This is a genomic window from Paenibacillus antri (assembly GCF_005765165.1).
Taxonomy (GTDB): Bacteria; Bacillota; Bacilli; order Paenibacillales; family YIM-B00363; genus Paenibacillus_AE; species Paenibacillus_AE antri.
Genome location: NZ_VCIW01000001.1, coordinates 57,672 through 115,342 on the forward strand (window position 1 = coordinate 57,672; position 57,671 = coordinate 115,342).

Here is a 57,671-nt window from a genome sequence, read left to right on the forward strand (position 1 = left end):
CGGCATCGGTGCCGAGCAGCGCGTACCGAAGCGCCGCCTTCGCCTGACCGAACGCCTCCGGCAGCGCTTGGATCGAAGCGGAGACGCCGCTCACTCCGATGCGAACGTTATATTTCTGGTAGACGCGAACGACTTGGTCGAGGCGATCCGCAAGCGCATCGCTCTTCGACTCCTCCGCGATAATGATCCATTGCTGCGAAGGCGCGCGCAGGATGACCGCCGGCTCGAATTCCCGAACGACCTCCCTGCCGATATTGCCGATGGCGAATCTTCGCAGCTCGAGCTCCCGTTCCGGAACGCGGCGGCCGTCCGGCCCGTCCGCCGCCGCGGCACAATCGACGGCGAGCACCTGATAGGCTCCGTTCGCCAGCCATTCGAGCTCCCAAAATTTCAATCGATGCACGAGATGCTCCCTCATCGGCGCGGCTTCCGTGCACAACCCGAGAAGGAACGTATCGCGCAGCGAGAGAGCCCCGAGCTTGGCGTAAGGGTGTAAGCCGTCCGCCTTCTCCCGCTCCGCCGCTTCCTCTCTTACCAGCTTGACGAGCGTGCGGATTTTCGAGCGAAGCTCCTCGCGATCGAACGGCTTTAAGATGTAATCCTGTACGCCGAGCTGGATGCTTTGCCTAGCGAATTCGAAATCCCCGTAACCGCTTACAATAATAAACTTAGGTTGGTAATCGGGCCGTTTCGCGCGTTCCACCAATTGCAGGCCGGTCATGCCGTCCATGACGATATCCGTCAGCACGATCGGCGGACGCTCCCGTTCAATCGCGAGCAGCGCCTGTTCAGGGTTGTCGAAAGCGAGCACGTCCATCGATTCGCTTCCGCCGTTCGGTCCTTCCGTTCGAAGCTCCTGCAGCGTCCGCTCCATTCCTCTCAGAATATCCGGTTCGTCCTCCACGATCACGATCTTCAATAAGTCCCGCCCCCTATAAACACGCTTTGGGATTATTATAAGCGATCTTCCCCCTCGAAGGGGGGGATTCTACGAATAACTTGAATTCTATATAAAAGACCCTTGACGCATCGATATTCGACGCATCAAAGGTCCATTCGATTCTTGCAAGGACGAACGGGCAGATTTCACCTCTACGGATTCAGCCCTTCACCGCTCCTGCCGTAATGCCTTGAATGATGTATCGCTGCATGAACAGGAAGAAAATCATGACCGGCACGATCGCGAGCGTGAGGGCGGCCATGCCGAGATGCCATTCGTTCGTATATTGCCCGAAGTACACCGCGGCGGCCAACGGAATCGTCCGATTCGCCGGGGAACTGAGCGTGATGAGCGGCAACAGAAAGTCGTTCCATATCCAGAGCGTGTGCAGGATCGCGACCGTCGTCGTGATCGGCGACAGGAGCGGCAGCAGGATGCGGAAGAAGATGCCGAACGGCCCGCTTCCGTCGATCGAAGCCGCCTCCTCCAGCTCGCGCGGAATCGACTTGATGAAGCCATGATACAGGAACAACGCCAATGGAATCCCGAAGCCCCAATACATGATAATAATCCCGTAGATCGTGTTGATGATGCCCAAATCCTTGGCCACCTTCACGAGCGGAATCATCATCGTCTGGAACGGGATGACGAGCGCCGACAAGATCGCGAGAAAGATCACGTTGCTGAGCCAGCCCGGACGGCGGACCAATTGGTATGCGGCCATCGAGCTGATAAGCAGAATGCCGGACACCGAAAACACGGTGATGATGATCGAATTCATAAACACGCCGAGGAAGTTGAGCTGGTTCCATACGATGGCGTAATTTTGGAATTGGAACACGTCCGGCAGCGCCATCGTGGACGTGACGACCTCGCCGTACGTCTTCAACCCGTTGATCACCGTCATGTAGATCGGGACGAAAAACAGAATCGCGACGACGATCATAACGATTTCGACCAGAAGCATCCCGGCGTTGTAACGCGCCTGTTTCACAACTCCACCTCCCTGCGCTTCATCGTACCGACCTGGACGATCGAAATCGTCGCCAAGATGAAGAAGAACAAGACGGCCTTCGCCGCGCCGTACGTGAACAAGTTCTTCGTGAAGGCATCCAAGTAGATGTGCAGCGCGATCGACTCGGTCGTGCCGAACGGACCGCCTTCGGTTAACGCGAAGTTCAAATCGAACGCCTTAAATCCATTGGATATCGCTAGAAACAAGTTGATCGTCATCGCCGGACGGATCAGCGGGAAGATGACGTTATACAATTGTCTCCACCGGCCGGCCCCGTCGATTTCCGCGGCCTCCAACAGGTCGGACGGCACCCCCTGCAGCGCGGCCAAATAGACGATCATGTAATACCCGACGGAATGCCAGACCGTGACCAGGACCAGCGCCCAAAACGCGTAATCGGGAAGGCTCAGCCAATTTTTCAGAAACAACGACCACTGGGTCGCCTCGCCGATATCGGGAAACAATTGCGTAATGATAAACTGCCAGATGAAACCGATAATGACGGAACCGATGACGTATGGCATGAAGAACGCCGTACGCAGCACGTTTCTCGACTTCAACGGCATATTGAGCAGCATCGCCAATAGGAACGCGAACACATTCAGCAAAATCGTCGTCGCGATGACGTATTTCGCCGTGAACGCGAACGATCGATAGAAGCCGCTGTCGCGAACGATGTTTCTGTAGTTGTCCCATCCCGCCCAACCGATGACGGGGCTGATCCCGTTCCAATCCTGGAACGAGAACAAGATCGCCCGAAGGAACGGAACGACGATGATCAGCGTGAAAAAGATCAAAGCCGGGGCGACGAACACCGTATAGGTGAAAGCTCTCCGCGCTCTCGCGTTCATTGCGCATCCCCTTCTTAAGCCGATGGTATACCGTCGAAAACGGTCGATGCATGACCCTTCCGCAAGCCATGCATCGAGCTTTCGAATCGGAAATGTTTATTTCTTCTTTCTTGCGTCCCAGATCGACTGCACTTCGCGCAGCGCGCCCTCTCGGTCCATTTGGCCCGCGACGTACGCTTGAAGCGGCTTCGCGAATTCTTGGTTCGAACCGGTCGGCCATAACGTGTGCGCCCACGGAACGGTTTTCTTTTCGTCGACGTACCTGCTGAGATCGGAAGCCAGCGGTCCGAGCTCCTCCGTCGTCTCCAAATCGGTGAACGCCGGGATCAGCTTGAACGATTCGACCAAATACTTTTGCCCGTTCTCGTGCAGCCACGTCAGGAACTTCCTCGCTTCGTCGGCGTTCTTGCTGTTCTTGTTGACGACATAGTAGCCGGGAACCCCGACCGGCAATCGGGTATCGTCGGCGTTATCGGTCAACGGAATCGCGAACATGCCCATGTCGATATCCGGATTGATCTTCAGAATCGAATCGATCGTCCATACGCCTTGCTGCATCATGGCCGTCTTGCCTGTCGCGAAGTTCGTCACTTGGTCGTCGTAGCTTACGCCGACCGATTCGGGGCCCTTGCCGTAGTTCAACGTCATGTCGAGCACGTCGAAGAACCCGTTCATATTGGCGACATCGCTCACCTTCGCATCGCCGGCATTGATCCTTTCGATCGTTCCTTCCGGATCTTGCTCGTAGGCGAACGGCAGGTTGAACAAGTGTTGACCAAGCACCCACCATTCCTTATAGCCTTCCGCGTACGACGCGATCCCCGCCGCCTTCAGCTTTTCGTTCACTTCCTTCAGCTCGGACAACGTGGTCGGCACGTTCTTGATGCCGGCTTTCTCGAACAAGTCTTTATTGTAGATAAAGCCGTACCCCTCGAACGCGAACGGGAATCCGAGCTTCTTGCCGTCGACCGTCATGCCCGGAACGGCCGCCTCGGCGACCTTCCCCATCCACGGCTCGTCGGACAAGTCCGCTAACCGATCGGACCAGTCGGCGATATCGGTGAAAGCTTTGGTCGCGAAAATATCCGGCTCGTCCCCGGAAGCGAAACGCGTCTTCAGGATCGTCTCGTAATCGGTCGTCACCTGCGCGTCGATGACGACATTCGGATGGGCCTTCGTGTAATCCGCTGCCATCGCTTTGACCTTGTCGGTAATTTCAACCTTGAACTGGAGCAGCTTCAAGGTCACTTTCCCGCCGTCGCCCCCCGCATCCCCGGCGTTACCGCCTTCGTTGCCGGCCTCGTTCCCGGCGTTGCCGCCCGCTCCGTTATTCGCTCCGCCGCCCGCGCAGCCGACCAGTACCATCGCGAACAAAGCGATGATGCTGACGATGGAAAACCATTTTCTCATGGAAGATCCCCCTTCATTTGGTTCTGAACTGGTCTTATTGTAACCGCGCGGGGAAATAAGATGCAGGGATCTACTCCGAACGCAAAAAACAAGCCGCCCCCGTAAGGAGCGACTTTTTTTTGCGGACTTCGTCTTCAATTCGAAGATACGATCGTCAAGTCGACGTTCGCGAAATAAATCGTCGTCAACCCTTCGTACCCGGAATCCGTGCCGAGTAAGACGTAAAGCTCGCCTTTGTCATTGCTTTTTACCTTGAACGATTTTTCGAAGCGTTTCAGCTGGAATCCGTCTTTCTCGGCGTCCGGTTTGGCGAGGTCGCCCAAGAGTGCGACTTCCTTGCCGTCCGTCGATTGGTTGCCCTTGTCTAGGTTCAAGCGGTAATACGGCGTTTCCGAGTCGGTACGGTCTTCGATCACGGACGGTTCGCGGTCGACGACGCCGGCTTTCACATATACCGAAGTAGCGGGACTGCCGCCGATGCCCATAGAGCTTTCCGCTTCGCTGGTCGCCACATCGAAGCGCAAATTCACTTCGTATTCGGTATTCGGCTTCACCCCTTCGGCACTACCCAGCTTTTTGGACATGAACATGAACAGGTCGTCGCTGCGATTCATGCCGCTCAGCATCATGCCGGGTTTCTCCGAGCCGTCGGACAGCTTAACCGAAGCCGCTTTCGCGTTGATTTGAAAATCCTGGTCCTTATAGTCGACGGGCAAATCGGCGACTCCGGTTTTCCATCCCTCGGCATCTTTGCTGAAATCGAATGCCAGATGCAAAGGCTTCGAAGCGTTCGGAACCGCGATCGATGCCGTGCCGGTCTTCGAATCCCACAACGTTTCCGCCCCCATTCTCGCCGCCAATACCCGAAGCGGCGCGTAAGCGATATTGTTCTTCGAAACGACCGGCGTCGTCAGCGCGAACGGATTGGCATCGATCGTTCCCCGCGACTGATTCGGAACAAGCCGAATGACGTGATCCCCCTTGACCAGTTTGATCTCTTTGGTTTTCCCGTCCCACGTCACATCCCAACCGAGCGCTTGACCGATTTCGCGAATCGGCGCCATAACGTAGCCGCGTTGCTGATATGCGGAAGATCCGCCGGTACTCGAAGTCAGAGCAAACGACTTGACGACGGTATATCCGGTTAAAGGCTCCATCGCTTGAGCCGGGGCGCCGAGCAGAACGGTAGCCAGCAGCGTCGCTGCCATAGCCGTGGAGGAGATTGCTTTTTTCATCATTGTACTTCCTTTCTAGATGTTTTTCGTGTTCTATGACGGAGTCCGCAATCATTTGGTTGCAGTTGGGTCCTCTCTACATACTAGAACGGAGTTTCGACCTATAAAATGCCGGCGAGAGCCCATGATGCTTCTTAAACGCTTTGCTGAAATGCAGCTCGTCCTTGAAGCCGCATTCCGAAGCGATCTCCTTGACCGGCGCCCTCGTATGAAGAAGGAATCGCGCCGCGTGCTCCATCCGCAGCCGGAGCAAATAAGCCTTCGGCGGGACGCCGTATCGGTTCGCGAACCACTTCCGAAGATGCGACGGAGATACGGAATAACGGGACGCCAATTCCTCGATCCGCAGCTCGGCGCCGTATTGCGCCACCAGATCATCCCGTACGCGCCGGACGATCTCCTCCATCGGGTGCTTCGCCGGCGCCCTCCCCCGGTCGGCAAGCTTCGCGATCAAGCGGAGCAGCTCCATTCTGCACGACAATTCGCCTTGATCGCTCCCCGGCGCCCAGCCGCGAACGATCGACCGGAACGCCGCGTCGATCTCCTTCCGCTCGGGGCCGACGTAACGTTCCATGAAGGGCAGTCCCAAGTCGGGAATCGGCTCCGGACCATGCCATTGCCGATCGGCGTGACGCAGCGTCGCCGCATCGAACAGCGCCATCGCGATCCGGACGCCTTCGCTCGGGCTTGCGGTCAGCCGCAGCTCCAGCCCCGGCGCGAGATAAAATAAAGTCCCGGGCTCCAATCGGAATCGTTCCCCGTTCGCCGCGAGCGACCCGAGACCGGACATCACCCAGTACAACGTATGGCAATCGACGGTTCGCCGCGTATCCTCCCAAGGGCTTTCCCGGAGCTTATCCGTAACGAACAACAGCTTCACCATCGTATCCGCGAACATGCAGGTCATCCCCCTTCCAAGAAGCGTTTTTTCCATACAATCCGATTCTTTCTTCCATTGTAAACCAGCAGGAATCTTTTACAATACGGATAGAACCGATGGAGGAGGGCGCATCATGATCCGAACGTTTCAACCCCATTATATTCGAAAAACACAGCTATTGGATGGTGCCTGGGATTTCGCGATCGATCCGGACGACGTAGGCAGGAAGGAACGTTGGGAGCAATATTTCCCGGAAAATTGCCGGAAAGCCTACGTCCCGTCCTGTTGGAACAATGAGTCCGACTTGTACGAATATGAAGGCGTCGCTTGGTACCGCACGACCGTTCATGCCGGCGATGCGTCGCAATACCGGCTCGCGTTCCATGGCGTACAAGGGTCTGCGGATATTTATTGGGACGGGGACAAGATCGCTTCCCATTACGGCGGCTTCACCCCTATCGAATGCATCCTGTCCGGCGTATCCCCGGGGCCGCATGAGCTTGTCGTTCGTACGGATAGTACGCTCGACGAGCTGACGCTGCCTTACCGGATCGTCGACTGGTTCCACTACGGCGGAATCACGCGTTCCGTCGAGTGGCAGCCGCTCGCGGACGCGGCGATCGACGATCTGCGCATCGCGTACGAGATCGAGGAAGACGGCAGCCGCGTGGAGGCGGCTTGCGCGATCGCGCTTCGCTCGTTCCTGCCGGAAGAAATCGTCGTACCGATCCGCCTGGAGCTGGACGGCGAATCGGTATGGAACGGGGACGCGGTCGTCGCTCCCGGCGGCAGCTCCGTCGTCGAGGCCCGTTTCACCGTCGAGAACGCCCGATTATGGAACGTCGGCGCCCCGGAGCTGTACTACGTCCGCGCCGTCCTGCCAGGCGACGACCGCGTAGAGCGGATCGGCTTCCGACGGATCGAAACCGGGAACAAGCAAATCCGCATCAACGGCAAGCCGGTATATCTGAAGGGCATCAACCGCCACGAGGAGCATCCGGAGTGGGGCTTCGCCGTTCCTCCCAAGCTGATGCACAAGGATATGGACATATTGAAGAGGCTCGGCTGCAACGCCGTTCGCGGCAGCCACTACCCGCAAAGCCCCTACTGGCTGGACCTGTTGGACGAGAACGGCATCGTCTTCTGGGGCGAAATTCCGATTTGGGGCGCGCATCTACCTCTGGAGCCGTTGCAAAGCCCCGTCGTCGTCGAACGCGCCTCGACGATGCTGCGGGAGATGATCCGCCGTGACCGGCATCACCCCTGCGTCATCATGTGGGGCATTCACAACGAGATCGATACGCGTTCCCGGATCGCGTACGATTTCAGCGTGCCGCTGATCGAGGCCGTCCGCAGCGAAGACGTGACGCGCCCGATCGTCTACGCCACGATGCACCCCGACGAGGACATCGTTCTTCCGCTCGTCGACATCGTCGGCATTAACAAATATTACGGTTGGTACGGCGGGGACGTCAGCGGCTTCGAAGGCATGCTGGAACGGTTCCACGCGAGAATGGAGCAGTTCGGCTGCACCGACAAACCCGTGCTCATGTCCGAGTTCGGCGCCGCCGGCGTCTTCGGCGAAACCGGCTTCGAGCCTCGAATCTTCAGCGAGGATTACCAGAACGAGGTCGTAGAGAAGGCTCTCCGCATCTTCCTGGCGGACAAGAACGTCTGCGGCACGTTCGTCTGGCACTTCGCCGACATCCGCGTGAACCTGCGCAAGGAACATCTGCAATTCCGAGACCGCGCCAGAAGCTTTAACAATAAGGGTCTCCTGAACGAATACCGGAAGCCGAAGACCGCATTCCGGACGGTACAGGCGATTTACAAGAACATCCCGTAACGAAGCGAAAGCCTCCCCCATGAGCCCATGGAAGGGAGGCTTCGCTTATTTCCACCAAGTTATTGATCGTGTATGCGGCATGAATTTCCGGAGGCATTATCTCGACGGTCCGAAACCGTCGCTTGCTTCGCTGCCCGTTCGATCGGCCCGCAACCGAAAGATCACGGCAAATACGCCGACGCAAACGGCGGCAACCAGCGCGTTATAGAAAAACACCTCGCGCATCCCGTAGACGTCGCTGGCCGCGCCGCCGAAGAAGCTGCCGATCATCCGGGCGACGCCCAAGCATAACAGAGCATGAAGCGTCTGTCCGCTCGCTTTCAGCTCAGCCGGCACTTCGCGGTTAATGAAGATCGCCATCGTGACCGTCAACACGATAAAGATCAAGCCGTGCAGCAGCTGCGTCGGGAATACCCAGACCGGATTCTCGATGACGGAATAAAGATACCACCGAAGCGCCGCCGCCGCTCCGGCCCCCAGTAAAATATAGGGGACCTGAACCCGTTTAAAAATATAAACCGACAATAATAAGAAAGGAATTTCGCTGAGCGAGGAGATCAACATCGACCAGCCCACCCATGCGCTGTCCGCGCCGAGCTCCTTGAAATAGAGAGGGAAGAACGCGTAATAATAGCCCATCGTTATGTGCAGCACGAAGCTCATGCTCAGATACAACATCAGCTTGCGGTTGCGCAGGAGCATCCCCATATGCATCTTGGGCCCGCCGCTCTGATGTCCTTCCACAAGGGGAAACTTCAGAACGAGCAGCAGGCAGATCCCGAACACCGCCAGATTCACCGGAAACAACCAGTCGATATGATCCTTCGCCATCCAGCCGAACAATACCGACATAACCGCGAAACCGAACGTACCCGCCAACCGAATATGGCTGAAGTTGCCGGCGCCTCGCCTGTCCAGCGTTTCGAGGGTGATCGCATCCCCGAGCGCGTAGACGGGGGTTTGGAAGAACATAAAGACGCATATCAGGACAAGCACGTATATAAAGCTATATGACAGTGGAAAAAGCAACATACATAAAGCGCTGCCGGCCAGCAGGAGGAGCAAAACGCTGTTTTTCGTCTTGGCTCTGTCGCTCACCGTTCCCCAAACCGGCTGCGCTAGGATGGCGGCTAACGGTCCTACGCTCAGCAGCAGGCCGATCTGCGTATTCGTAAAGCCGATGTCCTCGAGGTAGACCGGCACGAACGTGCCGTACACCGCGTTGTTCATATAGATGAAAAAATAAAACAAAACGATGCTGTACAATCGATTCGACATGCCGGACTCCTTCGTTGATGGATTTCCCCATAATTGAAGCGGGCGTCGCCCTATTATAATTCCTGGACGTTGCTATTGGGAAGGAAAATCGACCAAGCCAAGAAGCCGTTCCGGACAATTCGGAACGGCTTCTTTTAGAATCCTACTGCCTTCCATAACCTTTGCAAGTTTATCGCAGATACATCGTGAGAGGCAAAATCTGTCGCTCCCGGATGCCTTCAACGACCAATTCTGCGATCCGCAGACTGCCTTGTTCTTGAAAATGGGTATTATCCCTTACACCGCTCGAATAGTTCATCCATTCTCCCGGCGCCCCCCAAAGGAAAATCGACTTCGTGCCTTCCGGACCCGCTTCTTCGAACAGCCGCTTGCTCTTCTCGGCCAAGTCGATCAGCGCAACTTCTTCCTCCTCCGCAAGACGCCTCACGGCGTCGAGATACGCCCCGTGGGTGTCCTTCAGCTTCCCATCCGCTTCGAAGTAACGTCGATGCACGGACGTCACGAGTACGGGGGTTGCCTTCTTCGAGCGCGCTGCGTCGATGTACTTTCGCAGGTGTTCCGGATACGTCGTCGCCGGATCGGTATAGCGCGGTTCGTCCGATTTCTGGTCGTTATGCCCGAACTGAATGAACAAATAGTCGCCTTCCTTCATCCCTTCCAGTATCGCGTTCAGACGGCCTTCCGCGATAAAGCTCTTGGAGCTGCGACCGCCGACGGCATGATTCGCGACGGCGACGTCATGCTTTAAGAAGTAAGAAAGCATCTGACCCCAGCCGGACTGCGGATACCCGTTCTCGCTCGGATCCGTTACGGTAGAGTCGCCCGCAAGATAGAGCGTAATCTGCTCCTTCGACGGCGCGATCTCCAATGCATTGATCCGAGGAGCGATCCCGCCGAAAGCGAGCTTTAGTTTTCCCCCCCGAACGTTCACCGCGAACCTTTCTTGCGCGTATTGCCCCGCTACGGTGCGGAAATTTCGGAGGACGAGCCGCTCCCCGTTCGTCTTCAGCGTCGTACAGGTCGGCGCCGCCGCATCCCCGATCGTAATCGAAACAATGTAATTTCCATCTTCTATGTCTGCGAGGAACGCGGCGTCGAACGGAATGCAAAAGTCCCCGGTCAGCCGGTCTCCTCCTCGCCGAAGCGCCGTGACGCGCGAGCCATCGACAAAGCCGTACCCCTTCGCCGAGTCGTAAGCGTCAGCCGCGGACACCCGGATATACCCGGTTTCCGCCTCTCCCTCAGGTCCGAAATCGAAACGCAATGTCATGCCTGTCCCTCCATTACGCCGCGGCTTGTTCTCGTTCATCGTGTTCCTTGACGGTCTTCTCTCAGTGTATCGAAAAGAAAGCTTAGTAATCATCTATAAATATTGCTCTCTTGGCGAGAAAAGCCGCAATTCTTGCTCTCTTACAGCATGCTTCCATTTCCCGCGTTCCGCTTCCTTCGGAGCATCCCCTGCGAAATCTCGAATTACCCCGTACGGCCGATCTTCTTCTTGGGGCGAAGTGTACGAAGCAGCGGAGCGCGATACCGGGCGAGCAGCGAGCGGATGCACAGATAAAAGAGGACGGAGAAAACCAAACTATTCGCGATCGAACCGACCATGAAGTTCAAGCCCATGTCGCCCAACCGGTTCAGGTGATCGGCCGCGTGCGCGTAATCCGGTTCGGGGACGGTCTCTAGTAACAAATCGTCTACTTCGGCGATGGGTGCTTCTTTCGACCATACCGCGCGCAATACGTTACCCACCTTGTAGTTCGCGAAAAACAGCAGCGGCCAGGCGACCGAACCGACGCCCGCGGCCACGATCGACGAAGCGACGCTCGTCCGGAGCAATTTGGCGAAAAAGATGGATAAAGCAGGACCGACGCCGAAGGTGGGAAACCAACAGGGGAAAAAACCAAGAACGAAACCTAGCGCGACTTTATGATTGCCTTGTCCCGCCCGCAGCAGCTTAATGACGTAAAACTTCGCTCTTCTTCTCCATTTCAAAAGCACCGACGTTCCTCCCGAAGATGTGTCCCCGTTATTTTACCACAGCCTGACCGTCCTGGCTGGAGTTTCCGCACCGTACCCTTTACTATAGGTAGGTATGATATTCGATAATCCATCCTCGGAGGTGAAGACGTTGAAGAACAAACGCGAATCCGCCGTCAATACGGCGACGATCCCCGTGCCCAAGCTGGAAGAGGATTGTTACGATTGGTGGGAACGGCACGAGGAAGCGCTTCGGAAACAGGTAGAGATAAACCCCGAGATCGTCCTGATCGGCGATTCTATTACTCATTTCTGGGGAGGCGAACCCCGAACGGAAAGCATCCAAGGCGCTCCCGAAGCGTGGAACTCCGTATTCTCGTCCTATCGGGTGCTCAATTTGGGCTTCGGTTGGGATCGGACCCAAAATGTGCTTTGGCGGCTTGATCACGGCGAGATGAACGGACTTACCCCCAGGACGGTCGTGATTCTGATTGGGACCAACAATACTAGCGAGACAGTGAACGCCCGGGCGAATCGACCGGAGGAAATTGCGGAAGGATTGCGGGCGATTTGCGACCGCGTGGAAGCATTGGCTCCCCAAGCGAACATCATTATTATGGCCGTATTCCCCCGCGAGCAGCATCCGGATCATCCGCGCCGTAAACGGATCGCCGAGATGAATGCCCTATACGCCGAGCTTGCCGAGGAACGTCGGTATGCGTTCGTGGATATAGGTCCGCAGCTCCTTGAGTCCGACGGAACGTTGTCCGAACAGACGGCGCCTGATTTTTGTCATCTGACGGAGCGCGGATACCGCTGCTGGGCGAACGCATTGCGTCCGCTCTTGCGCCGGTAAGCACGATTGGACTTGCAGGGAAAGGCCCGGGCGGGCGGCACCTTCCACGGCGGGACCGCTGACATCAAGTATGGCGGCAGCGATCGAGAGAAACGCCCTAGTTTCCCCTAGTAACTGGAAAAACCTCCGATTAGGGAATTCATCCCTACATCGAAGGTTATTCCGGTGCGCCAAGTACCAGGCTATCGACTATGTTCCTGTTTACTCGCCCATCTGTGCCTTGTAGGCGTCAAGCTGCTTCTGCAGTTCGGCAAGAACCTTGTCGTAGCCGGCTTGCTTCAGCTTGTTGCGGAACTCTTCGACCGCCTTCGCCGGATCGCCGACCTTGCCGAGCACGATCGCCGGACCGAGCTCGCCCGTTACTTGGGAGATCGCCGTCAGTTCAGCGTCGATCGGGGTTTTGTCGAAGACGAACTGTCCATAGACGTACTGCTTCTTTATCTTTTCGTACTCGGCGTACAGCGTCTCGTCGATCTGATCCCAGGACGTGTCAGACGGAATTTCGAACTTATCCACGCGGCCGCCCCAGAAGTCGGAATAGTAGCCGTGCTTCGCTTCGTCATAACCTGCAGGGCGCGTACGCAAGCCGTCCTTGATCTCGTACTGCACGCCTTCGATGCCGTAGTTGATCAAGCGGTAGATCTCTTCGTTGTTGCGGATAAGGTCGTAGGCCATAAGCGCGCGCTCCGGATGTTTGCTGTGCGCGCCGACCGACGTGCCGCCGTGCGTAATCGACAGCTCCATCAGGTTCGTGCCGCGCGTCCGGGAGAACGGGAACATCTGCAGCTCGGAGCCCGGTTGCGCTTTGTCCATCTCCACCCGCAGACCGGAGAACGTCTGCGTATGGTGCTGGTCGAGTCCCGACAGGCCCGCCTTAAGCGCGTCGCGGTTGTTCCCCTTGTTGTTGAGCGCGTCTTCGCGCCAGAAGCCTTGATCCGCCCAGCTCTTCATCATCGTTGCATATTGTACGAAGACGTCTTCGAAGATCGGGCTCGTCACGGCGAATCTCTCATCCCACGATTTCGTCGTGAACACCGGCAGGAACCCGGTCGAAATCGGAAGCTCCAGTTGATCGGTGTACGACTGTACGAAGCCGCCCCACGTTTGGGTTCCCGACGCCGCGTCCCATGGAATCACGTCCGGTTTGTTGTCCTTAATGTACCGCAGGTATTTCTCTATCCCTTCCCAATCCTTGATCGGCTCGGTAATTCCCGCTTCTTTCGCCCAGTCGCCGCGGTAGAAGAAGCCGTGGTTGACCCATTGCGTATAATCGTTCTCGGGAATCAACACGATCTTACCGTTGTACTTGCTCTGCGCCCAATCCTCCTCCGGGATGGAGTTCCACGTCTCCGGAGCGTATTTGGGGAGCAGCTCGTCAAGATTCATGAACGCGCCTCGTTGGGCGTTCCCCCACGTATCGAGCCAGTCCGTACCGATCGTGATCAAGTCGATCGATTCGCCGGAGGCGAGGGCCAGATTGTATTTCGTTTGCCAGTCGGCCCATTCGATCCATTTCCACTCGAGTTCGGCGTTGATCTTTTCCTTCATCATTTCGTTGACTTTCTTCAGCGCTGCGTCGAATTGACCGTTCTTCGGCTTGTCGCCGAGTACTAAATAACTAATCTTAACGAACTCGGACGTGTCGACGGCATTTCCGTCGGCCGACTCCGCGCCTGAATTCGTCGCGCCGTTCCCTCCGCCGCCGTTGTTTCCGTTGCACGCCGCCAGCGCGAAAACCAGTACGGCCGCGAGCAATAGAATGGAAGTCCTTTTCCACTTGAACATGTTCCGCTTGCCTCCCCTGTATATTGGTTTTGCTATGTGAGGGAGCCGCAGGGCGACTCCAGGCACATCATCCTTTTACGGCGCCTACCGTAATGCCTTTGATGAAATAACGCTGCACGAACGGATAGAACAGAATGACCGGACCTGTGGCCACGATCGCCGTCGCCATCTTCATCGATTCCAGCGGCACGTCGCGCAGCTGCACGTTCGAAGCCGCCGCCGAGTTGCGAACGAAGTCCGCGCTCGTGATGACGTTGTACAGGAACAGCTGAAGCGGGCGGTATTTCATATCCGGCGACAGGAACAGCATCGCGTTATACCATTCGTTCCAGTACCCGAGCGCGATGAACAGCCCGATCGTCGCGAGCGCCGGCGTCGTCATCGGAAGAATGAGCCGGATGAAAATCGTGAAATCGCCGGCGCCGTCGATTTTGGCCGATTCCGTGATGGCGTGCGGGATGCTCTTCACGAAAGCCTTCATCATGATGATGAGGAACGGGCTTAGAAGGCCCGGCAGCAGCACCGCCAGATAGTTGTCTTTCAAATCCAGGTATTGCGTCACAAGCAGGTAAAACGGTACCAAGCCGCCGGTGAACAGCGTCGTAAAATAAATGAAGAACGAGATGCCGTTGCGGTATTCGAAGTCCTGCCGTTGCAGCGCGTACCCCGTCATGGCGACGAGGAACAGGCCGATCGAGGTGCCGACGACGGTTATGGCGATCGTCACGAGGTAGGAGCCGACGATCAAGTCCGGATTCTCAAATACGATTTTGTACGAAAACGTGCTGAACTCCCGCGGCCAGAAGTTGAAGCCGAACTTCTTTATCGCCGACTCCGACGTGAACGAGGTGCCGAGCACCAGCAGAAACGGCAGCAGGCAGCACAGCGAGAACAATCCGATGAACAAGTATCCGACGATTTTGACGACGAGCCCGCTCAGGTCGGTCCGTATGCTTCGGGATTCGAGAGCGTCATCCATGCGCACCACCTCCTAGAAGAGTGAGTTTTCGGGCGAAAATCTTTTAACAAGCCAGTTGGCGGTAATGACTACGATAAAGCCGAAGATGGATTGGTACAGGCTGACGGCGCTGCCGATCGAGAAGTTGAAGTTCGTCATCAGCGCGCGGAACACGTACGTCTCGATAATGTCCGTCGTCGCGTAAAGCGCCGTGTTGTTCGCGCCTACGAGGTTGAAGAACAGGCCGAAGTTGCCGCGAAGGACGCCGCCGAGCGAGAACAGCAGCAGGATAATGAACGTCGGCTTGAGCCACGGAAGCACGATGTGGCGGATGCGCTGAAGGGCGTTCGCCCCGTCGATCTCGGACGCTTCGATCACCTCGTTATCAAGGCTCATGATGGAGGCGAAGTAAATGATCGACCCATATCCGGTCGATTGCCACAGATAGGTCAGCACGATAATGAACGGCCAGATTCCGGCATTGGAGTACGTCTTGACGGGCTCCATGCCGAGCGAGGTCAAAATTCCGTTCAGCAAACCGTAATCGTAGCTAAGCACGTTGTACGCGATGAGGCCGATGAGCACCGCCGAAATGAAATGCGGCAAGAACATGAGCGTCTGCGATACCTTTTTGAACCATTTGATCCTGAGCTCATTGAGAAATACCGCCACGACGATCTGCAACACATTCCCGAGCAAAATAAACGCCAGGTTGTACAGCACCGTGTTCAGCGTCAGCCGCCACAGGTCGCCGGTCATGACAAGGAACCGGAAGTTGTCGAACCCGACGAACGGGCTTTTGAAGATCCCGTCCGTGTAGTTGTACTTGATGAACGCCAGATACAAGCCCGGCATCGGCAAGTACGCGAATACGATAAAGAATAGAATCGCGGGTACGCACATAAGCAGCAGCGTCTTGTTATTCCAGAACCGGTTCAAGCGAGATTTCGTTCGCTTGGCCGATACGGAGGACGTAAGACCAGTATCCGAAAGCGCATTCACGACGACGACACCTCCTTCGTAAGAGTGGGTCTAATTTGACTTTGTCATAGCTGCTTGAAGCGGAGTTCCCGGAGCTCCGCCGGTCGGGCGACGTCGATCGCCTCGAGCAGGAGAAGCAGTTCGGCTTCGTCCGTAAGCCAGGCGCCCGGCACGAAAAAGGAATCTTGGCTGCCTCCGGTTACATGCGGTCGCGACGCGCCGCCCTGCGTCCAGATCCGTGCGACGAGCCTGCCGTCCAGGAAGACGGTCGCCTTGGCGAAACTGCCTTCGACCGAGATGCGTAAGCCGCGGCCTGCGCGCAGTTGTAGGGGCAACGAGCCGTATACCCAAGCAACAGCGCCGGGTTGAAGCGCGATCGGCAGCGCCGCAGCGACTGAACTCGGCTTTGCCCGCAAAGCATGCGCTAACAGCTCTGATTCTTCGGCGCCGGAAAGCCGCCATTCCGCGGCCTCGCTTCCTTCTAGCAGATGTACCCGTCCTGCGGGACGCCCGAGGTGCCGCTCCAGAAGCACAGCGAGCTCAACGGCTTCGCCGGCCAGAACGAATGGGGTAATGTCGACGAATGGGTCGAGCGGTTGGGCGGCCCCCGCCATCCGGCCGTTGACGAAGACGGTGGCCACTCCATCGAGCCCTTCGAAATGGAGTACCCACGCATCGCTTCCTTCGGAAGCCGTAAAGCTTCGGGCAAACCATTCGCGGCTGAAACGTTGAGCGGACAGCCATCCGCCGAACTCTACGATCGGCCTTGATACCGGCGCGTCGAATACTTCGTCCGGTCGCTCGGCCAAGTTAGCCGGATCCGCGGGGGCGTAACGCCAGTTGCCATTTAGGTCCCGAACGCCGGTTACAGCGGTAAGTCCCCGCAGCCCGCGCATCCCGCCGATACGAAGAGCAGGTAAACGCGCGTCGTCAAAGTTTGAATGTCCCCAGATTTCTGTACGGGCCATGATTTGTTTACCAATAAGCGGCCTTTCCAGCGGGATATACGCGCTGGCTCCGCCAGGCGTCAAAGTACCCAGATAATTGGGGCCGTCATACAAGGAAACGACATCGCCCGCCTTATGCAACAACAGTCCGATCGCTCCCTTGGCCGCCTCTTTCCATTCCGCTTCATACCAGGCATAGCCCCGATAGATGCCGAACTTCTCTAGATAATCCGCTTGACTGACCGATCTCTGTCCAACTGCGGTCATCGGAAGCGTTGGGTCGATGCTTGCTTCGGACCACCGTGCAGCGAGCGGCAGCGACTCGGCAGTCGCTGTCGTCCGGGTTTCATCGGCAATGGCAATGCCGGACTGGAGCGCGATCTCCCGGCTCATCGTGAGGATCTCCAATACATGGCCGTTCGTCAGGTGGAATCGGCATGCTCCGCTGCCGGAATCGTCGAACGACATCCTCACGAAGTCGGCAAGCTGATTCACAGCGATCCCCTCCGCCTCCACTCGAACGGCTCCTTCAAGAGCGATAGCAATTTCAGCTGACCCTTCCGTATGGAAAAGCATCTCCGTTTTGCCATCTACCGTTCGAATGTCGAACAACTCCGCTGTAGCGTACAACAGAGTGCCTTCCAGCTCCCAATGCGCCAGCGGGATCCGGTATGGAAGAGCGATACAGCGATCCTGCATTAGCCACAGTCTCGCGCCTTCTTCTGCTCCTGTGCGGGTAAGTTCGAGCTCCGCCGTCCCCTCTCCGGTATTTGCTACGAACAGCAGACTTCCACCGCCTTGCAGCCGAAGCTCGTTGGGACCGGAAGCAGTACCGCGATGCGCGATCAGCGCAGCCGGGGGACTACCCGCACCGGGAACGGCTTCGGCGAGCGGCGCGCCGTAGGCCGCGATGAGTCTGCTGAGCAGCCGCGCTTCGTACGCCTCCGGCCGAAGGATGCCGTCCGGCGAAATCATGCCGCCGAAGTCATAGTCGGAAGCCAGAAACGCAAGCGGCTTCCCCCAATTGTTCGTAGCGTTCGTGAAGCCGAAATTGGTGCCTGATACTTGCAGGTAAGGACCTAGCAGCTTCGCCCCGCCCGCCAGAAGGCGGCGCAGCAAGAAGTGGGATCGGTTCGTCTCGGTCACCATCAGCGGCAGCCCCATTTCGGCCAGCTCCGCCCGGTACGCCAGCACTTTGGCGTCGAGATCGGGATCCCTGTCGCGCGGATAGAAGTTGCAGGTCGGCACCACGCCTTCGGCAAAGCCGGAAGCGGCAGCGAGTCCGCCCTGGCCAGCGCAGGCGATGAGCGGAACCGTAATGCCGTGCGAGAGCGCCATGTCGCGCAGCGCGGCGATATAGCCGGCGGGATCGGCGCAGCCGAAGAAATCGAGCTCGTTATCGAGCTGGACGCAGATCACGGTACCTTGCTCCGTCCCGCCGAGCTGGTATCTTGCCAGCAGCGGCATGATGCGGTCGAACCACCGGGCAACGTGCCGGAGGAAACCCGGGTTGTTGTCCCGCAGCTTCACGTCCTCCATCGGATACAGATAAGCGGGCAACGCGCCTCCGTCCCATTCGGAGCAGATGTATGGTCCCGGCCTCGCGACGATCTGCAGGCCGGCGTCCGCCGCGAGCCGCAGAAACTTCTCGACGTCCCGCTCGCCGCTGAAATCCCAAGCCCCTTCCGCCAGCTCATGGAAGTTCCAGGGGAAATATACGTCGATGCAGGTGTAGCCGCAGGACTTGATTTGCTGAAGCCGTTCCTGCCATAACTCGCTTGGAATTCTGAAATAAAAAAGGGAGGCGCACAGAACGATTTTGCTTTCCCCATCGATTCGAATGGCAGTCGACGAAAGCGCGACCGAGCTCGAGGTCAATATTGTCACGCGCTATAACAACTCCTTTTTTGTAAGCGATTACACACCTTAATATTAGGTGTTATCCAGGTTGAGTTCATTCCATTTCCATTGGAAAGTTAGTAAAAAACAAAGAAACCCCGCGGCCTCCGGCGAATGCCGAGAGGTCACAGGGTCTGATTTTATTTGAGAAAGTAATTTTTCTTCGATTTATATAAAAAATCTATACAGACTGAAAGTTTTATTGCGCCTTCACGATATTCCATTGCTGGTTCGCGCCATTCGTATCTTTCCATTGGATAATGGATGCGCAAGGTTCCTTTGAATTCCCGTTCACGTCCGCACGAAGCCCGCTCCTGACATTCACGAGTTTAAAGTAGCTGCCCGCCTTGACGATCGACCAGCATTGACTATCCCCGCCGTTATCCGCCGCCTGTACGAGTTTGGCCCCGGATTCATTAGAGGACCGTTCGACATCGAGAACAAGTCCGCTTTTTCGATTGACCAGCTTGTATCGTCCTTCGCCTGCGGGAAGAAGTCGCCATAATTGGTTCTCGCCCCCATGCTGATACCATTGAATCACTTCGGCCCCGGGCAGATTGGATTCGCTGCGTACATCGAGAGCCATACCGCTGTTGCGGTTTGTCAGCAAGTAATCGGCCTCGGGTAAAAATCCCTTCGCCGGTTGCCCGTACATTCTGAAATCCGAGACGGTCATGGCGGCATACTCCTTGAAAACTTTACAGAAATATGAAGTATCCTTGAAGCCCACCTGTTCCGCCACTTCATAAACTTTAAGCGTCGTCTCGCGCAGCAGCTTCTTAGCCGCCTCCACCCTGCTTTGCTGAATATATTCAACCAGACGCTGGCCTGTATGCCGCCGGAATAAGACCGATAAATAATTCGCATTGAGTCCCAAGCGGCTTGAGATGTCTCCCACATTCAGATCTTCCCCAAGGCGGGATTGCACGTATTCCTTCGCAAGCCGGATTTCCGCCCGCTCGATACTTGGCTTCTCTCCAGCCAGACGTGTGGCCTGTTCTAGGAAAAGCGTCTTTAGCGAGCCGATAGCGTCCAGCCGTTCTAATGCCTGAATCACGCGATCGTGCCAAGTCCCCATCGGCTCGAACTCGATTTCTTTGTCGGAAGCGATAACGACCAACTGGGCAAACAAATCTAGCAAAATCGTGCGCAGGTCGGACTCGCACGGTTTCGCCTCGCGAATATGTCTGAATAATTGCTCTGTATGATGCTCGATTGATTCCGCAGCGTTGCTTTTGAGCGCTTTGGATAACGCGCTGACATGGCCGGCAAGCTCCGTTTCCGGCAGCCCTTGCTCAGGTAAGACCTTAAAAATCCGGTCGCTCTCCTGCTCCGCAAAGACGCTGCGGAACAACGCCGCCTGAGCTTGCTTCAGCAAGCTTTGTAATGCCTTGATGCCGAGTCCTGCTCGGCTAACCCCAATACTGCACGGCATCCCCTCTCCCTTCAGCAGGGACCGGATGCGCTCCGCCTCTTGATGCGCGCCGGCGGCTAACCGCGCTTCGCTTCGCTCCCCGCCAAAGTCGAGCACGACGGCCATCCGGCCCGGGTTCAGCGGAACGCATAACCACTCCGTCGACAATCGGCGAGCGGCCATTGCGGTCGCCGCTCCCCAATTCTTTTCGTCCGCGCCCCCTGGCGGTCGAACCCCTACGGTAAGCAGAACAAGCGAGGAGCGCGGTGACAGACCGACTGCTTCGGCCCTTCGTTCAAGCTCCTCGGGGTTGATTGTGCGCTGTAGTACTTGCCTTAGCAGATCAAGCGCCGCATCTCGATCGTCTTTCCCTGAAAATACCCGGGAGCCGCGCTCCGCTTCGATCATTTCGCGCGCCTGGGAGACCGCCTGGATGAAGTGCCCCTCCTCCAGGTCGTGCTTGAGCAGGTAGTCTAATGCCCCAAGCTTCAGCGCATCCTTCACGAAATGAAAATCGTCGTACGAGCTTAGCACGATCACCTTCGTTGCCGGCGCCGAACGCTTGAGGGTTTGAATGAGCTCGATGCCGTTCATCTCCGGCATGCTGATGTCGGTGACAATCAGATCGACCGGGCCCTCCTCGAGCCGTTCGACGGCCTGTTTGCCGTTTACCGCTTCCGCTGCGAGCTCGAAGCCGCATTGCTCCCAGTCGATAATCGACTTGATGGCGTACCTGTAAATCGCATTATCCTCTACGATCATCGCTTTCAACATGCGGTTCGTCTCCTTTCGCTCCTTCGATCGCCGGCAGCGTCACGATAGCCTCCGTCCCCTTGCCGGGCTCGCTCTTGTAACTGAGGCCGAACGCTTCCCCGAAATACAATCGAATCCGCTCGTGCACGCCGCGAATGCCGATGCTGTGCAGGCCTGGATAAGACGATCGCCTGTCCGGTCCGGCCAGCATTTCGTTGAAACGCTCCACTTCCATGCCGACGCCGTTGTCCTCCACCGTCAGCAGCAGCCGCTCCGCCTCCCGCCAGCCGCGGATCGTAATCAGGCCGCCGCCTTTCGACATTTCGAGCCCGTGCAGAATCGCGTTCTCCACGAGCGGTTGAAGCGTCAAGTGCAGCACCTTGTACTGCATGAGCGACTCGTCCACGTCGTAACGGACGGAGAAGGCGTCGCCGTAGCCGATCTTTTGCAAATCGATATAATTGCCGATATCCTGCAGTTCCTCCCGTAACGTATGCAACTCGCTCGACTTTCGGACGGAAGACTTAAGCAGACCGATGAGCGACGCCGTCATTCGCTCGATTTCAGGCTGTCGCTTCATATTGGCATACCACCGAATCGTTCCCAGCGAGTTGTACAGAAAATGGGGGTTGATCTGCGCAAGCAGCACCGAGAATTCGGCCTGCTGCTTCTCCATGCGCTCCTTGTAAACCGTCCTGATCAACTCGTCGATCCGGTCCAGCATCGTGTTAAACCGTAGGGCGAGCACCCCCGCTTCGTCCTGTCCCGCCGGCTTGATGCGGACGCCGAAATCGCCGTCCTCGACGCGGCGCATCGTCCGCTCCAGCATTTTGATGCCCCTGGTGGTCGACTTCGACAGGTAGACCGCGACGATGGCGGACACGATGACGGCCGCGAACGTGATCAGCACGATGACGAGCTGGAGCAGGCGGATTTTGCCAAAGAGCAGCGCCATCGGAATAAGGCAGACGATCGTCCATCCGTCCGGCGATCGCTTCTTCTGCGTCACCAGATATTTGCTGCCCTGCATCGTTACGATCCGGCTCTCCGCGAACGCCGCATTTCCGCCCCGGTCCGCCTCCGAAAGGCTGACTGCTTCCCGCAGCTTCGGGTACGTGCCGCCGGTAATGAATCCGCCGGACTCGTCGATGATCGCCGTGTTCTCGCGGAGAATCAGCGAGTCCCTCGCGCTCAGATCCCAGAAATAGCGGGAGTCGAGCAGGATGACGATTACGCCGTAGCTGCGGCTGACATGGCTTAAATCGATAAACGACCGGGCGAACAAAATTTCGTCCTCGTCCCGCGGGGACGCCGACCATAGCAGGTGCGGGCTCGTCCCGCCAAGCCTCGCTTCGGCGTCCTTCGCCAGGTGCGCCGCTCCGAGCTCGGTCATCCGACCGGCGCCGCCGTCGCGATTTTCCCACCAGTAGGTCATCCCGCCGGAGGTTCGGACGATCAAGGCCCGGATATACTCGTTGCCGTTGCCGAATTCGGACAACAGCGTACCCGCCCGAAGCCGGATCGACGCGGAATTTCCCTCTTCCGAGGACGGTTCCCCCGCGACGATCGACTTCAGTCGGTTGTTACCGAGCAAACTGACGGTCGATCCGACCAGCGTCTTGGCGCGGTATTCGATGTTGTCGGAAGCCTGATGAACGAGTTGCTGCGTCAGATCCCTGGTCTGGATTTCGGTGAATGAGCGAGCGGCATAAATCGCAAGCGTCCCGATCGCGATCGCCATCAAGACAATCAGAAACAGATTGGATATCAATATTTTCGTCCGGATCAACATGCTTCCGAACAGATTCGGAAGCTTCCCCAGGCGCGGCGCCTTCATCGGTTGCCCCCTCCTACGGAATTCCCCTGAGGCTTGCGGATTCCGTCGAAAGCTTCGTCGAGCCCGCGGATGGCGGCGTCTACGTCATGATCCGGATCGAGCAGGTAGTCGGCTATCCCCGCGTGAAATGCGCGGCTCAGCTCGGGGCTGATGAAATCCGGAAGGACGCCCGACCAGTCCACCGTGCGGCCGGGCTTTATATACTGATTATGGAGCTCCAGGAGCGCGGGATCGAGATTGCCGCCGATGTCCTTAACGACGGAGATTCCTTTTTTATTCTCCTGCAGCGAACGTCCCATTTCCGGCTGGGCGAACAGCTCCAGCAGTTCCATGGCAAGATCGGCATGCCGGGAAAGCGGATTGACCACAATGCCGCCCGTCGCTTTCATGGCGAATTTCGCAGAGCCGGGCACGTCGGATACCGGCAACGGGAACAAGCCGATCTCCGCGTCCGCGCGCTTGGACCGCACGCCGTCTACGCTCCATGTGCCGCCGATGATCATGGCCGCCCGCCCGTCCGCGACCATCGCCAGCGCCTCGTCCCAGCTTGTCTCGAACGGATTCGCGTTCACGTAGCGAAAGCGCTCGCCCAACCGTTCGATCGGGCCCGCGAAGGCCGCCTTGCTCTGCTCGAACGTCGTCGCTCCGGCGCTCAGGTCTTCGATCAAGGCAGGGTTCGCAACCAACGACGACGGAATGAAGTCGGCGCCGAGATCCCAGAACAGCGTCCAGCTTTCCTTATAGCCGGCTGCGATCGGCATGATGCCTTGCGCCTCCAACCGGCGGCACACATCTAGAAATTCGCTCCATGTCTTAGGTATGTCGACGATACCTGCACGGGTAAAGGCATCTTTGTTGTACGTCACGCCCAGTCCGTTCGCGTCGATCGGCAGCGTCCATACTCGTCCATCCTCGGTCTTGGATCCGTACAAATACTCAGGTTCGAGTCGATCGAGGAACGGACGCCCGGTCAGATCGGTCGCATATCCAGACTCGATCAGGTCGCGCCCTCCATGAATGTTGTCCAGCATATAGAGGTCCGGCATCTCGTCTGTGGCCACCTTCATCCTCAGCATCGACATGTACTCTCCCCCGTCAAGCGGCAGAGCCGTAACCGTGACGCCGGGATGCGTCTCCTGAAACTTTCGGATGCCGGAATCGATCCATTTGCGGCTGCCGTCCTCTCCGAAATGATGCAGCCAGACGAGGCGGATCGGTTCAGTGCCCCCTTCGCCGCTGCCCAGCATCGACGGGTGGTTCGCTTCTCGAAACATCCCAGCCAATGTCATCGCTCCGGCAACCGTGACGAGCAGCAATATGCAGGTGCAAACGATCCATTTCGTTTCTTTCATATAAACCCTCTTTTTAAGATAGCATTATTTATGAAAGCGGTGTCATAATAATTGTACACCTTTAGCCCATCCGCTGCACGAGGAGTTCTAATTAGGAATATGAATGAACTTTCAGCCGACTTCCGCGTACGTTCACTGCGAACATTTCGCGAACGAATTGCCTTTCTCATTACAGGAACGGCTGCCCGTTACTTTCGCCAACTAGCGAACAACCGAATAGCTAAAAACGTTGGTCTCCATAATTCTTCAAGACATGATATAAAATCACCCAAATACTCAAAACCACCAAATAAATACCGAATGAATAATAAAGACTGTATCCAAGTCGGTAATGAAAAATCCCGACGGATTCGCACAATCGTTCGAACCCGGCGCTCACGAATGCCCACACCAAAATGTACGCAAGCGAATAACGCGGTGTAACGCGGAAAAAGTCATATAGATAAAAGAAAAGAAAACTGAATGGCGCATACATTACATGGGAAACAAAGTCCATCGCTTCAAAGCGGGAAGAATCATTAATTACATAATAACTAACCGGATACACACTTAACGTATGATCGAAAAAAAATCCGCAAAACACGCCGCACATAAGATACACGCCGGCCGTCTTTTTAGGAAAACGCCGCGGAAGCCATAACAACATCAATGTTCCGACGAAGAGGGCAACGACGATAAACCACTCGTTCGTATTGAAATGATGATCGTAACGAATTTCGTTCAAGATTTACCTGAGACCTCCTTATCCAGGCCTATAAACCAACGTGCAATCCACCAGACGGACAACACGAATAACCCATACATTAAAAGCGAATAGCCTACATTCCATCTCGCGAACTCCATGAGACCAAGCAGCAAATAGACCTGATCCGCCCCGCACAACACCATTACGATGATCGCCGATAATGCCACTCGCCATTTCGCTTTTAGGTGTGAAAGGAGGGCGCAAACAGCCATGAGGACGAGAAAAGGGATAACGATAAAACGACAAATATACATTGCAAAGGCGCCATCTATTTTTCGAGTGAGCGGAGCCCAGTTCAGATTAACATCCAGCGTAGTGAATAGCGAAATCGTTAACACCACAATCACGAAGTACAGAAAAACCAATTCTGTCAGCGTTAACCTTTTGGGTATGAACGCGAATACAATCATCACAAACCATGCCATTAGAGACAGAACCGCGAGTGACACCGCAATCATCCTTTGAGGAGAGTTGGCAGATCCAGTTACAAATTATTCCCATACACCTCTATAAAAATCCGGATCGACTTCCCTCCCAACGACACTCCGTTAAACGTACATCCGTACAGTTCCAAAGCAAAAAATCCCTTGAGTATCAAGGGATTTTTTTTCGTTGTGCGGTCGTCTCGTTTAGCGCAACGACGGCAGCCAATGATTGGAACTGCTGTCGTAGTCTGTCCGCATTCATCTTCCCTTATTGCGCAGCTCCGACGGGGTCACTCCGGTATACTTCTTGAAAATTTTGGAAAAGTAGCTCCTCTCATAATATCCCAGCTTCATTGCGACGGACTCGACCATATCGTCCGTGTTCTCTAACATCTTCGCCGCGATGCCCATCTTAAATTTGTGAACGTAGTCCGTGAAGTTCTCCCCTGTCAGCCGCTTAAAGTAGCGGGAAAAGTAGCTCGCATTCAATCCTAAGTGCTGGGCCATCTCAAGGGAGCCGACGTTCTCCGACAAATTGCTAATGATATATTGGTCGACCGCTCGCAGCTTCGCCTCCTGCAGTCCCGTCTCGACCGGCGCGTGAACTTCGCCCATAAGCTCCGACAGTTTCCACTTCATTAAACTCAAGAGGTCGTTACTAGACAGCGTAGATTCCAATACGCTATAAAAGGCTTCGTCCGCCGTCTTATTCGCGAACTTTAACTCCAGAAAGCGCACGGTATCCACGCATGATTGTATCCATTCCTGCGGGTTGATCCGTTGCTCCCTCGCGGTCTCTTGCATCTGCAGCAGGGACTGATTCAGCGATGCGTCGTTCCCTTCCTGAACGGCCTTGATCAGCCCTTTCTTTACCGCATCGAACAAGTGACCCGCCGGATGATATACGTCTTGTTTCGAGCTCCACTCGACATAGGTTGGATCCGAATAGAAAGCATGGTGTTTGTTTCGCAACATTCGCTTGTAAACATCGCGAATCGCTCCCAACATGGGCGAGTCCGGCGCGTGAATAAAATGCAGATCGATTTTCAAAAATTCCATACATGCGCGCCTTACTTCGCGAATATAAGCCTCCAAGTACTCTTGGGGTTTGGTCGTCACGGCGCTTCGGAAATTTAATAGCACCGCTACCTCCCCCTTGTAGTGAAAGACGTAGATTCCTTCATGCCGTTCGGACAATTCGGAAGCGATGTTGTAAACCGAATATCTTAGGACTTCGACATCCTTGCACGGATATCGGGAGATCAGACTAGAATATGCGATATTTCCGATCGATAGTTTGAACAGGGGATAGTCCCATTTCATGCCAAGCCGCTCCGCATAGCCGAGCAGCGAATGCTCATCGCTGCTCCCTTTGACCAACTGGTCGAAGAAAGAAGTCTTTAATACGTCCAGATTTCGTTTGAAATCTTCCCGATACGCGGACTGGGCATCGAATCCGATATGGTCTTCAATCGCTTTCATGGATCTCTTAAGGGTGTCCTCCAACTGCGTAGCGATTAACTGGTCTTTGAGCAAGTAATCATCCGCATTCATATGGAGCGCTTGTTTCAGATAATGAAAGTCCTCATAACAGGTTAAAAAAATGATTCTGACATCCGGTTTCAAGCTTTTGAACCGATCGGCCAGTTGGAGACCGTTCATTTGCGGCAATCCGATATCCGATACGACGATATCGGGTTTCTCCTGTTTGAACTTGTCCAGCGCTTTCACGCTGGAGTAAGCATCCGCACAAATCCTCAAACCAAGCTTCTCCCAGTCGATCAACTGGCGTAAAAACTTCAACATGAGAACGTCGTCATCAATGAGCATGACCTTGTACACGGGCGTTGTCCTCCTACATCGATGGGTTTTCGGCAATGGGAATTCGGAGATGTATCGTAACGCCGGCGTCGGCATTCGATTCGATGCGAAGGGACGCTTGCATTCCATACGTAAGCTGCAGACGTCTCGCGATATTCGTTACGCCGATATGTTCGGAAGCGGCGTCTTCATCCGTTCCGTCCCCTTCCAACAATCGGTTCATGTCGTCGATATGCGCTGTAGACATCCCCACCCCATTGTCCGAGATCCGGATGACGAGCGCCCCGTCGATTTTCTCGGCCGACAGTCGTATGCCGGGATGCTCTCCCCGCTCCGAGAACCCATGCACGATCGCATTCTCGATCAAGGGCTGCAGCATTAATTTCGGCACAAGACTGTCCTCGACTTCTTCCGAAAGGTTAGCCTGAAAGTCGATTCGCATGTCGTTACGCATCTCCATCAGGCTCACGTAATGACGAAGAACGTCGCATTCTTCTTTCAAGGTAGCCTTCTCATCCATTCGCAAATAATTACGAAGCAGCATCATAAGAGAAGCGACTTTCTCGCTATGAAACTTATCTTGGCGTAATGCAAGGCTGATCTTCATCGCATTGAGCGTATTGAGCAGGAAGTGCGGGCGAATTTGATTCGCGAGCGCCTGAAGCTCCATAACTCGCTTTTCTTTCTGCTCGCTCTCGATGCCTGCGATGAGCTCGTTAATTTGGTCGAGCATCTGATTCAATGTCTTGCCCAAATCATTGATCTCATCGTCTCCGGTTACCGGAAAACGTATGGACCGGTTCCCGCTTCCGAATTGAACGGCCAAACGTTGAAGCCGATGAATCGGACGATGCAGATTGCGCGCCAGCAAGACGGACAAAACGAGAAAAATCGAAACAAGGACCATAATGAACAACGCGCTGATATAGAACGTTCTCGTTAACTGACCGGTCACTTGTTCCTGGGGGGTTTCTAAGACTAGCGTCCATCCCACGCTCGGGATCGAGGCACTATTTCGTATACTATCCTTGTTTGGCTGCATCGGCCTCAGCGCGACATCCTCGGAACCGGCAAATCGTTTCCCTTCGCGAAATAATGCAAATTTCCCCGTAGGAACCGATCGAAATAATTCGTAAAAATACTTTTCGGAGATGCCGACATTCAGGATCCCCAATATATTTCGATTACTAGGGTCGCGAATCACTCTCGTTCCATAGTAATAACGTTCGGGATAGGTATGCGAAGAAATTTCTCCAAGCCATTGAAGATGACCGGTAGAATCAAGTTCGACTTTCGGCCGGATCAACCCCCAATGGTTCCTAAGTTGATCTACGGTTTTGCCTCGGGAAAAGAAACCCGGAGTCGAAATGATTAAGCCATGTTCATTGGCCAAAAACATATGGATATACGGCTGCGACGTCTTCACGGATACGAGACTAAGCAGATTCTCAAGATCGGTAAACATTCGGTAGTCTTCGAAGTCCACGATTCGTTCAACATGCGAATATCGTTCAAGGTAGGTGTGCAATTCATCATTCTCTACGAATAGAAGCGACGCATAGGATAAATCCTCGATCGTCTCTTCCATTTCTTTCGCCATCACTTCAAGAACGCCCTTATTGGTTAAACGAATGTTATCCATCATCGTTTCTTTGTTAGTCGTGTAAGAGAGAATCGATACGGTCACGATGGGAAGCAACACCAGCACGATAAAATAAATCTGTATTTTCCGGTAGTAAGAACTCCGAAACAGCTTCCTCATCGTAATCACCGCTGCTTTAGATTTACTCCTAGTTTACCATGCAAGAAGGAACAGAAGGATACCGACGGTATCCTTCTGTCTTTTCCAAATTGTTCATTATTTATTCTCGTCGATTACCTTTGTCGCTTCGTCTACCATCCACTTCTGAACATCGTCGATCGACTCGTCGGAAAGCATGAATCGGCTGAATCCATCGCTTTGAATCTTAGCTAATTGCGAGCCGAATGTCGTGACGACCTGAGAAGCGTCAAGATATTGAATGTCCGAACCGAACAAGGTCGACTTCAACGATTCCACATCGTACATATCCGCCTTATCCCCGATAAGTCGAGTCAGTACCGCCTCGTGATCGGCCTTCTTCCAGCCGGAGAACTCCATGCGAGCTTCCGAATCCACCGTGGTCAAGAAGCGCATGAGCTGGAAGGAAGCATCCTTCTGTTTCGAAGTCGCGCCCATCGCGACATGGCCGCCTCCGACGAAATACTTGCCGCCTTCGTACTCTTTCGGAAGCGCGTGCTCCGGCGGAAGCGGAACAGGCGCGAATGCCGTTTTGAATGTATGAGGGTACTGCTCGACGTTGCCCGGATCCGGAATCATAAAGCTTCCCGAAAGCAGCATCGCGGCTTCGCCGTTGAAAAACTCCGTACGATAAGCGAGCTTCGCGGCGATGACGTCGGCGTAAGGCTTGGCCGATTTGTCGATCGACTCCATATCTTTGCGGAGCTGGAAGAAGTACTTGTACGTCGGATCCGAGAAGTGCGTCGTCCCGTCTTGATAGCGGAAAGGATCTCTCATGATCGTTTGAGCCGGCGGATTTTGGTACATCTCCCAAGTATGGAAGTAGGTTCCGTACATCTTGTCCTTCGTCAGCTTCTTCGCATATTCGCGGAAATCGTCCCACGTCCAACCGTATTTCGGAACCGGCAATCCCGCTGCATCGAGAGCATCCTTATTCAACAGGACGAATTGATAACCCGTAGAGTATTGCATCCCGTAATACGTTCCGTCGATCTGCGGATTCACGTAATATTCGTCTTCCGGGACGATCGCGTTTTTCTCGTAAAGCTCATTCAACGGCGCAAGCGCTCCGCGGGCGGCCCGTTCCATCACGGCATTCAAGCTGGGAATGCTAACGACGTCGACCTCTTCGCCCGAAGAGATCAAGAAGTCAAGCTTCTTCAACATCTCCACGGAATTGCCCGGCACCAAGACAACATGCTCTACCTTGATGTTCGGATTCTCTTGTTCGAACTGATCGAGAAGCGCTCTTGTGCTTTTCGCTTGCTCTTCGTTATCGAAGTTATAGTACTTGATGGACGCCGCTTCCGCCTCCGGAGTTGCTTCTTCCGACGTTGTCCGATCGGTTGCGGCCCCTGAATTTCCTTCCTCATTTCCTTCGTTCGCGGAGTTTGCGCCGCATGCGCCGAGCACGAAAGCCGCTGCGAGCACCATGCATAATAGTGTAGAAAACTTCTTTTTCACTTGCCTTCCCCCTATTAGTAAGTTAATCGCTTACAAGATGAGTATAAGATCGCTTTCAAACCGCCGCGTGTACGATTTTTAGGTACTAGGGGCAAATTTTTGACTTTCTCGTCAACCTTTCACCCCGCCGAGCGCGATTCCTTTAATCACGTGCTTCTGCAGCGCAATAAATACAATAAATAACGGAACGATCGCTGACAAGGAAGCCATCATCATAATCGCGTAATTATTCGTATAGTCATCCCTGAACAACGCCATACCGAGCGGGATCGTGTAGAGTTCTCTGCTGATCAAGAAGATTAACGGATTCTGATAGTCATTCCACGACCATATAAATTTAATGATTCCCACCGTTGCTAATATCGGTTTACACAAGGGAAGCATGATGGACCAGAAAATTTTGAAATGGCCGGCCCCGTCGATTCTCGCCGCTTCGATAAAATCGTTATTGACGCCCATCATGAATTGGCGCAGTAGAAACGTGAAATAAATCGAGAACATGTCCATCATGATCAGCGAGGCATGCGTATCGTACAGCCCGAACCAGCGAACCAATAAAAATCTTGGAACAAGCGTCGCCTGCGCCGGGATAATCATGTAGGACAGCAACAAGATGAATACAAGATCCCTTCCCCGAAATCTCAGTTTCGTTAACGAGTAGGCGGCCATGGACGAGAACGCGATCGTCAACAACGTAACCGCTAAAGAGATCTTAATCGAGTTAAGGTAAAAGGTATAAAAGGGGACGCTTCCCATCCACACCGCTTTAAAATTGTATACCACGTTAATGGTTTCAGGAATCCATTGAATCGGAAATACCATGACATCGGTTTCGAATTTGAAGGCCGCCGACGTCATCCATAGCAAAGGGATGAGGAAAAACACGGACAACGCCGTCATGATTACGGTCGTTATGATTTTCGACAAACGATTTTTTATCCAGATCATGGTGTAGATTCCTCCCTGCGTCACGCCGCATCTTCTTTTCTGAATTTCCAAGTTACGGCGGTAATCAATGAAATAATCGCGAAAAGCAGCCACGAAATCGCCGAAGCGTACCCCATGTTATAGTTGATGAACCCTTCTTCGTAGATTCGGAAAACGACCACTGTGGAAGAGTTATGCGGGCCGCCGCCCGTTAAGAAAGCGATGATATCGAACACTTTAAACGAAGCGATTAACATCGTAATGAATAAGAAGAACGTGGTCGGTCGCAGCATCGGAATCGTTATCTTAAAAAACTTCTGCAGCTCGGAGGCGCCGTCGATATCCGCCGCCTCGTACAGTTCGTCGGAAATGTTCGTCAATCCGGCCAGATAGATAATGATAATATACCCGAGCCCCGCCCACGCGCTTATGATCGCGATCGATAACAACGAAGTGTCCGGGTCCGCCAACCACGTCGGCAGCTCCGCGATCCCGAGACGCCTCAAGAACTGATTGACCGGCCCCAAGGAAGGATGTAACAGCGCGCTCCAGACCGTCGCGATCGCGATGATCGAGGAGATGTAGGGAATAAAAAATACGACCTTAAAGTATCCCTGCCAGTACACCTTCGTATGAATGATTACCGCCATGACTAACGCAATCGCGATCGAGACCGGCACCGTCAATACCGTATAGTATAGATTGTTCTTTAAGGCCAGAATAATGCTCGAATCTTGGAACATCTTCATGTAATTATCCAATCCGATAAATCGAATCCCGGATAAGCCGGAAATCAAATCCCACTCCGTAAAACTTAAATAGAGCGAAAACACTAAAGCGAAAGCGTTAAATAGAAGCATCCCGATCAATTCCGGCAAAAGAAACAGCCACCCCGTCAACGCTTCCTTCCGCTTCTGGTTCCACACTGTTCTGTGGCGTTGGAACTCTCCCACCGCTATCACCCCTGCAAGTATCATGTTATAGGTGTACTATAAAGCATTATTTCGTTTCGCAATGGGCAGATTATGACCTGCGAAGGGTAAAAATTTTACCTTGCATCCTTGAGGTCGGCGACGGCCTCATCCTAGCTCCGGAGCGTCGGTCAGTTCAATGATCGGCTCTTTCGTACCGTGCAGCTCGAAAATAACGAATTCATTGAGGCCCTTGCGGAGCAGCGGTCCCGGGAGGTACAGCGTGCGCTGCGGCCCCTTCTCCCAGTAACGCCCAAGATGGAAACCGTTGATCCATACGACGCCCTTCGTCCAACCTTCCAAACGGACGAACGTATCCGCGATGTCATCCACCGTCAGCTCGCCTTTGTAAAAGACGGGGGTCTCCGCCGTTACCCGCTTGGCCGGAAAGCTCTGGAACGGAACGGCATCAAGCGCGTCAAGCGGCAACGGGTACATCTTCCAATCGAACAAGAATTGATTGTCGAGCCTAACGCCTTCAGTAATTCCTTTACAATCCTTGAGCTGAGGTCCGTAGTTCACTCGGCCCATGTTTTCGACAAGGATATCGAGCGTAGCCCCTTGCGGCGGTATATCCACCACAAGCGGTTTCGGCTCCCACCGCTCGACCGTTCCGATATATAGCCCGTCTATGAACACCTGCGCGCGATCGCGAACCTCCTGCAGATGCAGCTCCTGTCCAACGCGCGGGCCCGACACTTGCGTTCGGTACAAGATGAAGCCGTAACCCTGACCGAGCTTCTCCATCGGTTCCGGGCAGCTGCGTCTCGCCGGTTCGGACAGCGCCTCCAGACAACCGAACAGGTCGGCGGCTTGCGACATCTTCACCGCACCGTACCGTTTCTTCCGCGACGATTCGGGCAAGTCTGCCGACACTTCGGCTCCGTGCTTCCGCAGCACCTCTCGTACCTCGATATACTTCTCCGTGACGTCGCCGCACTCGGACAACGGCGCATCGTAATCGTAACTGGTCACGGTCGGTTCATACTTGTCCTGGTAGTTCGCTCCGTTGTAAAAACCGAAGTTGGTGCCCCCATGGAACATATAGAAATTGACGGACGCCCCCGCCTGCAGCATGCGGTCGAACACGTCGGCGACATCGTTCGCCTCGCGCGAGTGATGCGGCTTGAGCCAATGGTCGAACCAGCCGTTCCAATACTCCATGCAGACGAGCGGCTCCTCCGGACGATATTCCCGAAACTTCGCGAACTCCTCCTCCGGTCTGGAACCGAAATTCACGGTTGCGAGCGCGTCGGGCAACGTACCGCCTTGCAGCATGGAGTCGGTCGGACCGTCCGAGGTAAACAGCAAGACGTCCGCGCCCCGCGCCTCCAGACCTGTCTTCAGATACGCCAAGTACTCCCGATCGTTGCCATAGCTGCCGTATTCGTTCTCGATTTGCATCGCGATGATCGGTCCGCCGTTCGTGCTCAGCAGCGGCACGAGCTTCGGCAGAAGCGCATCGTAATAGGCATCGACCTTCCGCAAATAGACGTCATCCATGCATCGCAGACGGATGTCCGAATGACGCAGCAACCAGGCCGGCAGCCCGCCGAATTCCCATTCGGCGCAAATGTAGGGACTCGGCCTCACGATGACATGCAGACCCAGCTCCCCCGCCAGCGTGACGAATCGCTCAACGTCCGCAATGCCGTCGAAGCGGAACGTCCCTTCTCTGGGTTCGTGTAAATTCCACGGAACGTATGTCTCCACCGTGTTAAAGCCGCACGCCTTCAGCTTTACTAGCCGATCCTCCCAGTATTCCGGGACGATGCGAAAGTAATGAACGGCTCCCGAAAGGATCCGAAACGGCTTTCCCCCTAAATAAAACTGCGATTTCCTTACCTCAAGATTCGCCAACGTTATCCCTCCGATATCAAAGATCGCTTCGTATCATCGTACCAATACCCGTTTATTCCTCGTTCCAGGCGGACAAGCGCCTCCAAATAAAAATAATCGCCCCAGATCGTGAAATCGTCCGGGGATGAATTGCCCCTGACATGGTAGGAGCCTCTTTTTATAAATCCGTCGACCTCCGGTTCGCCGGTCGTCGAGTAGTTCTCGACGAGCGATTTCATCGACAGCGAAACTCCTTCTGCAAAGAAACTCCGTTCCGGATCGTCGGCCGCCATCAAACTTAACAGTTCTAGAAGCCCAGCGGCGACGATGGAAGAAGCGGAACTGTCGCGATATTCGTCCGCGGTATTCGGTACATCGAAATCCCAATAGACAACGCGATCTTCGGGTAAACGCTCAAGGAAATAACGAGCCAACCGTTTCGACGTTTCTAAGTAGCGAGCATCTCTCGTATAACGGTACGACAGTGCAAAACCGTAGACCCCCCAAGCTTGTCCGCGCGTCCATGTCGATCCGTTCGTATACCCTTGCGCGGTATCGCCGCCGATCGGCTCGCCCGTTTCCATTTCGAAGCGGAACGTGTGGTAGGAAGAGTCGTCCCCCCGAACAAGATACCGGCGGCTTTTGTCGGCCTGCGCGACGGCAACTTCCCGATACTTGTCGTCGCCCGTCTGCTCGAACGCCCAATAGAGCAGCGGCAGGTTCATCATACAATCGATAATGATTTTTCCGCCGTTCCTCGGATCGGCTGCAGGCCCCCATGCTTGGATATATTGCCCCTTCTCCCTCCAGCGCAGCATCAGTTTCTCGGCGGCTCGCAACGCAAGCTCCCGTGCGCGCTCGTCCCGCTCGACGATCCATCCGGCTTTCGCGGACAGCGAATACAGAAATCCGATGTCGTGATGATCTAACACTCGGTTTGCCTCTAAGCGCTCGCGAAAACTTTGAATGGTTCCGACGGCTGCATCGCGGAACTCCGCGTCCTTGCTATATTCATAACAAAGCCACAGAATGCCGGACCAGAAGCCCTCGGTCCAATCGTTGTTGGGAGTCAGTGTGTACTTCTTTCCCCCGTCCGTGCTCACGTGAGGAAATCGGCCTTTATATTTTTCAATATTCCGCTTTGTCTTCGACAGCGCGTCTTCAATGGCTCGTTTCCAAAGACTCATGCTTGTTCCCCTGCTCTCTTTGTCATGTTATAGGTGAAATATAGAGCAATTTCCCGTTTCGCATTGGAATGATTCTGACCGGCGAGGGGTAAAATTTTGACTTTCTACCGCGACACGAAAAAAGCCGTTTCATTTTGCGAAAATGAAACGGCTTACTCTATCGTGGTAAGAATCATCCTGTTTCATTTACAGGATTGAATGAGACCGGGGCCATGGGTCTGGAATCCGCTCCTACCGCCCCGCGAGGGCACCGATCATGAATACAGTTCCAGTTCGATGACCGTATCCCAATCGTCCGGCAATTCCGCTCCTTTGAGCGTAATGAATGCGCCGCTCTCGATATCGGAATAACGATCGGCCATCCAAGGTACGGACACGATCAGTTCGCTGCCGTCGCGAAGGAGGCGGGCCTTCTTAATCTTCCCCTTCAGGCCTTGGAAGTAGATCGGTCCGACGCCCCGGTCGAACACATGCGCGTACAGCTTATTGCCGTTCTGCGTGTACCTTCCCCATTCCGGCTTCGGCAACGACGAGGCGCTGCAGCCGTAAATGCTGTCGCCGTTCAATCGCAGCCACTCGCCTACGCCCGCAAGCACATCTAGCGACGGCTTCGGAATTTCCCCCTTGGCGTCCGGCCCGACGTTGAGCAGCAGGTTCCCGTTCTTGCTCACGCATTCCACCAGCGTACGCACGACCTGCTTCGGCGACTTGTACGCGCGATCCTCGGCATGATAGCCCCAGTTGTCGTTAAGCGTGACGCACGCCTCCCACGGAACGGATTTCCCGTTCGCGTCGACGATTCCGCCCGGCGGAATGATCTGCTCCGGCGAATGGAAATCCCCCGCGTACTCCTCCGGCTCCGCCGCCTTGATGTTGCCGCCGAGGCGGTTATCGATGATGATGTCCGGCTGAATCGAACGGATCATCCTCACGAGTTCCGTCGCCTTCCACTTCTCCCCGGTCATATCGTCGTACGAGTAGTCGAACCACATAATGTCAATCGGGCCGTAATTCGTCAGCAGCTCGCGAACCTGGCCATGCATGTAGGTCAAATACCGGTTGAAGTCTATAGACTTGTCCCTGAACTCCTCGTTGTCCCGCTCCGGGTGAATGCGGTCGCCGTATGCCGGATAATCGTCATGATGCCAATCGATGATCGAGTAGTAGAAGCCTACGCCCAAGCCTTCCGAGCGGAACGCATCCACGAACTCCCGAACCAAGTCGCGACCCGCCGGCGTATTCGTCGCTTTATAGTCCGTCAGCGCGCTGTCGAACAGACAGAAGCCGTCGTGATGCTTCGTCGTCAGCACCGCGTACTTCTGTCCCGCCAGCTTCGCGGCGCGCGCCCAGGCCCGCGGGTCGTACCGAGCGGCATCGAACTCCTCCAAATAGGGCTGATAGGCCTCGTTGCTGATCCGTTCCACGCTCCGGACCCACTCTCCGCGCGCGGGGATCGCATACACCCCCCAATGAATGAACATGCCGATTCGGTCGTGCATGAACCACTTTATGCGTTCTGGATAATCTCCGTATTTTTCCATAGACGTTTTCTCCTCCGTTTTTTGCATTGCCGGATTGCGCATGCAAAAAGTTTGCCAACGACTTCAATTCATCATTCGCCTCTTCTACATCGGTTCATGTTTACGATACTCATTGGCGATCCATTGCTGCTCTTCGATCATCTCCTTCGGAATGAATTTCGCTTATCCCTCAGGAATGTATCAACCTTGAGAGAATGCAACCTCATATTAAATTGTAATAGCAAACGCCATGCGCATAATTTTTACGTTGCACGAGGAATTTTTTTACGACTTTGCTCTTAGCCGCTTCCAATAACGTTAATAAAAAAGAACCCAACCAATTTGACGTTGGTTGGGTTTCTCGCATTATTTGGCCGATGTATGCAAAAGTCTTGCTTTCCGCGCTTACTCGCCCGTTATCATGTCCAGCTTATCCAAAATCCGGAACAGCGCCATGGCCGCCTCGCCTCGGGTCGTCTTCGCTTTCGGAGCGAATTCACTCGGGGAAACCCCGATCATCGCCCCTTCCCCGTAGACCTGTTTCACCGCTTGAAGCGCCCAGCTCGAGATGCCGGAAGCATCCTTGAACGGCAGCTCGGTATCTTCATTCAAGGTCACTTTCAACCGTTCCAAGAGTCTGGAGATCAGGACCGCGAGCTCTTCTCTCGTGACCGGATCGTTCGGCCTGAACTTGCCGGCGCTGCCTTGAACTAAGCCGTAGGAAGCCGCGGCCTGCACGTAAGGGAAGTACCATGCGTTCGGCGGCACATCCATAAATATTTGTTTCTTCTCCACCTGCGGCAGCTCGTTTCCAGCAACCGATTCAAGCGTTTCCGCCCACAGCTTGGCGATTTCGGCCCGGGTGACGAATTGGTTCGGTACGAACTTGCGCTCGTTCACGCCGTCCACAATATGCCGACTGGCCAACACTTCTACGGCATCCTTGCTCCAATGGCCGAACAGATCGTCGAACGAACGGCTGTAGCTGAGAACGGCGTATTTGCCCCATTTTCGTACGTTGGCCGTAACGGTTCTTGTCGACAAATGCGAGATACTGCTATTGTAATGCCATTTTCCACCCTCATGACGGTAAATCCCCAGCTTGCGAAAATCCGGAATCATCCGATCGGAAGCAAGCTTGATGCGCAGCTCGATCGGCTGAGCAGGCGCTTCTCCTTCGGAGGAGATTTCGTAAGAATCACTTAACGAGCTGAAGCCTGCGGGCAATGGAGCCGTTTCCTGAACTTTGCGGATGAGCAGTTTCGTCCCGGTCGGTAGGGCCCCTTCCGGCAGGACGAGCGAGACCTCTCCGTTAAAGAACGAGTGGGTCTGTGCGCCGGCGGCGACGGTAACGGTCTGTTCGTTCGCAGGCAGCGCAGGAACGGTTGGAACCGGTCCCCATCCGCCGCCGGGAGGCTGGGAAGGTTTCTTCGGCGTGCCCGTGACCACAACGCCGCTGGACGCTTCGCCGCTAACATCCACAACGATGATCCGCGCCTCATATACGGCGTCATTGTCCAAATTCATAAGCGTGTAAGTTCCGATTCCTATCCCGATCTCGACCGGCTCGCCGTATTCGACTGTCCCTTGCTTGCGCCATGCGATCCGGAGCTTGCTCGCATTCGCGCTTTGCGGATCGTTCCAAGTCAGGGTAAGCCGACGATCTCCCGACACGACTTGGACGTTCGTTACTTCCTCCACGACGCTGGACACAGCTTGAACGGTCTGATCGAAGTCCGTCTCCATCGGGCGCTCCGCGTAGCTTTGCGCGAGTTGGCCGACCCAGACGCGATACCTGCCGCCGATCGTCAACGGCGAGCTCGGCGTAAATCGGAACGTCCGCGCGAGCTGTACGCCTTCGCGGCTCGGGTCGGCTTGCGGTACTACCGGAACCACGCTGCCCGCCGCCTCTGCAGGGAAGCCGAATTCATCTACTTCGTCCGGGATGTAGACCTTCACCGTCGAAGCGCCGAGCGTCGTCACCGTCATGTACTTATCGAAGGTGATATCGATTCCTTTCTCCGTCGCTTTCACATTCGAAACTTGCGGCGGCGCCAAGGACACGAGGCCGACGTTCACGTCCAGCTGCGGCGGCGGCACCGGCAGCTCATCGCTGAATGCCGCCACGTAGCCTTCCTCCTCGTAGAGAACCTTCCACAGGCCGACCGGCACATCCCAGCCGTATCGCCCTTGGCTGTCCGTCGTCAATGGATTTTCCTGTTCGAACCAGGCGGCATCCCATACGGTCCAGTCGTCTCCTACCTTCTGAAGGATCGTCGTCGTTACGCCTTCCAGACGATTATCCGGAACGGCCTCGTAGACGTACCCGCTCGGATCGATAATCCAAGTCGGGTCTGCGATCAATTCCTTCTTCCGATCGTTATCGTCATCGTCTTTCTTTTCGCATTCCGCATCGTTCTTGATGTCGTTAATGAAATCGTTCAGCCTCTTATCCTTCTGCATGTCGACCGCCGTAGCCAGCACCATATTGGCGACGGCTAGACCGATCGCCCCGCCTACGCCGAAGCCTGCGAACGCGCCGATGCCCGTGAAGGACAGCTGGACGAGGTTGCTTACGACGAAGTCGCGTCTCGCTGCATCTTTCAAGTAGTTCGCATAATCGCGATAGGCCGGATAGACGATCGAATCGCCGCTGCAGCCCGCCAGCGCTTTATCCACTTTGTCCGCGTATTCCGAATACCCGAGCGCCCCGTTGATCGTGCTGTACAAATCCGAAAGCGCCAGACCGCCGTCGACGGCCGTCTTGCCGAATATCCATGCCAGCTTCGCCGGCGTTTCGATCCCTTGCGCGCCGATTTGCCCCGGATTCAGCTCCGAGTCGGGAATAATCGCCTTGATCTCGTACTCCAAGTCGTTGCCGACGATTCTGTGGTTGATTTCGAACCCATACACCGGCGGACCGCCGTTCACGACTGCCGCGGCTTCTTCATCGGTAGGCGTGTATACGATATTGCGGACGACGATCGACGTGTTCAGCCTTAAATGCGGGTTGCCTCCGATCAACAGCTCGGTACTCGTCTCCGTCGTATTCGGATCGCCGTCATTGTAATCGACCTTACGCACGGAGGCGTCCCTCCACGGGTCTGGCATCGATGCACGAACCTTGCCCGGATCGATCGGCATGACGGCCGCGCTCGACCATGCTTTCGGCGCTACGTCGTAAGAGGCGTAGATCCGGCCCGGCGTAGAAGAGTAACTCGAGCCCGAGCTCGCCAGCACGGATGTGATCGTCCCGGTCGGAGGCGCGTTGCCGCCTCCGGCTTTCGCCCCGTTTTCCGCATAGATTGTCAGATTGGACACCCGCGAGCTATCGTTGAAGCTCACATTGAAGTTGAAGGCATAGCTCGGCACGTACACGTAAGGGAACTTGCTTCCCGGCGCGAACGTGATCTGCCGGCCGTCCTGCTGCTTCATCGTCACGCTGGTGATGCGCGGCCTGTCAGGGTCATAGACGACGAAGGCGGCAGGCGAGATTGCCGGATCCCCGACGTCCCCGGAAGGCGTCTGCGCTCGCAATGCATGATGGGCGCTGCTTCCTCGATCCGGCAACGTCACCGTCGTCTGCCACAAGCCCGTCGAAGAGGCGGTCGTCTCCGCCAGCAAATCCGACGAATCATAGATTTGCACGTCCGCTCCGGCAGGCGCGCGGCCGTTGACCGGAACTTGCCGCGTCCATACCGTGCTCGGGGCGGCGATCGTTACGTAAGGCACTTGGAGGACAACGTGACCGAGCTTCTCTCGCTTCGGAACGCCCGCAGCCTTGAACTCCGCCCACGCCTCGGCAGCCGCTGTCGGCCAATCGGCATGGTCCCCGATTCGAACCTTGTAGACGATCGAGCCTTCGACCGGACCCGCCGGCGTCTCGCCCAAGCGTACCTCTACTTGGCCGGATCGTTCGGAGACGATCGGGTCCCCTGGGCCTTGGACGGCATTGACGGCAACGCTGTTCGCGACGAGTGACGCTCCTTCCGGAATGCCTAAGAGGAAGACGAGATCGCCAAGCGCCTGATTGCCGGCATACTTGTAGCCAGCTCGCAGCGTAACGGTCTGTCCCGGTCCCGTCTCGTATTTGCTCGCGGTCAATTCGTTGCCTTCCCGACCCCGGAAATACCCTGCGGCCGTCGAATCCGGCGACGGCAGGGAAATCGATGCAAGCTCAATGACCTCGCCATTTCGGACCACGACGTTGTCGCGCACGACCGCGTTGGCGCCAAGCCTCTGCAGCAGCGCATTGTAGTCCCTCATCCATTGATAATCCCAGTGGTACACAAGCGTATAGGTTCCGTCGTCGAGATTTCCTGTCGAGAGGGCTTCGGATTTCGACGAGGCCGCTTTGACCCACGACTTGCCCTCCGGACCGGATCGGAAGACGTCCACCCATCGCTCCTTGCCTTCCTGCGCCTGCGCGAGCTCGTCGCGAACTAGAGCGTCGACTCTCCCCTCCTCCGTCAAGCGGATTTCGGCGGATGCCCACGAATCGTTGTTCAGCACGACTTCGACGCTGGCGGTGCCGAGCCCCGCTTCGTACCCGTCCGCGGTAATGATAATCCGGTCTCCCGGTTCTCCGTCAGGTATCGCAATCTTGGAAAAGGCGTTGTTCGAATAGCTGATAGACGTATTCTTCGATTTTCCTACTCGGCCCGTATTCCGAATGTTGAGTCGCAAATGAACGGCGACCCGCCAATCCATATCCATCTCGAACGCCGGATGCCCGATCTTCTGCGTGTACACCTTCAGGGAAATCGCCTTCTGAGCGAACAATTCCATGTCGAATGTGCGATTCTCGCCATTCCCGAGCGGAGTGTCCAGCTCGAAGTTCTTGGACCCGGTATTGCGGTGGGACACGAACAGCCTCGTCTCGGCGCCGGCGAAGAGCTGGATCGCATAGTTGCCGTTCGAATCCGACTGCGTGAACCGAACGATCTCCTTGCCGTCGAGCTTCTGATAGACGGTAATGGCGGCGCCGGCAAGCCCCTGTCGTTCGTTCGTCGCGATGCTGCCTTGCAGCGCGGCGACCGGACGCTTCGGCACGGTGATGACAACCGTATCGTTGTCCGGAGTCAACAGCGTTCGCACGGGCTCGACCGGGAAGTACCGCTCATCCGCATCGACCTTCAAGGTTACCTCCGCTCCTGAAATCAACTGATCGTACATCGAGGCCGGCGCAGGAGCTCCCGCGTTCCGATACGTCCTCGCCCATCCGTCGCCGCCGCTGATTCCGACCGCGATGCCTCCGTTCAGCACGACGCCTGCGCCTTCGACCGGGTTAGCGGAATCGTCGAGCACCCGAACGTACAGCGGAACGGGAAGATTCGGTTTCAAGCTGATGTCGGATGTGACGCCGCTGGATACAAGGACTCCCGTCTGCTCCAGAAGTACCGCTCCGGTATGCGACAAGATGCGAACGACATAATCGTCGGCCGGCGCGAGCATAGGCAGCACGTACGTGCCCTTGCCCGCGGTTGCGGCCCTTCCTCCGCTCCGCTTGGACGGGCTCCATGCCGTTACGGAGCCCCCGTTCAGAACGCCGCTATTCGGCTCGTCAACAGGATCGACGACGATCGTTACGGCTAGCTCCCCGCTGAGCGGCAACGGCAGTCCCGTCGCTGCTTGCGAGTCGTTCCGACTCGTGCCATTCGCCAGAACTCCGGTGATGGAGACAAGCTCAATAACGCCCTCCGGAAGCGTATACGCGCCACGGTAGATGCCCAGGCCTCTCCCTTGGGAATCCTTGTCTTCCGTTAATTCGACCGAAGTCGCGACGGGCTCGCCGTCGCCGCCTTCCGTCCGATACGCGACGACGGCGGAAGCTTGAACCCCGGGATTGCCGGTAAGAATAAACTTCAGATCCGCCTCCCGGACGAGCAGGCCGTTCGCATCCTTGACGCCCTGCCATCGGAAGCTCGCAATCTCCAAGAGAATAGAAGCGAGCGTCCGAACGGTTACGGCTGCCGACGGAGAGCGGTTGCCCGCCTGATCGACGGCCGTTACTTCATAAGCGTACTCGGTGTCTGCCGTAAGGCCTTGGTCCCCATACGACTCGCCGGTCAGCGCGGTAACGAGGACAACGCCATCGCGCTTCACCTCGTAACGAACGGCGGATTCGTTCGATGGAACCAGCCATGAAAGCTGAACGCTAGTCGGCGTTTCGGAGACGCCTGCGAACTGGAGCGGAGCTCCCGGCGGCGTCCGGTCGACGGTCAGCGTCCGCGGAGCGGCTTCTACGCTCGTCATTCCGTTCGCCGTTGCCCTGGCGGTAATCGCATAAGCACCTTCCTGCGGCAGCGCAAGCGTCGCGCTGAAGCGGCCTGTCGCCGCATCGGCAGCGGCGGTGCCCGCTTCCACTGCCGCTCCTCCGCCGATCCGATATCGAATCGCGATTTGCGACCCGGGCTGCGCGGTGCCGGAAATCTCGATCTGGCCGGCGTTCGTGAAGGCCGGAAGCGGATCGAGATGCGGCGCTTCGATTCCGACATCGACCGAGAAGAACGTTTCCGCCGGCGCGAACGAATGCGGACCGCCTTGGAACGTCAGCTTCGCGCGGTAAGCCCCGCTCGGAAGCTGCATCGGCAGCGTATACTCGGCTCCGAAATACGTGCTCCCGCCTTTCAGGAGAGGAGCGCGAGTATTTCCGAATCCGAAGTCCCCGTTCGTCCACATCTGTTTAATAACCTCGTCGTTCCATCCGGCTTCCTTGAAATGGTCGATCTCCGTTCCTTCCGGATCGTAAAGGGTTACGAACGGCGCCAGTTCATCATGGTTCTGCGCCGTTGCACCGCCGCTTTGGACCGGCATGGAAGAAGGCGTATAACCGCCGTTTTCGAGATTCAAACCGATGGCGGCAGCCACGAGCCGGTTATCGCGGCTGTCGCGGATATCATGATGGAACGTCACGGTGCCTGCTTGCCCATAGCTTTCTTTGTCGGTTGCGATCATGGAGCTGAAGGCGTCGTCCATATCCCATGTCCAGGTCTGCTTCGGCGACAAAGCAATGGAGCGTTCGAGCCAATAGTCCCAATCCCCGTCGAAACGATGGTGCACGAGCGCGGCTTGGGCGGTGTACGTGCCCGGCGTTACGTACAGCTCTCTGTTGACGACCTTAGAGGACGATTCGCCCTCATCTTCGTCGTAGACGCTGCCGACATATTGCGGATACAGAATCGGCGCGTAAGGAACGCCTTCAGGATAAAGCGCTGCGCTTGGAACGACATATTCGGGCGTCCGCTGCGAAGACGCAGGACTCGCGAATGCAAGCCGGGCCAAGTCCTCTCCGCCTAACAGGATCGTTCCGTCTGCCGGAAGCTCCGAAGGCAGGCGGACTCGTTTCGTGAGAAAATATAGATCTTCCGGATCAGGTGAATATTCGGTTTGAAAACGATGTTGCTGCGAGTAAGCTTGGAATGTATATTCTCCATTCGGAAGCCACAGCGTTAGCGCGTCGGGAAGCGAATCGTCCGAATCGCCGACGAAGGACCAATCATATGCCGCTCCGATGCCGTCATGGCCGACCACCGTGAACGACATCGCGGATAACTCGGAAAATTCCTCGCCGAGATGATCGATCGGCTTCAGAACGACCCGGTTCCAATCCAAATCCTCGGCCGAAGCCACGAGGGAAACCGGAGTGCCCTCATAAGCGAAAGGCTCGAACCATACGATTGCTTCCTGTTCGCCGGAAGGTCCGTCGGGATTCGGACTGGTACCGGTAATCAAAGCCCCGAAAGTGCCCTCCGGATCCCAATATAAGTCTTGAAAAGCCGCAACGCCGCGAATGTCCGTATCGCCATAAGCCTCAGGCATGAAGTCGAACGAATCCCCGGCGTGGACGACAAGTCGAACGCGGGCGCCGACCATCGGATTGCCGGCTCGATCGAGAACCTGAATCGATATATCCGGATCGAAGGGCTCTTGCTCAGCCGCCTTCACCTCGACCGCGAACGGCGGCGTTTCCGTAATTCCCGTATCTTCCGCGGATAACGGTCCGCTCGCCAAGCTTGCTTTCGCATAGTACGTGCCGACCGGCAGGTTGAACGGAATGTCCCAATACGCATTGGCGTAATCCGTACTTGCGGACAGACTTATGCTTCTGCTTCCCGGAACGGCATTCCCTTCGGCGTCTTGAACGATGAACGTCGGGCGTACCGAGACGGCATTCTGGTTCCATGCTTCGAACTGGAGGCTGGCCGGACGGTAGACATATGTATCCGCCGGTTCCGACGGCTTCGGCTGCGGACGGACCAAGATCGAACCGCCGGCAGCGGATACCCCGGATGCCTCGTGCGAGCCTAGCGGCTGAGACGCCAATCCGGACGTGTAGTTCTTGTACGGATCGAGGAAATAGATGTTAAAATAAGCCGATTCGCCTTGCTCCCTAACTCCATCTTCATGAAAGATCGGGCTGTTCTGTATCGTACCGCCCAGCGGCGAGCCGTACACGACATGGCGCTCCTCGCCCGGTTGAAGCTGCAGCTTCGGCGTAACAAGCGTCCATACATATTCCTTGTTCGCGCCCTCGTCCGGCACGATCGCGTCGATCTGGGCGATATATTCGCCAGGGGTCACCGTCGCTTTCATCGCCTCCGGAACCCCTTGGATGCCGATGAATGCGCCGTTCCCGTCCTTCAGCAGGAAGCTGGCGGCCGCGAAATCTCCGGACATGATGCCAACCGTGCTTACTTCATCGGCTTCGGGATGAAAAGCTACCGTATGGGTGTCGTTCGTAATATCGATGTTCTTATGAACGAGGAAATAATACGAGTCTGCGTCCACGAGACGGATATCGTATGTCCCTCGGCTCAAATACAATTCCGACTCGCCTTCGGCATTCAATACCGTCATCGGGATATCGGATACGTTGTCATCGTATGGGACCGGCTCCCCGGCACCCTCATCGAGCAGCTCGAACAGAATCAACGCGCCGGCAAGCGGCTCGCGATCCGTCTGAAGTCCGGAGATGGACATCCGCTGCGCGTCCGCACCCGTGAAATGGACGTTGCCGGGCGCGCGAGCCGTTCGGTAATAGAAAAATGCAGGGTCGGAGCCGCGGGCCGTCACCAAGAAGTCGTTACCGGATATCGCATCCGTTCCCGAGATGACCGCCTTCCCTTCCGTATCCGCCTGCCCTACCCATATGCGCTCGTACCAGGAGTAGGATTCGCCGGTTTCCGAGTCCACCTCTTCGACCCGATGACTTACCGTAATTCTCGCTCCCGCGGCCGCGGTCCCATCGGGTTTATCTACTTCGATCTCGAATCCGCCGAACGTGCCGTTCGCGATGTTTAGCTCCAGATAGTCGTAGGTATAGTTCTCTTCCGAATAATACAAATCAACCAATAGGGTGTACCTTCCGTCCTTGTACTGGGCCGAATCCCATTGGAAAGCGATAACGCCGCTCTCGGGGATCTCCTCCCGTTCGACCTCTCCGAGCAAGATCGGCACGCCTTCGTCGGAATCGTAAGCGCTGAGGCTGAACACGACCTTCTGCGTCTCGGCAATGTTTTGTACGCGCACGACCGTATTCACTTGTCCTCGAACGAGAAGATCGCCGCCCGACTCCGGCGGGACGGGTTCGAGGATTTCAATATTCGTCCAAGGCTCGCTGTCGCTGTTTAACGTTTGAGCCATATTCAGAACGTAATAATGATTCTCGCAAACTGTCCCCCACCAATAGGACGTGCAATTTTCAGGATAATCCTTCTCCCCAACATCAAGCGCATAAGAAACTTTCTCCACGCTAACGTCCGGATGGACGGAGCGATATAACGCGGCGGTGCCGGAAGCGTAGGCCGCAGCCTGCGACGTTCCGCTTAGCTCGCCGTATCGGTTGCCGGGCAGCGTCGACCAGATGTTGACGCCCGGCGCGGTAATCGTAGCGCCCCGGTTCGAGAACGACGCCGGATGATGCGCCGGATCCGAGGCCGCTACGGAGACGACGCCGGGCAAGGAGGCCGGATAGAAATCCTGAACATACCCGCTGCCATTGCCTGCCGCCGCAATCACGACGGCGCCCCGGTCCAACGCATACTGAATCGCGTTCGCAAGCGTCTGCGGAAAATCGGGCAGCCGCGCGCCCAGACTTAAGTTAATGACTTTCGCGCCATGGTCCGCAGCCCATTCGATGCCTCGCGCAATATGGTACACCGTTCCGATTCCGGCGGCGTCCAGCGCTTTAACCGGCAGAATCTTAATCGGGAAGTTCCCGGTTACGCCGGCGATGCCTTGCGGTTCTTCGTCGCCCCACTCGTTGCTGACGTTCGCCGCAATGATCCCCGCCACATGCGTACCGTGGCCGTTGGCGGAATCGTCTTGCGCCGCGCCGGAGGCTTCCGAGTCCGTAATCGCGTTGTAACCCGGAAGCACTTTGCCGTCCAAGTCTTCATGAGCCGCTGCAACGCCCGTGTCCACGACAGCCACGATCACCTCGGCGGCTTCGGATGCGACAAGGCCCGGAATATCATCCGCTTCGTCCAAGTATCCGTTGCCGTTAAGATCGTATTCGTTGTCTTCGCCGTTCGCCGCTTCTTGGAACAATCGCCAGAGACCCGTTTCCCACGCCGCCGCAGGCGCCAGCTGATCCCAATCGAATGCCCATTGTTCCCCGTATTTGCCATCCGTCGGCGTAAGCTTCTCAAACATCGATTGCGAAGTCAGCCGATAGTTCGGCTCGGCATAAGCTACTCTCGGGTCCTTGTTCAATTCGGCAAGCAGACTCTCCATGTTCGTTCCTGCCTCGACTTGCACAAGCTGCAGATCGTCGGCGGAGCCCCCATCCTCGGTTGCAGCCAGGTTACTGCCCCTCAACAGAGAGGAGCTGTCCTTGAAGCGGACGATAATGTCCCCCGACTCGCCGCCGGAAAGCCGTAAACCGGCTAGCGGGTCTGTAAGCTCAGGCTTAGGCTCTTCTGCCGGAGGCAGCTCTTCTGCCGGAGGCAGCTCTTCTGCCGGAGGCAGCTCTTCTGCCGGAGGCAGCTCTTCTGCCGGAGGCAGCTTTCCCGGCGGCGGAGTCTCTTCCGCTTCCGGCTCCGGCTGCTCAGAACTAAACACTTCCTTCAGAGCTACGGCCAGGGCTTCCTTCATCTTGTTCTCGTCAACCATCTGCACGGAGGAAGCGCTTTCAGCGATCCCGACCGCCGGCCAAGTTTGCATGATCAACGACAGGATAAGAATGCCCGCTAAACCTTTGCGCTTCATCTTTTTACGGTTCGTGTTTTGTTTCATCGTCATATTCAATCCCTTTCCAACTAAATAATGGGAAACGTATGATACGATAAGTATACCAATGATACCAATCGTATCACGTATAAATTAGTAAAAGCTACACTTAAATTAAGTACACATCCTTTTCGTCGGGCGAAAAAAAAGACGCCTATGCAGAGCAAGGCGTCCCAGTTCATTGATATGATTTTCAGCCGTTTTTTAAGTCCGTGCATTTTCCTCTTAGAAATGGTTTATGGCGACAAATCCAAGGTTTTTAGAAGAGTTAAAGGCTGTACTATGGGCTAAACTAATTAACTCGAAATTCCCTAAAGACTCCATTGACTCCGCTCCTTTCGGAACTTTGTCTACAAGGCGGTCACGTCATGACTACCGGTTCGATCCTTCCGTTGCCGATCCGCATGCGATCTATACATAGCTGACGGTGGCCCGGCTCAGCGTCTCCGATGATTCGGCGATGGTAGACGATAAACCATTCGTCAGAGTCCGGCAAATGCAAATAGCCATGATGTCCGGGGCCTTCCGCGATCGGCTCCTGCCTTTCCAGAATCGTGCTCTTATTTTCGAACGGTCCGAACGGGTTGTCGCTTACGCCATATGCCACACGGTAGGTTCCGTTCGTCCACCCCCCCATCGACCACATGAAGTAATACAGTCCGTCCTTCTTGATCATGCAAGGTCCTTCCACATAACCCTCCGGCGTAATGGAGAGGAACACTTCGCCGCCGTCCTCCGTCAATGGAATAAATCCGGTCATCTCGTCATTCATCCGGGCGACGTTGCAATGCCCCCATCCGCCATAATATAGATAGATCGTACCATCCTCGTCTTTGAACAGATGAGCGTCGATCGGCTGCGCTCCGTGAATAAACTTATCTACCAACGGCTTGCCTAGATAGCCTCTGTACGGCCCTTCCGGGCGATCCGCAACCGCGATCTCCAGCCCGCCGATTTCATTGTCCGATTGAATATCGTTCGATGCAAATACTAGATAATACTTGCCTCCGTGCTCAATATGGGTCGGTGCCCAAACCGCCCGCCAAATCCATGGAAAAGCGTCCATGTCGATGATCCCTTCGTGTTTGTCCCAATGGATCAGATCCTCGGAACTGAACGCGTCCAAATTCATCTGCTGCGTATACTCCGTGAACGATCGGGTCGCGAATATCCAATGTTTTCCTTCATACGTTCGAGCCTCAGGATCTGCGTACCAGCCAGGTATAATCGGGTTTTTTATGTCCAACGCCAAACTCCTTCCTTTCCTTGTCCCTTCAGTCCGGTCAACGTCAACGCAACCATCGCCGAAGCCGATAATGTCTCATGAACGATCCTCTCCTTCATATTTGAATGTTCTCCTTCTCGGGCTCTCATTTTCAGACCTCAACTCTACTCGTATACTTCTTCGGTTTGTAATTCTTCCCCTTAGTTTACAATATCCTGTAGTGCCATGTTATTCAATTAACCTGCCCCGTCCCTTGGTTTTAACGGTTTATCTCACGTAAACTCAGTCATTCGCAGCATTTCGTCACCCTAAAGTGCGTGGATCGTTATGAAAAGAAGTCGACATTGAACTCGAGACCTACCGCAACGTATGCGCGTGCCGAAGCATCCCGCGGACGACGGCTTCGTCCAGGCCGAGGCCGGGACCGCGGGGCGTCTTCATGACGCCGTCCTTCGCCTCCAAGATCGGATCGAAGAAGCCGCCGGTTTCCGCGACGCCCGATTTCAGCTCCTGGAAGGCGCCGAGATTCGGGATGTACGAGGCGAAGTGGAGCATGTAAGCGTACCCGAAGCCGCTCGAGATGTGCGGCGTGACGGGGATGCCCTTAAGGGCCGCCATGCGGGCGACGCGGGTCGTGCGGATAAAGCCGCCGTTATATTGCAGATCCGGTTGCACCACCTGCGCCGCATCGTGCTCGACGACCCAGCGGAACCGGCGAAGGCTCGTCTCCTGTTCGCCGAACGCCAGCGGAATGTCCAACGCGTTCGCGACGGCGAGCGTCTCCTCAAGATGGTCGAACGGACAAGGCTCCTCATAGAAGAAGGCGCCGATCTCTTCGAGCAAATGGCCGTATTCGATGGCGAAATCCGGGTCGTAGGAGCCGTTCCCGTCGGCGTGGATGGCGATCTCGTCGCCCAGCGTCTTCCGCGTCAAGGCGATCAGCCGCTCCGATCTGCCGGACAACGAGTCCGCGTTGCGGCTCATCCGACCGCCGATTTTGAACTTCACGGCTCGGGCGCCGGTCGCCGCCATTCGACCCTGCAGCACCTCGATCTCTTCCTCGGGCGTCGTCCCCCGATTCCCGCTGGCGACATAGATCGGCACTTCGTCCCGAAGGACGCCGCCCAGCAGATCGCCGACCGGACGCCCTTCGATCCGGCCGAGCAAATCCAACAGGCTTGCTTCCACCCAAGAGACGCAGCACCAGAACGCGAGACCGGACAGCTTGTAGTTATTCTCATACCCGTATACGCCGTCGATCAGTCGCTCCAGCTCCCGCGCGTCTTTGCCGAGAAAGTAAGGAACGATAAGCTCCCGGAGCAGCGGATGCAGGTACAAGGCGCGGTCGCTGGCGACGGCGATCCCTTCGGCGCCGTCCTTCGAGCGGGTCCGAACGAAGTACTGTCCGTGGTTAAACAGAAGCTCGATGGAAGCGATGACGACGGGCTCGGCGATCCGAACGCGAAGCACCGGGGCGTTCGCCGCCTCCTCCAACCGCGCCGCGTCGCCCCCCTGCCCGTCGCTCGCGAGCGACGGGTCCAGATACAGATAGGAGAGGTCCCGATACATAGGATTCATTAGAGTCGTTCCCTCCTTTATCGTTGCAACCGACGTACGATTTCGCGCGACACTTCGAGTGTCGGGGCACTCCCGCCCAGGTCTCTCGTCTTCAAGCCGGCTTCCGTGACGTCCTCGACGACCTGCAGCAGATGCGCGCCCATATCTTGGTGCCCCAGATGGTCCAGCATCAGCTTCGCCGTCCAGATTTGTCCGATCGGATTGGCGATGCCGAGTCCGGCGATCTCCGGCGCGGAGCCGTGGACCGGCTCGAACATGGACGGATACTTCCCGTTCACGTTCAAATTCGCGGCCGGCGCGATGCCGATCCCGCCCATGATCGCGGCGCCGATGTCGGTCAGAATGTCTCCGAATAGGTTGCTGCCGACGATCACGTCGAACGTCTCCGGCTTCGTGACGAGGAACGCCGCCAGCGCGTCGACATGCGCGGAAGAGGCGGCGATATCCGGATGTTCGGCGCCGACCTCCCGGAACACTTGATCCCAGAACGGCATGGAATGTACGATGCCGTTCGACTTGGTCGCGCTCGTGACGCGTCCTCGGCGCTTCCCCGCCAGCTCGAACGCGTACCGAATCGCCTGTTCGGTCCCGCGCCGCGTGAAGATCGCGCTCTGGACGGCCAACTCGTCCGCGCCCTTATGGATGCGCCCGCCGATCTCGCTGTATTCCCCTTCGCTGTTCTCCCGAACGACGACGAAATCGAAGTCGTTCGGTCGGCGAAGCGGCGATTCGAGCCCGCGGAACAGCTTCGCCGGACGCAGATTGATCGCTTGCTCGAACTCGCGCCGGATCGCGATCAATAAGCCCCACAGCGACACATGGTCGGGCACGCGCGCGGGGTCGCCGACGGCCCCGAGGAAGATCGCGTCGTAGTCCCGCAACGTGCGCAGCCCGTCGTCCGGCATCATCTTCCCGTGAGCCAAATAATAATCGCAGCTCCACGGGAACGCGTCGTAACGAAAGGCGATGCCGCCGTGCAGCGCGGCGACCGCGTCCAGCACCTCGAGCGCGGCGGGGACCACTTCCTTGCCGATGCCGTCGCCGGGGATGGCCGCAATGCGATACGTATGCACTGATCGCTCGACTCCTCTCGTCTCTAATTCGCTTTATATCGATCCTGAAGGAATTCCTCGCGATACGCCCCCGGCGTCGTTCCCGCCAGCTTCCGGAACGAGCGGATAAAGTTCTGCGAATTGTTATAGCCCAGCTTCTCCGCGATTTCGGACACCTTCAGATCGGTCTCTTCCAGCATTTCCTTGGCTTTCTGGATGCGATGCCGCAGCAAGTAGTCGCTAAAACTGATGCCGAGCTCCTGCCGAAGCACCTTGCTGATGTAGCTCGGGTGGTAATTCAACGCGTGGGAGCACGATTCCAGCGTAAGATCCGTATCGAAGTCGCGGTGGATCATCTCCACGACCTCCTGGGAGATCGTCCGATGCCGATTCGTCCGCTGCTCCTCGAAGACGCGCATCATCGGGCCGATCAGCTGCCGTTCGAACCAGTCGCGCACGTCTTGGACGGACGCGAGCGCATGCAGCTGCTCCAGCCGCGGCGGTTCCCCGCCGAACGGCTCCAGCTGCGGGACGCCGCTTTCTTGCAGCAGCCGAATCAGGTTCACGAAGAATCGGGTGACGGCGATCTGATAATCGTTGTAATTATGATACTGTCCGGCGATGTCCTTGAAGAACGCGTCGAGCAGCGACGGCAGCCCCTCCCGATCCGCCATCTTCACCGCATCGAGAACTTGGCGCTCCAGCTCCTTCGGATATTGCGTCGCGACCGATTGGGCCGGTTGGACGTCGTCAATGCGAAGGATCGTCTTCTGTCCGTACAGCACGCGATATTTCAGCGCATCCCTTGCCTCCCGGTAAGCGGTCTTCGCATCCTTCAGTCCGCCGTACATCCGGCTGACGCCGATACTGACGCGCAGCGCGAGGCAGCTCTCGACGCCTTCTTGAATCCGGTTGGCCAAGGAATAGACGGACGTTCGGAAATCCTCGTTCGCGTTCGGATCGTCGAACACCAGCGTCACTTGGAAGGAGTCCGCCACGATCGGCCGAAGCCGTCGGTGCTCGGGCACGAGCTCGCTCACGATGTTATTGATGGCGAAGAGCAGCAGCTCGCTGTCGCTTTCGCTGTACCGCGTCCCTCGCAGCGTATCGATCTGAATGGTCAGGAGCGCCATTTGCTTCCACTTTGTTGCGTCGACATGCACGAATTCGAGCTTCTCGTAAATTTGCGTGGGCGCGATCTCGCCCCGAATCAGCTTGAGGACGTAGTACTCCTCGAGCTGTCTCGTTTGAGATCGAATGGAATCGGCCATTTCGAGCTGCGTTTTCCGCATGCTGGCGAAGCCCTCGTGAATGACGCGGAATTCGTCGAGCCGCTTCCGCCCCTTGTCCGACTGGGCGAACAACGACTGGTACAGCCGCTGGATCGGCGTATACATCCGATGCGAGCCGGCGAGCGAAATCACCACGGCGAGGAGAAGCATCGCGATGCTGGCGGCCAAGATGAGCGCGCCGGTTTGCCGCGATTCCAAGCGGACGAGCTCGATCGGAATGACCGAGATATAGATCCAGCCGTTAAACGTCGAACGTTGGTACGCCACGCCGACATGCTTCCCGCCGAAGCTCGTTTCGTACAACCCGGAGGCGTCGTCGGACGCTTTCAAGCGGGCGATCAACCCGTCCAACGCGGCCCCGCCTTCGATAACGCTTTCATTTTGCGCGGTCAACAGCTGATAATTCGCATCCAAGACGAGGATTTCGCCCAACGCGTTATTCTCGATCAAATAATTGCGCAGCTGATGGCCGGGAATATCGATGACGAGCATGCCGCTCGGTCGTTCGGCGAAGGCCGGCACCTTCTTCACGAGGTGGATGCTGAACGACGGTTCCCTCTCGCTCTGCAGCCACCCTTCCGAATCCGCCGCCCAGAACTTCGTCCGATCCAGCTCCCGATAGCGGGCGATCTCCGCCGCCTCCGCCGGGGACAGCGGGTTCAGCCCGTCGCTGTTGAGGATGGTCCCGCGGTTCAGGTCGATCAAGTGCACGTCGCGAATGCCGATATCGAACGTCTGCACCTGAGACATCGACCGATGGAGCTGTTGGACCAACATAAACCTGGAGGGCGTAATGCCTTCCTCCAGCGCCTCCGCGACGAACGGGCTCTCGGCCAGCCGCTCGATTTGCAGATCCAGCGCGCCGAGCACCTGCTCGATACGAAGATGCGTCTGCTCGAGAATGAGAACGTTCCCTTGATTCACCTTCTCTTGCACGGTGCCCGATGTCTTGATGTAGAAAAAGAGGCCGAGCAAAATAATGGGCATTGTGCTTAAACCGACAGTGAAGACGATCATCTTCGTCAGATATTTGTTATAGGTAAACATCTATCGATCACCGCCTATGGGATAGCTGCAATGCCTGTCTTCCACTCGTCTTTATCGGGTGACCTGCAACAGCGCTTCCATCTTCTCGACGTCGACCTCGATGCCGAGTCCTTCCCCGGTCGGCACCGCGATGCGCCCGTCTTTCGGCTCGAAGGGAACGCTAAGAAACTGCTCGCGAAGATTATCTTTCTCGATGGAGTATTCGTAATAACCCGAGCATTCCGGGGTGCTCGCCGCGAGATGCAAGGCGGCCGCGAAGCCGATGCCGCGCGTCGTGTTATGCGGCACGTATTGGACGCCGAACGCCCGGCACAGCGCCGCGGCCCGCTTGGCGTTCGACAGCCCCCCGCACTTGATCGGGTCCGCCGCATACATATGGCATGCCCCGCGCGCGATGAAATCCCGGAACGTATATATATTCCAGTCCTGCTCCCCGACGTGGATCGGCACCGGCAGCGAGGCGGCCAGTCTGACGTATGCTTCGACGTCGTAATAAGGGCAGGGCTCTTCGTAATGATGAATGTCATATTGCTTGATTTTATCATACAGTTGGACGGCCTGAACGTACGAATACGAACTATTTCCGTCCACCATCAGCTTCACGACGGGACCGACGGCTTCCCGAACGGCCTTCACTTTGGCTACGTCGTCTTCGAGGCGTACCGGCATCCCCGAGCCCATGCGCGGCCCGACCTTGATCTTGACCGCCGGGAACCGGAACCGGTCCAACATCTCCCGCAGCTTCGCGGCTTCCTCCGCCGGCGGCAAATCCCGGCTCATGCTGGAGCCGTATAACGGAACTTCAGAGCGATATAACCCTCCGAGCAAGTTGTACAGCGGCTGCCGCGCCGCCTTCGCCCGAATGTCCCAGCAGGCGATCTCCACGCCGCTGAACGCCATCGCCAGCAGCTGACCGGATAGCTTGTAATGCTTCGTCAGCACCTTTTCTTCCATCTTCTCGCCGTCGAAGGGACTCATCCCGAGCACCTGCGGCTTCACGACGTTCCGGAGCAGCTGCAGCGTCGTCTCGATCTGCATCGGACTGCATTCCCCGAATCCCGAGATCCCCTCGTCGGTATCCAGCTTTATATACAATAACCCTTTAGCGGAGTAACACGTCAGCTCGGTAATCTTCAAGCTTCATTCCCCCAACCGCGGAAGTACCGGACCGGCGCGGGCGCCGATCCGGTCTGCGAACGAACGGCATGACCCGCGCCGTCAGACGGCCAACCCGTCCCTTCCCTTCTTCCCGACGTCCAACCGATCCTTGAGCGTCTCTTGATCGATGTCGCCTTGGAAGAAATCGCTGGCGGCGACGAGATATCCGTAGCCCATGCGCACCGCGTGCGCGTAATGGCTCGTAGGTTCTTCGGCGTACGCCGCGTCGATCCGCTCCGGGGATACTTCCTCGCCCCGCCGGAGCGCTTCCGTCACCTGCAGAATCGCGTCCCCTTCGTTGTAGAAATTCGTGTCGACGATAAAACGTTGCAGCTTGGCCGGATCGGGCGTCAGCGCCGCCTCCGCATACCGATGCAGCGGAATGACATGCTCTTGGTGCTTCGCGTGCAGCTTATCGACCCATTCCTCGGCCGGACCGTCCTCCGATGCGAACCGGTGAAGGCTCACGAGGTAGCGCTGCCAGACGGAGCGAAGCGTCGCGGCGACCTCGGAGACGCGAAGCCCCGCCGCGGCCGGCAAGCTCTCCGGCTCGTTCTCGAAATGCGCCGCCCGGTACGGGAACGGCGTATTCGGATTGTCCTTGTACAGCTTGTTGTAGATGAAGCCGTCGTGATAGATGCTGCAGTCGGTCGGAAATTCCTTCGATTCCGGCTCCGCCTCCCGGAAGACGACCTTCATCTGCCGGTCGGCCGCCCGGTGGCACAGCCACCCCAGGACGTAAGCCAGCTTGAAGGATAACCGGTCCGCCTCCTTGCGTTCTTCCCAGATGCCTCTGTACTTCTCGAGGAGCGGCACCGTGAATTTATCCCCGGAACGCGTGACGCTGCCGTATTGCGAGAATCGGATATGCTCGCGTCCCGCTTCCTTGAATGCCTCGCAGACGCGGTTCCCGGCGAACATCATGAGGAAACAATCCTCGACGACCGCGGTATGCGTAACGTTTTCAGACATGACTCATCCTCCGTTCGATCGATTGGTCACTGCTTGTTCGGATCGGCCTGATATTCCTTGTTCAGCTCCTCGAGTACCTGATCGCCGCCGGAACGATGCCAGCTCTCCAGCACGGCCTTCCAGCCGGCCTCGTCGATCTCGCCCATGATGTACTTGACGCGCGCGTCGTTGATCAGCTTCTCCAGCGCTGTGCGCTTCTCGTCGTACGTCGGGGAATTGTACCCCGCGGCCGGGTTCACGACGAAGACGTTCGGGATCGCGGCGGCTTCCTTCTTCGCCGTCTTAAACTTGGCCGTGTATTTGTCGAGCGTGCCTTCCATGGCGAGGGAGCCGTCGGCGACCTGCATCGCCTGCTGCAGGTGGATGACCTCCGCCGCGTACTTCGCGGATTGCTCCGGCGTGCGTTCCGCCTTGCCGTCCTTCAACGTATAGTGAACGCCTTCGATGCCCCACTCGAAGATGTTCTGCCCTTCCGGCGTGGAGAGCGTATCGAAGTATTGCAGAATCCGCTTCAATTCCTCTTCCGTCTTGACGGTTTCCTTCGGAATCAGGAAGCTGCCGGACAATCCGTTATCCATGAGCAGCTTCTGGCCGTTCGCCCCGTTCAGAATGCTCGACGTGTCCAGCTCCGCGTTCGGATTCAGCTTGAACAGCTCCGAGTGGCGCGCGATGAAGTCGTTGTCGCCGAGGCGGAAGCCGAACAGCCCCTTGTTGCCGTTGTCGATATTCTGGGTACGCTCCGTGATCGCGAAATCTTGGTTGATCAGCTTCTCGTCGTACAGCCGTTTGTACCAATTCATCGCGTCGATATACGCCTGGCTTTCATGCGCGGGGACGATCTTGCCGTCCTTGACTTCCCATACGTTCCCGCCGCCGGTCGCCGCCAAGATGAACTTGAATCCGCGTACGCTCTTCTCTTCGGCCAAGCCGATCGTGTCGTCTTGACCGTTCCCGTCGGGGTCCTGCGTCGCGAACGCCTTGATCACTTCGTACATTTCGTCCAGCGTCTTCGGCGGCTGCATCCCGACCTTGTTCAACCAATCCGTGCGGTAGATCATGCCGTCCCCGACGAGCGAACGGGAGCGGTTCAAACCGTACGTCTTGCCGCCGACAGCCGTGTTCTTCAACACTTGCGGATTGAGGGCCTTCTCCAGATTCGGGAACTCCTTCAGGTACGGACCGAGCTCCCAGAAATACCCGTCGCGCATGGCGCCCTTCA

The 57,671-nt window shown here is 56.3% G+C and carries 36 protein-coding genes (2 of these 36 cut by a window edge); 2 read left to right on the plus strand and 34 right to left on the minus strand.

The window, feature by feature from the left end:
• The 6 genes from FE782_RS00235 to FE782_RS00260 form a co-directional block, all read right to left on the minus strand.
• On the minus strand, window positions 1-910 hold the 5' portion of the coding sequence (locus tag FE782_RS00235; protein ID WP_238392313.1) for a helix-turn-helix domain-containing protein. 671 nt of this gene lie to the left of the window's left edge; 910 of the gene's 1,581 nt are visible here — the first part of the coding sequence; its start codon is at window positions 908-910; its stop codon lies off the left edge, out of view.
• Between the two features lie 190 nt (window positions 911-1,100).
• Window positions 1,101-1,907 (minus strand): carbohydrate ABC transporter permease, encoded by an 807-nt coding sequence (locus FE782_RS00240; RefSeq protein ID WP_138192361.1) that lies wholly within the window; start codon window positions 1,905-1,907, stop codon window positions 1,101-1,103.
• A gap of 23 nt (window positions 1,908-1,930) precedes the next feature.
• A complete protein-coding gene (locus tag FE782_RS00245; RefSeq protein WP_138191325.1) occupies window positions 1,931-2,806 on the minus strand; it encodes a carbohydrate ABC transporter permease in 876 nt (291 codons plus the stop codon).
• Window positions 2,807-2,902: 96 nt separating this feature from the next.
• Window positions 2,903-4,216: an ABC transporter substrate-binding protein gene (locus tag FE782_RS00250; RefSeq protein ID WP_138191327.1), complete on the minus strand. Its 1,314-nt coding sequence runs from the start codon at window positions 4,214-4,216 to the stop codon at window positions 2,903-2,905.
• A gap of 134 nt (window positions 4,217-4,350) precedes the next feature.
• Window positions 4,351-5,451 (minus strand): copper amine oxidase N-terminal domain-containing protein, encoded by a 1,101-nt coding sequence (locus tag FE782_RS00255; protein WP_158299181.1) that lies wholly within the window; start codon window positions 5,449-5,451, stop codon window positions 4,351-4,353.
• A gap of 76 nt (window positions 5,452-5,527) precedes the next feature.
• On the minus strand, window positions 5,528-6,349 hold the full coding sequence (locus tag FE782_RS00260) for a helix-turn-helix transcriptional regulator (protein WP_158299182.1): 822 nt from the start codon (window positions 6,347-6,349) through the stop codon (window positions 5,528-5,530).
• Between the two features lie 115 nt (window positions 6,350-6,464).
• Between FE782_RS00260 and FE782_RS00265 the strand changes: the two genes are divergently transcribed.
• On the plus strand, window positions 6,465-8,177 hold the full coding sequence (locus FE782_RS00265) for a glycoside hydrolase family 2 protein (RefSeq protein WP_138191332.1): 1,713 nt from the start codon (window positions 6,465-6,467) through the stop codon (window positions 8,175-8,177).
• Window positions 8,178-8,273: 96 nt separating this feature from the next.
• Here the strand turns inward: FE782_RS00265 and FE782_RS00270 are convergent, their stop codons facing one another.
• The 3 genes from FE782_RS00270 to FE782_RS00280 all read right to left on the minus strand — a co-directional run bounded on the left by FE782_RS00270 (window position 8,274) and on the right by FE782_RS00280 (window position 11,456).
• Window positions 8,274-9,455 (minus strand): MFS transporter, encoded by a 1,182-nt coding sequence (locus FE782_RS00270; RefSeq protein ID WP_138191334.1) that lies wholly within the window; start codon window positions 9,453-9,455, stop codon window positions 8,274-8,276.
• A gap of 169 nt (window positions 9,456-9,624) precedes the next feature.
• On the minus strand, window positions 9,625-10,725 hold the full coding sequence (locus tag FE782_RS00275) for a rhamnogalacturonan acetylesterase (RefSeq protein WP_138191336.1): 1,101 nt from the start codon (window positions 10,723-10,725) through the stop codon (window positions 9,625-9,627).
• A gap of 203 nt (window positions 10,726-10,928) precedes the next feature.
• Window positions 10,929-11,456 (minus strand): DUF2062 domain-containing protein, encoded by a 528-nt coding sequence (locus FE782_RS00280; RefSeq protein ID WP_138191338.1) that lies wholly within the window; start codon window positions 11,454-11,456, stop codon window positions 10,929-10,931.
• Window positions 11,457-11,586: 130 nt separating this feature from the next.
• Between FE782_RS00280 and FE782_RS00285 the strand changes: the two genes are divergently transcribed.
• Window positions 11,587-12,291 (plus strand): GDSL-type esterase/lipase family protein, encoded by a 705-nt coding sequence (locus FE782_RS00285; protein WP_238392274.1) that lies wholly within the window; start codon window positions 11,587-11,589, stop codon window positions 12,289-12,291.
• Between the two features lie 201 nt (window positions 12,292-12,492).
• Here FE782_RS00285 and FE782_RS00290 read toward each other — a convergent pair whose 3' ends face one another.
• From FE782_RS00290 to FE782_RS00415, 25 genes are all read right to left on the minus strand, one after another.
• Window positions 12,493-14,076 carry a DUF3502 domain-containing protein gene (locus tag FE782_RS00290; RefSeq protein ID WP_138191342.1) on the minus strand — a complete coding sequence of 528 codons (1,584 nt, stop codon included), beginning with the start codon at window positions 14,074-14,076 and terminating at the stop codon, window positions 12,493-12,495.
• Between the two features lie 67 nt (window positions 14,077-14,143).
• Window positions 14,144-15,055 carry a carbohydrate ABC transporter permease gene (locus FE782_RS00295; protein WP_138191344.1) on the minus strand — a complete coding sequence of 304 codons (912 nt, stop codon included), beginning with the start codon at window positions 15,053-15,055 and terminating at the stop codon, window positions 14,144-14,146.
• A 12-nt stretch (window positions 15,056-15,067) separates the two neighbouring features.
• Window positions 15,068-15,937 carry an ABC transporter permease gene (locus FE782_RS00300; protein ID WP_238392314.1) on the minus strand — a complete coding sequence of 290 codons (870 nt, stop codon included), beginning with the start codon at window positions 15,935-15,937 and terminating at the stop codon, window positions 15,068-15,070.
• A 143-nt stretch (window positions 15,938-16,080) separates the two neighbouring features.
• Window positions 16,081-18,849, minus strand: coding sequence for a beta-galactosidase (locus FE782_RS00305; protein WP_138191348.1), 2,769 nt, complete (start codon window positions 18,847-18,849; stop codon window positions 16,081-16,083).
• Window positions 18,850-19,060: 211 nt separating this feature from the next.
• A complete protein-coding gene (locus FE782_RS00310) occupies window positions 19,061-21,049 on the minus strand; it encodes an RICIN domain-containing protein (RefSeq protein WP_138191350.1) in 1,989 nt (662 codons plus the stop codon).
• Window positions 21,021-22,865 carry a sensor histidine kinase gene (locus tag FE782_RS00315; RefSeq protein ID WP_138191352.1) on the minus strand — a complete coding sequence of 615 codons (1,845 nt, stop codon included), beginning with the start codon at window positions 22,863-22,865 and terminating at the stop codon, window positions 21,021-21,023. The genes FE782_RS00310 and FE782_RS00315 overlap by 29 nt, the downstream gene beginning before the upstream one ends.
• Window positions 22,862-24,217: an ABC transporter substrate-binding protein gene (locus FE782_RS00320; protein WP_138191354.1), complete on the minus strand. Its 1,356-nt coding sequence runs from the start codon at window positions 24,215-24,217 to the stop codon at window positions 22,862-22,864. Before FE782_RS00320 ends, FE782_RS00315 begins: the two co-directional genes overlap by 4 nt.
• Window positions 24,218-24,437: 220 nt before the next feature.
• Window positions 24,438-24,941 (minus strand): hypothetical protein, encoded by a 504-nt coding sequence (locus FE782_RS00325; protein ID WP_138191356.1) that lies wholly within the window; start codon window positions 24,939-24,941, stop codon window positions 24,438-24,440.
• A complete protein-coding gene (locus FE782_RS00330; RefSeq protein WP_138191358.1) occupies window positions 24,938-25,411 on the minus strand; it encodes a hypothetical protein in 474 nt (157 codons plus the stop codon). The genes FE782_RS00325 and FE782_RS00330 overlap by 4 nt, the downstream gene beginning before the upstream one ends.
• Before the next feature lie 234 nt (window positions 25,412-25,645).
• Window positions 25,646-27,229, minus strand: a complete 1,584-nt coding sequence (locus FE782_RS00335) for a response regulator transcription factor (RefSeq protein WP_158299183.1) — start codon at window positions 27,227-27,229, stop codon at window positions 25,646-25,648.
• 13 nt (window positions 27,230-27,242) lie between these two features.
• Entirely contained in the window at window positions 27,243-28,970 is a 1,728-nt protein-coding gene (locus tag FE782_RS00340) for a cache domain-containing sensor histidine kinase (protein WP_138191362.1), read from the minus strand.
• 96 nt (window positions 28,971-29,066) lie between these two features.
• The gene (locus tag FE782_RS00345; protein WP_138192363.1) at window positions 29,067-30,422 is read right to left on the minus strand and encodes an ABC transporter substrate-binding protein; all 1,356 of its coding nucleotides are present in this window, start codon (window positions 30,420-30,422) and stop codon (window positions 29,067-29,069) included.
• Window positions 30,423-30,563: 141 nt separating this feature from the next.
• The gene (locus tag FE782_RS00350) at window positions 30,564-31,400 is read right to left on the minus strand and encodes a carbohydrate ABC transporter permease (RefSeq protein WP_138191364.1); all 837 of its coding nucleotides are present in this window, start codon (window positions 31,398-31,400) and stop codon (window positions 30,564-30,566) included.
• Window positions 31,401-31,420: 20 nt separating this feature from the next.
• Entirely contained in the window at window positions 31,421-32,332 is a 912-nt protein-coding gene (locus FE782_RS00355) for a carbohydrate ABC transporter permease (RefSeq protein ID WP_238392276.1), read from the minus strand.
• A 126-nt stretch (window positions 32,333-32,458) separates the two neighbouring features.
• Window positions 32,459-34,210 (minus strand): glycoside hydrolase family 35 protein, encoded by a 1,752-nt coding sequence (locus FE782_RS00360; protein WP_138191368.1) that lies wholly within the window; start codon window positions 34,208-34,210, stop codon window positions 32,459-32,461.
• 2 nt (window positions 34,211-34,212) lie between these two features.
• On the minus strand, window positions 34,213-35,376 hold the full coding sequence (locus FE782_RS00365; RefSeq protein ID WP_138191370.1) for a glycoside hydrolase family 88 protein: 1,164 nt from the start codon (window positions 35,374-35,376) through the stop codon (window positions 34,213-34,215).
• 254 nt (window positions 35,377-35,630) lie between these two features.
• Window positions 35,631-36,917 carry an alpha-L-fucosidase gene (locus tag FE782_RS00370; RefSeq protein ID WP_158299184.1) on the minus strand — a complete coding sequence of 429 codons (1,287 nt, stop codon included), beginning with the start codon at window positions 36,915-36,917 and terminating at the stop codon, window positions 35,631-35,633.
• A 384-nt stretch (window positions 36,918-37,301) separates the two neighbouring features.
• Window positions 37,302-48,140, minus strand: coding sequence for a S8 family serine peptidase (locus tag FE782_RS00375; protein WP_158299185.1), 10,839 nt, complete (start codon window positions 48,138-48,140; stop codon window positions 37,302-37,304).
• Window positions 48,141-48,489: 349 nt separating this feature from the next.
• Window positions 48,490-49,374 carry a glycoside hydrolase family 43 protein gene (locus FE782_RS00385; RefSeq protein ID WP_138191378.1) on the minus strand — a complete coding sequence of 295 codons (885 nt, stop codon included), beginning with the start codon at window positions 49,372-49,374 and terminating at the stop codon, window positions 48,490-48,492.
• Between the two features lie 336 nt (window positions 49,375-49,710).
• Entirely contained in the window at window positions 49,711-50,931 is a 1,221-nt protein-coding gene (locus FE782_RS00390; RefSeq protein WP_138191380.1) for a mandelate racemase/muconate lactonizing enzyme family protein, read from the minus strand.
• A 17-nt stretch (window positions 50,932-50,948) separates the two neighbouring features.
• A complete protein-coding gene (locus tag FE782_RS00395; RefSeq protein ID WP_138191382.1) occupies window positions 50,949-52,004 on the minus strand; it encodes a tartrate dehydrogenase in 1,056 nt (351 codons plus the stop codon).
• A gap of 23 nt (window positions 52,005-52,027) precedes the next feature.
• Window positions 52,028-54,322, minus strand: a complete 2,295-nt coding sequence (locus FE782_RS00400; protein WP_138191384.1) for a helix-turn-helix domain-containing protein — start codon at window positions 54,320-54,322, stop codon at window positions 52,028-52,030.
• A 51-nt stretch (window positions 54,323-54,373) separates the two neighbouring features.
• Complete coding sequence (locus FE782_RS00405) at window positions 54,374-55,459, minus strand: mandelate racemase/muconate lactonizing enzyme family protein (protein WP_138191386.1); 1,086 nt, start codon at window positions 55,457-55,459, stop codon at window positions 54,374-54,376.
• A gap of 81 nt (window positions 55,460-55,540) precedes the next feature.
• Complete coding sequence (locus tag FE782_RS00410; protein ID WP_138191388.1) at window positions 55,541-56,452, minus strand: hypothetical protein; 912 nt, start codon at window positions 56,450-56,452, stop codon at window positions 55,541-55,543.
• A gap of 26 nt (window positions 56,453-56,478) precedes the next feature.
• Window positions 56,479-57,671: the 3' portion of an extracellular solute-binding protein gene (locus FE782_RS00415; RefSeq protein WP_138191390.1), read on the minus strand. The gene runs 370 nt beyond the window's last position; only the last 1,193 of its 1,563 coding nucleotides appear in the window; the start codon falls outside the window, past its right edge; the stop codon is at window positions 56,479-56,481.

Coding starts and splice junctions, on each gene's coding strand:
- FE782_RS00240 (WP_138192361.1), bottom strand. CDS start 1,907: ATGCTTCTGGTCGAAATCGTTATGATCGTCGTCGCGATTCTGTTTTTC.
- FE782_RS00245 (WP_138191325.1), bottom strand. CDS start 2,806: ATGAACGCGAGAGCGCGGAGAGCTTTCACCTATACGGTGTTCGTCGCC.
- FE782_RS00250 (WP_138191327.1), bottom strand. CDS start 4,216: ATGAGAAAATGGTTTTCCATCGTCAGCATCATCGCTTTGTTCGCGATG.
- FE782_RS00255 (WP_158299181.1), bottom strand. CDS start 5,451: ATGAAAAAAGCAATCTCCTCCACGGCTATGGCAGCGACGCTGCTGGCT.
- FE782_RS00260 (WP_158299182.1), bottom strand. CDS start 6,349: ATGTTCGCGGATACGATGGTGAAGCTGTTGTTCGTTACGGATAAGCTC.
- FE782_RS00265 (WP_138191332.1), top strand. CDS start 6,465: ATGATCCGAACGTTTCAACCCCATTATATTCGAAAAACACAGCTATTG.
- FE782_RS00270 (WP_138191334.1), bottom strand. CDS start 9,455: ATGTCGAATCGATTGTACAGCATCGTTTTGTTTTATTTTTTCATCTAT.
- FE782_RS00275 (WP_138191336.1), bottom strand. CDS start 10,725: ATGACATTGCGTTTCGATTTCGGACCTGAGGGAGAGGCGGAAACCGGG.
- FE782_RS00290 (WP_138191342.1), bottom strand. CDS start 14,076: ATGTTCAAGTGGAAAAGGACTTCCATTCTATTGCTCGCGGCCGTACTG.
- FE782_RS00295 (WP_138191344.1), bottom strand. CDS start 15,055: ATGGATGACGCTCTCGAATCCCGAAGCATACGGACCGACCTGAGCGGG.
- FE782_RS00300 (WP_238392314.1), bottom strand. CDS start 15,937: ATGTGCGTACCCGCGATTCTATTCTTTATCGTATTCGCGTACTTGCCG.
- FE782_RS00310 (WP_138191350.1), bottom strand. CDS start 21,049: ATGTTGAAAGCGATGATCGTAGAGGATAATGCGATTTACAGGTACGCC.
- FE782_RS00315 (WP_138191352.1), bottom strand. CDS start 22,865: ATGAAGGCGCCGCGCCTGGGGAAGCTTCCGAATCTGTTCGGAAGCATG.
- FE782_RS00320 (WP_138191354.1), bottom strand. CDS start 24,217: ATGAAAGAAACGAAATGGATCGTTTGCACCTGCATATTGCTGCTCGTC.
- FE782_RS00340 (WP_138191362.1), bottom strand. CDS start 28,970: ATGAGGAAGCTGTTTCGGAGTTCTTACTACCGGAAAATACAGATTTAT.
- FE782_RS00345 (WP_138192363.1), bottom strand. CDS start 30,422: ATGGTGCTCGCAGCGGCTTTCGTGCTCGGCGCATGCGGCGCAAACTCC.
- FE782_RS00350 (WP_138191364.1), bottom strand. CDS start 31,400: ATGATCTGGATAAAAAATCGTTTGTCGAAAATCATAACGACCGTAATC.
- FE782_RS00365 (WP_138191370.1), bottom strand. CDS start 35,376: ATGAGTCTTTGGAAACGAGCCATTGAAGACGCGCTGTCGAAGACAAAG.
- FE782_RS00370 (WP_158299184.1), bottom strand. CDS start 36,917: ATGGAAAAATACGGAGATTATCCAGAACGCATAAAGTGGTTCATGCAC.
- FE782_RS00375 (WP_158299185.1), bottom strand. CDS start 48,140: ATGACGATGAAACAAAACACGAACCGTAAAAAGATGAAGCGCAAAGGT.
- FE782_RS00390 (WP_138191380.1), bottom strand. CDS start 50,931: ATGAATCCTATGTATCGGGACCTCTCCTATCTGTATCTGGACCCGTCG.
- FE782_RS00400 (WP_138191384.1), bottom strand. CDS start 54,322: ATGTTTACCTATAACAAATATCTGACGAAGATGATCGTCTTCACTGTC.
- FE782_RS00410 (WP_138191388.1), bottom strand. CDS start 56,452: ATGTCTGAAAACGTTACGCATACCGCGGTCGTCGAGGATTGTTTCCTC.